General features: G+C 61.9%; 45 protein-coding genes and 1 tRNA gene (2 of these 46 cut by a window edge). 31 read left to right on the top strand and 15 right to left on the bottom strand.

Annotated features, from left to right (window positions below; genetic code table 11):
• Positions 1–1,183 carry the 5' portion of a sigma-54 dependent transcriptional regulator gene (locus HFC70_RS04005; protein ID WP_168471920.1) on the bottom strand. 380 nt of this gene lie to the left of the window's left edge, so 1,183 of the gene's 1,563 nt are visible here — the first part of the coding sequence; its start codon is at positions 1,181–1,183; its stop codon lies off the left edge, out of view.
• A 219-nt stretch (positions 1,184–1,402) separates the two neighbouring features.
• On the opposite strand from HFC70_RS04005, the gene HFC70_RS04000 reads away from it, so the two are divergent.
• The 4 genes from HFC70_RS04000 to HFC70_RS03985 are packed head-to-tail and all read left to right on the top strand — an operon-like array spanning position 1,403 to position 5,337.
• Entirely contained in the window at positions 1,403–3,259 is a 1,857-nt protein-coding gene (locus HFC70_RS04000; RefSeq protein WP_168471919.1) for a M3 family oligoendopeptidase, read from the top strand.
• Between the two features lie 19 nt (positions 3,260–3,278).
• Positions 3,279–4,439, top strand: a complete 1,161-nt coding sequence (locus HFC70_RS03995) for an aminodeoxychorismate synthase component I (protein ID WP_168471918.1) — start codon at positions 3,279–3,281, stop codon at positions 4,437–4,439.
• A complete protein-coding gene (locus HFC70_RS03990; RefSeq protein ID WP_168471917.1) occupies positions 4,424–5,059 on the top strand; it encodes an aminotransferase class IV family protein in 636 nt (211 codons plus the stop codon). Before HFC70_RS03995 ends, HFC70_RS03990 begins: the two co-directional genes overlap by 16 nt.
• The gene (locus HFC70_RS03985; protein ID WP_168471916.1) at positions 5,053–5,337 is read left to right on the top strand and encodes a YciI family protein; all 285 of its coding nucleotides are present in this window, start codon (positions 5,053–5,055) and stop codon (positions 5,335–5,337) included. The genes HFC70_RS03990 and HFC70_RS03985 overlap by 7 nt, the downstream gene beginning before the upstream one ends.
• Positions 5,338–5,355: 18 nt before the next feature.
• On the opposite strand, the gene HFC70_RS03980 is transcribed toward HFC70_RS03985, so the two are convergent.
• Entirely contained in the window at positions 5,356–5,868 is a 513-nt protein-coding gene (locus tag HFC70_RS03980) for a ClbS/DfsB family four-helix bundle protein (RefSeq protein ID WP_168471915.1), read from the bottom strand.
• A gap of 186 nt (positions 5,869–6,054) precedes the next feature.
• Here HFC70_RS03980 and HFC70_RS03975 point away from each other — a divergent pair, with 186 nt between their 5' ends.
• The 7 genes from HFC70_RS03975 to HFC70_RS03945 all read left to right on the top strand — a co-directional run bounded on the left by HFC70_RS03975 (position 6,055) and on the right by HFC70_RS03945 (position 14,033).
• Positions 6,055–6,963, top strand: coding sequence for a DUF3445 domain-containing protein (locus HFC70_RS03975; RefSeq protein WP_168471914.1), 909 nt, complete (start codon positions 6,055–6,057; stop codon positions 6,961–6,963).
• A 155-nt stretch (positions 6,964–7,118) separates the two neighbouring features.
• On the top strand, positions 7,119–8,561 hold the full coding sequence (locus HFC70_RS03970) for a homospermidine synthase (protein ID WP_168471913.1): 1,443 nt from the start codon (positions 7,119–7,121) through the stop codon (positions 8,559–8,561).
• A 212-nt stretch (positions 8,562–8,773) separates the two neighbouring features.
• Positions 8,774–9,136 (top strand): outer membrane lipoprotein Omp10, encoded by a 363-nt coding sequence (gene omp10, locus HFC70_RS03965; RefSeq protein WP_168471912.1) that lies wholly within the window; start codon positions 8,774–8,776, stop codon positions 9,134–9,136.
• Between the two features lie 180 nt (positions 9,137–9,316).
• Positions 9,317–11,251, top strand: a complete 1,935-nt coding sequence (locus tag HFC70_RS03960; RefSeq protein WP_168471911.1) for a 5'-nucleotidase C-terminal domain-containing protein — start codon at positions 9,317–9,319, stop codon at positions 11,249–11,251.
• A gap of 130 nt (positions 11,252–11,381) precedes the next feature.
• Positions 11,382–12,416 carry a ferrochelatase gene (gene hemH, locus HFC70_RS03955; RefSeq protein WP_168471910.1) on the top strand — a complete coding sequence of 345 codons (1,035 nt, stop codon included), beginning with the start codon at positions 11,382–11,384 and terminating at the stop codon, positions 12,414–12,416.
• 135 nt (positions 12,417–12,551) lie between these two features.
• A complete protein-coding gene (locus HFC70_RS03950; RefSeq protein ID WP_168471909.1) occupies positions 12,552–13,571 on the top strand; it encodes an SPFH domain-containing protein in 1,020 nt (339 codons plus the stop codon).
• Between the two features lie 3 nt (positions 13,572–13,574).
• On the top strand, positions 13,575–14,033 hold the full coding sequence (locus HFC70_RS03945; RefSeq protein WP_168471908.1) for an NfeD family protein: 459 nt from the start codon (positions 13,575–13,577) through the stop codon (positions 14,031–14,033).
• Here the strand turns inward: HFC70_RS03945 and HFC70_RS03940 are convergent, their stop codons facing one another.
• Complete coding sequence (locus tag HFC70_RS03940; protein ID WP_168471907.1) at positions 14,034–15,029, bottom strand: SIS domain-containing protein; 996 nt, start codon at positions 15,027–15,029, stop codon at positions 14,034–14,036. It abuts the gene before it with no gap.
• Positions 15,030–15,232: 203 nt separating this feature from the next.
• Here HFC70_RS03940 and HFC70_RS03935 point away from each other — a divergent pair, with 203 nt between their 5' ends.
• The gene (locus HFC70_RS03935) at positions 15,233–16,702 is read left to right on the top strand and encodes an outer membrane beta-barrel protein (protein ID WP_168471906.1); all 1,470 of its coding nucleotides are present in this window, start codon (positions 15,233–15,235) and stop codon (positions 16,700–16,702) included.
• Positions 16,703–16,709: 7 nt separating this feature from the next.
• Here the strand turns inward: HFC70_RS03935 and galU are convergent, their stop codons facing one another.
• Positions 16,710–17,597 carry a UTP--glucose-1-phosphate uridylyltransferase GalU gene (gene galU / locus HFC70_RS03930; protein WP_168471905.1) on the bottom strand — a complete coding sequence of 296 codons (888 nt, stop codon included), beginning with the start codon at positions 17,595–17,597 and terminating at the stop codon, positions 16,710–16,712.
• A gap of 200 nt (positions 17,598–17,797) precedes the next feature.
• On the opposite strand from galU, the gene HFC70_RS03925 reads away from it, so the two are divergent.
• Positions 17,798–19,009 carry a lytic murein transglycosylase gene (locus HFC70_RS03925; protein ID WP_168471904.1) on the top strand — a complete coding sequence of 404 codons (1,212 nt, stop codon included), beginning with the start codon at positions 17,798–17,800 and terminating at the stop codon, positions 19,007–19,009.
• Between the two features lie 117 nt (positions 19,010–19,126).
• The gene (locus tag HFC70_RS03920) at positions 19,127–20,272 is read left to right on the top strand and encodes a DUF459 domain-containing protein (protein WP_246735643.1); all 1,146 of its coding nucleotides are present in this window, start codon (positions 19,127–19,129) and stop codon (positions 20,270–20,272) included.
• A 53-nt stretch (positions 20,273–20,325) separates the two neighbouring features.
• On the opposite strand, the gene HFC70_RS03915 is transcribed toward HFC70_RS03920, so the two are convergent.
• The 4 genes from HFC70_RS03915 to gltB are packed head-to-tail and all read right to left on the bottom strand — an operon-like array spanning position 20,326 to position 27,256.
• Positions 20,326–21,780 (bottom strand): glutamate synthase subunit beta, encoded by a 1,455-nt coding sequence (locus tag HFC70_RS03915; RefSeq protein ID WP_168471902.1) that lies wholly within the window; start codon positions 21,778–21,780, stop codon positions 20,326–20,328.
• 26 nt (positions 21,781–21,806) lie between these two features.
• A complete protein-coding gene (locus tag HFC70_RS03910; protein ID WP_168471901.1) occupies positions 21,807–22,202 on the bottom strand; it encodes a type II toxin-antitoxin system VapC family toxin in 396 nt (131 codons plus the stop codon).
• Positions 22,202–22,474, bottom strand: coding sequence for an antitoxin (locus HFC70_RS03905; RefSeq protein WP_168471900.1), 273 nt, complete (start codon positions 22,472–22,474; stop codon positions 22,202–22,204). Before HFC70_RS03905 ends, HFC70_RS03910 begins: the two co-directional genes overlap by 1 nt.
• Before the next feature lie 57 nt (positions 22,475–22,531).
• The gene (gene gltB, locus HFC70_RS03900) at positions 22,532–27,256 is read right to left on the bottom strand and encodes a glutamate synthase large subunit (RefSeq protein WP_168471899.1); all 4,725 of its coding nucleotides are present in this window, start codon (positions 27,254–27,256) and stop codon (positions 22,532–22,534) included.
• Positions 27,257–27,802: 546 nt separating this feature from the next.
• Between gltB and HFC70_RS03895 the strand changes: the two genes are divergently transcribed.
• The gene (locus tag HFC70_RS03895; protein WP_168471898.1) at positions 27,803–28,849 is read left to right on the top strand and encodes a low specificity L-threonine aldolase; all 1,047 of its coding nucleotides are present in this window, start codon (positions 27,803–27,805) and stop codon (positions 28,847–28,849) included.
• A gap of 69 nt (positions 28,850–28,918) precedes the next feature.
• On the opposite strand, the gene HFC70_RS03890 is transcribed toward HFC70_RS03895, so the two are convergent.
• A complete protein-coding gene (locus tag HFC70_RS03890; RefSeq protein WP_168471897.1) occupies positions 28,919–29,389 on the bottom strand; it encodes an Hsp20 family protein in 471 nt (156 codons plus the stop codon).
• 401 nt (positions 29,390–29,790) lie between these two features.
• Here HFC70_RS03890 and HFC70_RS03885 point away from each other — a divergent pair, with 401 nt between their 5' ends.
• Positions 29,791–30,777: an alpha/beta fold hydrolase gene (locus tag HFC70_RS03885; RefSeq protein WP_168471896.1), complete on the top strand. Its 987-nt coding sequence runs from the start codon at positions 29,791–29,793 to the stop codon at positions 30,775–30,777.
• A gap of 32 nt (positions 30,778–30,809) precedes the next feature.
• Here the strand turns inward: HFC70_RS03885 and hisN are convergent, their stop codons facing one another.
• Positions 30,810–31,580, bottom strand: a complete 771-nt coding sequence (hisN, locus tag HFC70_RS03880) for a histidinol-phosphatase (protein ID WP_168471895.1) — start codon at positions 31,578–31,580, stop codon at positions 30,810–30,812.
• A 302-nt stretch (positions 31,581–31,882) separates the two neighbouring features.
• Complete coding sequence (locus HFC70_RS03875; protein WP_168471894.1) at positions 31,883–32,767, bottom strand: N-formylglutamate amidohydrolase; 885 nt, start codon at positions 32,765–32,767, stop codon at positions 31,883–31,885.
• A 189-nt stretch (positions 32,768–32,956) separates the two neighbouring features.
• Between HFC70_RS03875 and cpdR1 the strand changes: the two genes are divergently transcribed.
• Positions 32,957–33,319 (top strand): response regulator CpdR1, encoded by a 363-nt coding sequence (gene cpdR1 / locus HFC70_RS03870; protein ID WP_084363150.1) that lies wholly within the window; start codon positions 32,957–32,959, stop codon positions 33,317–33,319.
• Between the two features lie 82 nt (positions 33,320–33,401).
• Positions 33,402–33,476, top strand: a tRNA-Val gene (locus tag HFC70_RS03865).
• A 67-nt stretch (positions 33,477–33,543) separates the two neighbouring features.
• Here HFC70_RS03865 and HFC70_RS03860 read toward each other — a convergent pair.
• Entirely contained in the window at positions 33,544–33,963 is a 420-nt protein-coding gene (locus tag HFC70_RS03860; protein WP_168471893.1) for a hypothetical protein, read from the bottom strand.
• Positions 33,964–34,083: 120 nt separating this feature from the next.
• On the opposite strand from HFC70_RS03860, the gene HFC70_RS03855 reads away from it, so the two are divergent.
• Complete coding sequence (locus tag HFC70_RS03855) at positions 34,084–34,974, top strand: NAD(P)-dependent oxidoreductase (protein WP_168471892.1); 891 nt, start codon at positions 34,084–34,086, stop codon at positions 34,972–34,974.
• Between the two features lie 44 nt (positions 34,975–35,018).
• On the opposite strand, the gene HFC70_RS03850 is transcribed toward HFC70_RS03855, so the two are convergent.
• Together HFC70_RS03850 and HFC70_RS03845 are read right to left on the bottom strand one after the other, a co-directional pair.
• Positions 35,019–36,380, bottom strand: coding sequence for an aspartate aminotransferase family protein (locus HFC70_RS03850; RefSeq protein ID WP_168471891.1), 1,362 nt, complete (start codon positions 36,378–36,380; stop codon positions 35,019–35,021).
• A 95-nt stretch (positions 36,381–36,475) separates the two neighbouring features.
• Complete coding sequence (locus HFC70_RS03845; RefSeq protein ID WP_168471890.1) at positions 36,476–37,171, bottom strand: fumarylacetoacetate hydrolase family protein; 696 nt, start codon at positions 37,169–37,171, stop codon at positions 36,476–36,478.
• 259 nt (positions 37,172–37,430) lie between these two features.
• Here HFC70_RS03845 and HFC70_RS03840 point away from each other — a divergent pair, with 259 nt between their 5' ends.
• Complete coding sequence (locus HFC70_RS03840) at positions 37,431–37,871, top strand: MarR family winged helix-turn-helix transcriptional regulator (RefSeq protein WP_246735642.1); 441 nt, start codon at positions 37,431–37,433, stop codon at positions 37,869–37,871.
• A gap of 36 nt (positions 37,872–37,907) precedes the next feature.
• Here HFC70_RS03840 and HFC70_RS03835 read toward each other — a convergent pair whose 3' ends face one another.
• Complete coding sequence (locus HFC70_RS03835) at positions 37,908–38,891, bottom strand: zinc-dependent alcohol dehydrogenase family protein (protein ID WP_168472193.1); 984 nt, start codon at positions 38,889–38,891, stop codon at positions 37,908–37,910.
• A gap of 482 nt (positions 38,892–39,373) precedes the next feature.
• On the opposite strand from HFC70_RS03835, the gene HFC70_RS03830 reads away from it, so the two are divergent.
• From HFC70_RS03830 to glgB, 11 genes are all read left to right on the top strand, one after another.
• Positions 39,374–40,801 carry a mannose-1-phosphate guanylyltransferase/mannose-6-phosphate isomerase gene (locus HFC70_RS03830; RefSeq protein WP_168471888.1) on the top strand — a complete coding sequence of 476 codons (1,428 nt, stop codon included), beginning with the start codon at positions 39,374–39,376 and terminating at the stop codon, positions 40,799–40,801.
• 142 nt (positions 40,802–40,943) lie between these two features.
• The gene (locus HFC70_RS03825) at positions 40,944–41,567 is read left to right on the top strand and encodes a TetR/AcrR family transcriptional regulator (RefSeq protein ID WP_168471887.1); all 624 of its coding nucleotides are present in this window, start codon (positions 40,944–40,946) and stop codon (positions 41,565–41,567) included.
• Positions 41,564–42,535 carry an HlyD family secretion protein gene (locus HFC70_RS03820; protein ID WP_168471886.1) on the top strand — a complete coding sequence of 324 codons (972 nt, stop codon included), beginning with the start codon at positions 41,564–41,566 and terminating at the stop codon, positions 42,533–42,535. The genes HFC70_RS03825 and HFC70_RS03820 overlap by 4 nt, the downstream gene beginning before the upstream one ends.
• Positions 42,535–43,482, top strand: a complete 948-nt coding sequence (locus HFC70_RS03815) for an ABC transporter ATP-binding protein (protein WP_168471885.1) — start codon at positions 42,535–42,537, stop codon at positions 43,480–43,482. Before HFC70_RS03820 ends, HFC70_RS03815 begins: the two co-directional genes overlap by 1 nt.
• Entirely contained in the window at positions 43,479–44,627 is a 1,149-nt protein-coding gene (locus tag HFC70_RS03810) for an ABC transporter permease (protein ID WP_168471884.1), read from the top strand. Before HFC70_RS03815 ends, HFC70_RS03810 begins: the two co-directional genes overlap by 4 nt.
• Before the next feature lie 155 nt (positions 44,628–44,782).
• Positions 44,783–48,112: a DUF2126 domain-containing protein gene (locus HFC70_RS03805; RefSeq protein WP_168471883.1), complete on the top strand. Its 3,330-nt coding sequence runs from the start codon at positions 44,783–44,785 to the stop codon at positions 48,110–48,112.
• A 4-nt stretch (positions 48,113–48,116) separates the two neighbouring features.
• Complete coding sequence (locus HFC70_RS03800) at positions 48,117–50,534, top strand: circularly permuted type 2 ATP-grasp protein (RefSeq protein ID WP_168471882.1); 2,418 nt, start codon at positions 48,117–48,119, stop codon at positions 50,532–50,534.
• 3 nt (positions 50,535–50,537) lie between these two features.
• Positions 50,538–51,416: a transglutaminase family protein gene (locus HFC70_RS03795; protein WP_168471881.1), complete on the top strand. Its 879-nt coding sequence runs from the start codon at positions 50,538–50,540 to the stop codon at positions 51,414–51,416.
• A 77-nt stretch (positions 51,417–51,493) separates the two neighbouring features.
• A complete protein-coding gene (locus tag HFC70_RS03790) occupies positions 51,494–52,714 on the top strand; it encodes a VWA domain-containing protein (protein WP_368669521.1) in 1,221 nt (406 codons plus the stop codon).
• 314 nt (positions 52,715–53,028) lie between these two features.
• Positions 53,029–55,488 (top strand): glycogen/starch/alpha-glucan phosphorylase, encoded by a 2,460-nt coding sequence (locus tag HFC70_RS03785; RefSeq protein WP_368669545.1) that lies wholly within the window; start codon positions 53,029–53,031, stop codon positions 55,486–55,488.
• On the top strand, positions 55,488–57,671 hold the 5' portion of the coding sequence (gene glgB / locus HFC70_RS03780; protein WP_168471879.1) for a 1,4-alpha-glucan branching protein GlgB. The gene runs 30 nt beyond the window's last position; 2,184 of the gene's 2,214 nt are visible here — the first part of the coding sequence; the start codon lies at positions 55,488–55,490; its stop codon lies off the right edge, out of view. The genes HFC70_RS03785 and glgB overlap by 1 nt, the downstream gene beginning before the upstream one ends.

Here is a 57,671-nt window from a genome sequence, read left to right as displayed (position 1 = left end):
GGATCTGCGCCAGGATCTGCGGGAAGTCGTTTTCCGTCAGTTCCGGACCTTCCGACAGGATGACGGCCCGGTAGATGGCATTCTCAAGCTGGCGGATATTGCCCGGCCAGTCGAAGGCGGTCAGCAGCGCGAGAGCGCCAGCGCCGAGCGCCAGGGGACGGGCCAGCCGCTGCTCGGCGGAGAACCGTTCGGTAAAGGCCCGGGCGAGGAACGGAATGTCCTCCTTGCGGCGGCGCAGTGCCGGAATGGTGATCGGGAAGACGTTGAGGCGGTAGTAGAGGTCTTCGCGGAAACGTCCGGCCTTGACCTCTTCGATCAGGTCCTTGTTGGTGGCCGAAATCAGCCGCACATTGACCTTCTGCGGCTGGCGGGCACCGATCGTCTCTATCTCGCCCTCCTGCACGGCGCGCAGCAGCTTGACCTGGGTGTCGAGCGGCAGGTCGCCGATTTCGTCAAGGAAAAGCGTTCCGCCATCAGCTTCGGCGAACTTGCCGACATGACGCTCGGTTGCCCCGGTGAAGGCCCCCTTTTCATGACCGAACAGGATGCTCTCGACCAGATTGCGAGGGATGGCGCCGCAATTGACGGTGATGAACGGACGGGACGAGCGGTCGCTGGCCGATTGAATGGCGCGTGCCACCATTTCCTTGCCGACGCCCGATTCGCCCTCCAGCACCACCGGAATGTTCGACTGCGCGGCACGGCGGGCCAGATCCATGACCCGCGCCATGGCGGGGCTGGCGGAGATGATGTCGCTGAACCCGACGGCGCCGGAACGCGGCCGGCGGACGGGCCGCGCCTTGCTGTCGCGCTGGTCGACCTTGAGCGCATTGCCGATGGCCGCCGCGATCCTCTCCGGCGACACGGGCTTGACGACGAAATCGAAAGCGCCGGCCCGCATGGCCTGCACCACGGTCTCGATCCCGCCCTGCCCGGTCTGGACAATCACTGGAACTTCGGCTTCGAGGCCGCCAAGGGCGCCCAGGAACTCAAGCCCGTTCATACCAGGCATCATCAGGTCGAGAAGGATGACGCTGATGTCGGCGTGATTTCGGCGGAAATAGGCAAGGCCGGTCTGGCCGTCCTCGGCCAGGTGCACGACATGGCCCTGACTTTCGACGGCGGCTTTCAAAAGCCGGCGCTGCACAGGATCATCATCTACAACGAGGATATGAGCGGTCAAATCAAGCTCCCGGAATCATTCTTGGCGCTTAAAGCACTGTGAAACGAAGCCTGATGCTGCCAGAAAGGATTGAAGATGAGGTTTTGAGAAACGCTCGGATTTTAACGATTTCGAAAGCCCTGACCGGGACCGGTACGCCGGGCCGCATGGCTTGCAGCAGCCCGCGCGACTGTCTATTCGTTACGCCTCATCGATTGCCGAACAGGAAGGACCACCGCCATGCGCTTTGCACGATCCAACGACCCCCGTCTGTTTGCGCCGGCGATTTTAACCGTCGAGACCGATCCGGCATTGGGCAGCCTGCCGCTCTGGAAGCTGGAAGACCTCTACCCTTCAGCAACTTCGCCGGAATTTCTGGCCGACATGGACAAGGCGGCCAAGACCTGCCCGGCCTTCGAGGCCAAGTGGAAGGGTAAGCTGGCCATCTCGGCCGCGTCCAAGGGCGAGACCGGCATCGGCGCGGCGCTGGCTGAATATGAAGCTCTCGACGACCTCATCGGCCGGCTCGGCTCCTATGCCGGCCTCACCTATTATTCCGACATGACCAATGCCGCCAACGGCAAATTCTTCGGCGACGTACAGGCGAAGCTCACCGATCTTTCCGCCCATCTGCTGTTCTTCGCCCTGGAACTGAACCGCATCGACGATGCGGTCATGGACGCCTGCATGGACAATGATCCGGCCGCCGGCCACTATCGCCCCTGGCTCGTCGACCTGCGCAAGGACAAGCCGTTCCAGCTCGACGACAAGATCGAGCAGCTGTTCCTCGAAAAGTCGATGACCGGTGCCGCTGCCTTCAACCGCCTGTTCGACGAGACGCTGGCCGCCTTGCGCTTTACGGTCGACGATCAGCAATTGCCGATCGAAGCGACCCTCAACATGCTGCAGGATGCCAACCCGGCCATGCGCGAAAAGGCGGCGGTCGCCCTGTCCAATACCTTCAAGGACAATATCCGCATCTTCGTTCTGGTGACCAATACGCTGGCCAAGGACAAGGAAATCTCCGACCGCTGGCGCGGTTTCGACGACATCGCCGACAGCCGGCATCTGGCCAACCGCGTCGAACGCAAGGTCGTCGACGCGCTGGCCAGTGCAGTCAAGGCCGCCTATCCCCGCCTCTCGCACCGTTATTACCAGATGAAGGCGAAATGGCTCGGAATGGACCAGATGGAGTTCTGGGACCGCAATGCTCCGCTGCCGGAAACGCCCGACCGGCTGATCCCCTGGCAGGAAGCCAAGGAAACCGTGCTGTCGGCCTATGGCGGCTTTGCACCTGAAATGGCCGAGATCGCTGCCCGCTTCTTCGACGGCGGCTGGATCGACGCCCCGGCCCGGCCCGGCAAGGCGCCCGGCGCCTTCGCCCACCCGACCGTGCCCTCCGCCCATCCTTACGTGCTGCTCAACTATCTCGGCAAACCGCGCGATGTCATGACTTTGGCCCACGAACTCGGCCATGGCGTGCACCAAGTCCTGGCCGGCGACCAGGGCGCGCTGATGTGCCAGACGCCGCTGACGCTTGCCGAAACGGCTTCGGTGTTCGGCGAAATGCTGACCTTCCGCGCCCTGCTCGACAAGACCAGGGACAAGCGCGAGCGCAAGGCCATGCTCGCCCAGAAGGTCGAGGACATGATCAACACGGTCGTGCGGCAGATCGCCTTCTACGAATTCGAGCGCAAGGTGCATGCCGCCCGCAAGGAGGGTGAACTGACGGCCGAAGCGATCGGCGACCTGTGGCTGTCGGTCCAGACGGAAAGCCTTGGCCCGGCCATCCGCATTTCGCCCGGCTACGAGACCTGGTGGGCCTATATCCCCCACTTCATCCACTCGCCCTTCTATGTCTATGCCTATGCCTTCGGCGATTGCCTGGTGAATTCGCTCTATGCCGTCTATGCGCAGGCCGATGCAGGCTTCCAGGACAAGTATTTCGAACTGCTGAAAGCCGGCGGCACCAAGCATCACTCCGAACTCCTGAAGCCCTTCGGGCTGGATGCCACCGATCCGTCGTTCTGGGCCAAGGGATTGTCGATGATAGAGGGGCTGATCGACGAACTGGAGGCGCTTGATAAGGCCTCCTGAAAACGGAGCTTTCAACCGCATGCGAGAGACCGGCCGCTCGATCGTGTTTCGCGACGATACCAGCGGACACTGCACCGTCTTTGCCGATCCGCTGGAGATTGTCGTCGCTGATCAGCCCGACGATCTCCGGCCGGCTTTGGCGCGGCTGGAGGCGGCCCATCGATCCGGCAAATGGCTTGCCGGATATCTCTCCTACGAGGCCGGCTATCTGTTCGAGGACAAGCTGAAGCCGCTATTGCCGCAGCGGCGCTCGACGCCGCTCCTCAATTTCGGCGTTTTCGACGCCCCGACCGGCAACGATCATCCGCGGGCAAAGGCGCCATCGCCATCGACCAACGAACCGCCGATCAGCCGAGCCGTCGCCGCCTGGGATCTGGCCGCCTACCAGCAGCGTTTCGATCGGCTGCACCAGCATTTGCGTCAGGGCGACTGTTACCAGGCCAACCTCACCATGCCGATATCAGCCCATTGGCAAGGATCGCCGCAAGAGGTGTTCTGGGCGCTGATCGACCGCCAGCCGGTCAAATACGGCGCGCTGGTCGATCTTGGCGGCCCGGTCATCGTCTCGCGATCGCCGGAACTGTTCTTCGCGGTCGATGAAGACAGGTTCATCGAAACCCATCCGATGAAAGGCACCGCCCGGCGCGGCGCCGATGCGACCGAAGATGCTGAGATCATCGAAGCCCTGAAGGCGGATGAGAAGACGCAGGCCGAAAACCGCATGATCGTCGACCTCTTACGCAACGACATCTCGCGGATCACCGAAACCGGCACCCTGACCGTGCCGCGGCTATTCGATGTCGAGACCTATCCGACCCTCCACCAGATGGTGAGCCATGTCAGGGCCAGATTGCGGCCCGAAATCGGCCTTTCGGATATTTTCGAAGCGCTTTTCCCCTGCGGCTCGATCACCGGCGCGCCGAAAATCCGGGCAATGCAGATCCTGCGCGAGCTGGAGTCGGTGCCGCGCGATATCTATTGCGGCGCCATTGGCTATGTCGCGCCTTCCGGCGCCATGCAATTTTCAGTCGCAATTCGCACGCTCGCTCTTTTCAAAGACGGCCGGGCAGTCTTCAATGTCGGCGGCGGCATCGTCTTTGATTCGACGGTGGAGGCCGAATATGAGGAATGCCTGCTGAAGGCGCGCTTCGCGGTAGGGGATCAATGGATTTCACGCTGATTGAAACCATGCGGTGGGAACCAGAGACCGGCTTTGCCCGGCTCGACCAGCATCTGCGTCGTCTGTCGCGCTCGGCCGACGCGCTGGGCTTTCGCCAGCCCGTCAAGGCGCAGGACGCGCTTAATGATGTTGCAAAGGGAGACCTGCCGTTGCGGGTCCGCTTGACGATGAATTTCCGCGGCAAGGTCGAGGTCACCGCCACCGCCTTCGAGTCGGTCAAGGAGGATTGTCTCTGGCGCCTGCGGATCTCCCGGACACGCATGAAATCCGACGACGCCCTTTATCGCCACAAGACGTCGAAACGCGACCTCTATGAGGCGGCACGCGCCGAATTCCCCAAGGAAGAGGCCGACGAGGTCCTGCTGCTCAACGAGCGTGGCGAACTTTGCGAGGGCACATTTACCAATCTCTTCGTCGAGGACGGCACCGGCATGCTGCTGACGCCGCCGATCACCTGCGGCCTGCTGCCCGGCATCCTGCGGGCGGATCTGATCCGCGAGCGCAAGGTGCGCGCCGAAGTGCTGCGGCCCGAGACTATTACCGGCCGCCGAATGTTCGTCGGCAATAGCCTGCGCGGCCTGATCCGCGCCGAACTCGTCGAGGAAACCGTCGTATGCTGATCCTGTCGCTGACCTACAAGACAAGCAGCGAGGAGGCCGACCGGCACATGGCGCCGCATCTGGCCTGGGTGAAGGAAGGGTACGACCGTGGCTGGTTTCTAGCCTCCGGCCGCAAGGTGCCGCGCACCGGCGGACTGATCCTTGCCAAGGGCGACCGCGCCGAGATCGAAGCCTATGCCGCAGAAGACCCCTTCACCGTGCATGGCGTCGCGGACTACGAGGTCACCGAAGTGGCCTTATCGACGGTGATCGAAGGGCTTGAGGCGCTGAAGGACTGAGGTCTCGGAGCAGCACGGTCACGGCAACCCTTGCTCAATCTTCCAGCGGCGCAGGCGGCTGCGGGCATTGGCATAGGGAGACGCGGTGTTAAGCTGGATCATCCGGCCAAGCGTGTATTTTTCGTACCACGGACCACCATAAAGCCCGTCATTGCTGCATTCGGAAACCATCGAGACAATGCCATCCTTGGCGGCAGCAAGCCGGGCGAGCAATTCCTCGTAGGAGAGCTGCGCATAGTCCTCGTAAAACTTCTGCGCCAGCAGCCCAAGTTCGTTCCATTTGAAACCGGTTTCGGGGAAGTCGACTGGCAGATGATCCCGCTTTAATCTGTACCACTTCAGCACCAATTCGTTCCATCCGATCAGATATGCCATCAGATCCGCCACGCTGATCATCGTACCGGCCCTATGGCCTTCGAGGCTGAGGTCTCGGACCTTCTCCGGCGGAACCGTTTTTAGATCGGCTGCCAGCTTTCGATAGCTCGTATCGATGGCCGACAGTAGCTCGGCTTTTGTCTGCGGGATTGCCATCTTCCACTTCCCGTTCGATTGAATACCTCGACAGCTTAACCGGGCAATCCTGCCTATCGTTCGCGCCAATTGTCGCAGCCATCGTAAGACAATTTTCAGGACACAAGGGGCAGAGGCCTCTTGTGTTGGCCAGCGTTGATGGCGACAAATAGGCTCAAGCCATTCGTCTTCGCCAGTAGGGTCCCCGTGAACATACCGACTTACGCACCATATGACGGCTCCTCGAAACCCTTCACCATCGGCGTGTCCACCCTCGATCCGCACCAATGGGTCGAGACGGATAGCGATCTCGGCCGCTATCTCGACGAGAAGCAGCAACTGGCCGAAACCCACTATGACGATATCGTCCGGGCAGCGCCCGATACGGGCCAAGCCCAGCAGGAATGTCTCGATCTGCTGGTCCAGCACCTGCTCGCCGACCATGCCGGCCATTATCGCCGTACCGGCGACAGGATGGAGATGGCCGGCCACAGCGTCGATCTCTGTGACGAGACCGTGCCGCCGATTGTCAGGGCCGGGTCGTTGATTGCTGACGATCTCGTTCTCCTGCGCAAGAAAGAGGACGGCTGGACGATCGTTGCCGCCCATCTGGCCTTTCCCTCGTCCTGGTCGCTGGCGGAAAAATTCAATCGGCCGATGGATCAGGTCCATGCCACGGTTCCGGGTTTTGAGGGCGGCACCCGCAACGCGCTGCTGGTCAACCGCATCTTCGACAACCTGCAGCCGGCGATCCCCGCCAAGCGCTACAACTGGTCGATCAACTGGACCTATGCGCTCTATCACCCCGTCAGCCTGCGGCCGGTGAGCGATCCCCTGTCGACAGGCCTCTCCGCCGCCAATGCCTTCATCCGGGTGGAGCGCCAGAGCCTGCGCAAGCTGCCGATCTCAGGTGATATCGTCTTCACGATCCGCATCTATCTCGATCCGCTCAGGGCTCTCATCGACCGGCCGGATGGCGGGCTGCTCGCCGCCAAGCTCGCAGACCAGCTGGAATCGCTCACACCCGACCAGGTGAACTACAAGGGCCTGGCCGAAAAGCGCGACGACCTCGTGCGCTGCCTTCGCGACGCCGGCCTTGCGGCAAAAGCCGTGTGATGGGGCGCCCCTTTCATCGGCAATCCGCATAGACCCTTTATTATGTCAGGAATTTATGATCTAGAGCCGACAAATTCGGGAAATCCGAACGCAGACAGACCAAGACCCTATCGTGCGGCGCTGCAACCACGCCCGCACATCTGAAGGAGACAGAGATGACCAAGCAAGCCTATCCGGTTTACGGCGAAATCACCGGTCCGATCGTCATGATTGGCTTCGGTTCGATCGGTCGGGGCACCCTGCCCCTGATCGAGCGCCATTTCAAATTCGACAAGAGCCGGATGGTGGTCATCGACCCGCGCAACGAGGATGCCGAAATCCTTGCCAAGCATGGCATCAAGCACATCCAGGCCCATGTCACCAAAGAGAATTACAAGGATCTCTTGAAGCCACTGCTGACCGAAGGCGAAGGCCAGGGCTTCTGCGTCAACCTCTCGGTCGACACCGGCTCGCTCGACCTGATGAAGCTCTGCCGCAAGCTCGACGTTCTTTATATCGACACGGTCGTCGAGCCCTGGCTCGGCTTCTATTTCGACAAGACCATGAAGAATTCCGAGCGCACCAACTACGCGCTGCGCGAAACCGTTCGCGCCGAGAAGAAGAAGAACCCGGGCGGCGCCACAGCCGTTTCCACCTGCGGGGCAAACCCGGGCATGGTCTCCTGGTTCGTCAAGCAGGCGCTCGTCAATCTGGCCAATGAACTGGGTGTGAAGTTCGAGGAGCCTACCCAGGACGACCGCGAAGGCTGGGCCAAGCTGATGAAGAAGGTCGGCGTCAAGGGCATCCACATTGCCGAGCGTGACACGCAGCTGACCAAGAACCCAAAACCCCTCAACGTGTTCTGGAACACCTGGTCGGTCGAAGGCTTCATCTCCGAAGGCCTGCAGCCTGCCGAACTCGGCTGGGGCACCCATGAAAACTGGATGCCGAAGAACGCCAAGAAGCACAAGAAGGGCTGCAAGGCCGCCATCTATCTCGAGCAGCCCGGCGCCAACACTCGCGTGCGCACCTGGTGCCCGACCCCCGGCCCGCAGTATGGCTTCCTCGTCACCCACAACGAATCCATCTCGATCGCCGATTACTTCACGGTCGAGAAGGACGGCGAAGTCGTCTATCGCCCGACCTGCCATTACGCCTACCACCCGGCCAATGACGCCGTGCTGTCGCTGCACGAAATGTTCGGCAATGGCGGCACGGCCCAGCCGGTCCTGCACGTTCTCGACGAGAACGAACTAGTCGAGGGCATCGACGAACTCGGCGTGCTGCTCTATGGCCACGACAAGAACGCCTATTGGTATGGCTCGCGCCTGTCGCTGGAAGAAACCCGTCGCATCGCGCCCTACCAGAACGCTACCGGCCTGCAGGTGACCTCGGCCGTGCTGGCCGGCATGGTCTGGGCCATCGAGAACCCGAAGGCCGGCATCGTCGAAGCCGACGAGATCGACTACAAGCGCTGCCTGGAAGTGCAGTCGCCCTATCTCGGACCGGTCGAAGGCCATTACACCGACTGGACCCCGCTCGACGGCCGTCCGGGCCTCTTCCCCGAAGACCTCGACACCAAGGATCCCTGGCAGTTCAAGAACATCCTCGTTCGCTGATTTAGCCTTTAGACCCACAAGCCTTTGATGCCCGTCGCCACCCGCGGCGGGCATTTTCTTTTCCCGCCGGAACACATGCCTTCCATGGCCGGATAACTGTTGGCCGAACGGCGCTTGGCCTTGCTTTCACCATGTCTTCGCGGCATGGTTTGGCCAAGAGAATCCATCAGTTTCGGGCCACAGGCCAAAGTCTTGCGATGCGGGAGACGGTTATGAAGATCAAGACCACCATTATTCTGTTGGGCACAGCGCTGGCCCTCTCGGCCTGCAGCTCGACCGGCCCGCGCCCACTGCCGCCAGTGCGCCAGGCCCCGACGGTGGAAGGCGCCTGGGTCGATCCGAACGGCATTGTCTCGAGCTTCCAGGCCGGCACGTTCAGCACGCGCTCGACCGACAACAATGCGCTGCTGGCCTCCGGCACCTATGTTTCGCTGTCGCCGCAGCTGGTGGAAATCAACATGACCTCGCTGGTGCGCAATACCCAGTCCAAGGTCAACTGCGCGATGGTCACGGTCAACCAGCTCAATTGCACCACAGACGCCGGCGCGCAGTTCTCGCTAACGCGCCGCATTTGAGATCATTGCTTGTCCTGTCCCCCAAACGCTCCGACCCTTGATTGCGTCGGAGCGTTGTTTTTTTCTTGAAGTCCCCGGCACTTGATGGAAACATCTGGGGATGTGGGATCGACCTCACGCAATTCATAATAAAGTGGGACGGCGCCTCTGCCGAATGCCCATGCCAACAGGAGAAAAGCGATGTTTAAAACCCTGCGGTTTGGCCTTCTGAGCGCCTCGGCGCTGGCCATCACGGCGAGCGCGGCCTTTGCCGATTTCGAGCTGAATATCCTGCATATCAATGATTTCCATTCGCGCATCGAATCGATCAACAAGACCGATTCGACCTGCTCGGCAGAAGACGAAGCCAAGGCCGCCTGCTTCGGCGGTGCTGCCCGTCTGCTCACCGCCATCAACGAGACCCGCGACGCGCTGAAAGCCGGCGGCAAGAACGTGCTGCTACTCAACGCCGGCGACAATTTTCAGGGCTCGCTGTTCTACACCACCTACAAGGGTTCGGTTGAGGCAGAAGTGCTGAACGCCATGAAGTTCGACGCCATGACCGTTGGCAACCACGAGTTCGACGACAGCGAGGACGGCCTGGCCGGCTTCCTCGACAAGGTGCAGTTCCCGGTCGTCACCGCCAATGTGCTCGCCAGCGTCTCCTCCAAGCTCGGCGACCGCGTCAAGCCGTCGATCGTGCTGGAAGTCGGCGGCCAGAAGATCGGCATCGTCGGCGCCGTCGCCAACGACACGGAAGAACTCGCCTCCCCAGGTCCGAACGTGCTGATTGCCGAGGATGTAGCCACCATCACTGCCGAAGTGGTCAAGCTCAAGGCTGACGGCGTCGACAAGATCATCGCGCTGACCCATGTCGGCTATCCGCGCGACCTGTCGGCCATCGCCAAGATCCCCGATGTCGACGTCGTGGTCGGCGGCCATAGCCACACCCTGCTGTCCAACACCGTCGAAGGTGCCGAAGGCCCCTATCCGACGATGGTCGACAATCCCGGCGGCTACAAGGTGCCTGTGGTGCAGGCCGGCCAGTACAGCAAGTATCTCGGCGACCTCAAGGTCGTCTTCGACGAAGCCGGCACCGTCAAGGAAGCGACCGGCGAACCGATCCTGGTCGACGCAAAGTTCAAGCCGGACGAGACGATCGTCAAGCGCATCGATGAGCTGAAAGCGCCGATCGAGGAACTGAAGAAAAAGATTGTCGGCGCCTCCGACGGCCTGATCCAGGGCGACCGCAAGGTATGCCGCGTCAGGGAATGCGAAATGGGCAACCTCGTTGCCGATGCGCAGCTGAACCGCGTCAAGGATCAGGGCATCACCATCTCGCTTGCCAACGGCGGCGGCCTGCGGGCCTCGATCGATGCCGGCGAAATCACCATGGGCGAAGTGCTGACCGTTCTGCCGTTCCAGAACACCATTGCCACCTTCCAGCTCAAGGGTGCGGATTTGTTGGCGGCGCTCGAGAACGGCGCCAGCCAGATCGACGACGGCGCCGGACGCTTCCTGCAGGTGTCGGGCCTGAAATACACATTCGACCGCTCCAAGCCGGTCGGCAGCCGCATTTCGGCAGTTGAAGTCAAGGAAGGCGGCACCTTCGTCGCCATCGATCCGGCCAAGACCTACGGCATCGTCACCAACAACTATGTGCGCGGCGGCGGCGACGGCTTCAAGATCTTTGCCTCCAAGGCAGAAAACGCCTACGACTTCGGCCCGAACCTCGAACTGGCGCTCGCCGACTATCTGACCGCCAACAACCCTTATAAGCCCTATCTCGACGGCCGCATCACCGACGCGACGCCCGCGACCTATGTACCGCCGGCAAAGGTTGAAGCTGCGGCACCGGCTGCCGCTCCCGCAGCCCCTGCCGCCCCGGCCCCGGCAACAGCCACTCCGGCCGTGAAAACCCCGGAACTGCCGGCCGCCTCCACGACCCTGACGACCGCAGCGCCGACGGTTGAAACCGGCAAGGCTTACACGGTCGTTCGGGGTGACAGCCTCTGGAAGATCGCCACGGAAGTCTACGGTGACGGCCCGATGTGGACCAAGATCGCCAAGGAAAATGCTCTGAAGAATCCCGACCTGATCGAGATCGGCGAAGAGCTGAAGATCCCGGCAAAGTAAGGTCAAACTGTCGCAGTCCTAAAACCGGCTCGGGCTTTCCCGGGCCGGTTTTTCTTTTTAAGTAAAGCAATCCCCGGCAGCCGTTTCGGCGTATCTGCTGTATCGTGCACAAAAATCAGGACCCCGCCCCATGACTGTTGATCAGAGCCACCTTCCAGCCAATCACCCGCCGGTGCGGTTCGGCAAGGTCGGCGTGCTGCTTGTCAATCTCGGCACGCCTGATGGTACCGATTACACATCGATGCGCCGCTATCTGCGCGAATTCCTGTCCGACAAACGGGTGATCGAATGGTCGCGCCTGTTCTGGTATCCGATCCTCTACGGCATCGTGCTCAACACCCGTCCGGGCAAGGTCGGCAAGGCCTATGAGAAGATCTGGAACAAGGATCTCGATGAAAGCTATCTGCGCACCTATACCCGCAACCAGGCGGAACGGATGGCCAAGTCCTTCGGTGATCTGGAAAATGTGCGGGTCGACTGGGCCATGCGCTACGGCCAACCATCGATCGCCTCGAAAATCGAGGAACTACAGAAGGACGGTTGCGAGAAGATTCTGCTCTTCCCGCTCTATCCGCAATATGCCGCAGCAACCACGGCCACCGTCAACGACGAAGCCTTCAAGGCCCTGCTGAAAATGCGCTGGCAGCCGGCACTGCGCACCGTGCCGCAATATGCCGATGATCCGGTCTATATCGAAGCACTGGCCAACTCGATCACGACCCATTTGGCAACTCTCGACTGGGAGCCGGAACTGGTCCTGACCTCGTTCCACGGCATCCCCATGTCCTATTTCCAGAAGGGCGATCCCTATCACTGCCAGTGCTACAAGACCGCCCGTCTGCTGCGCGACAAGCTCGGCTGGGAGAAAGAGCGCCTGATGGTCACCTTCCAGTCCCGTTTCGGGCCAGAGGAATGGCTGCAGCCCTATACCGACAAGACGGTGGAGAAACTCGCCAAGGACGGCGTCAAGCGTATCGCAGTGATCAATCCCGGTTTCGTCTCCGACTGCCTTGAAACGCTGGAGGAAATTGCCGGCGAGGCCGGAGAGATCTTCCATCATGCGGGCGGCGAGAAGTTCACCCATATCCCCTGCCTCAACGACAGCCCCGGCGGCATGGCGGTGTTGGAACATGTCGTCCGACGCGAACTGATGGGCTGGATTTGAGCCAGAAAACGAAAAGGGTGTCGATCCGTGTCGCATAACCTTGCAATCGTCGTGCTAAACCGCCAATTCTGAAGAAGAAACCAAAAAGAGCAGAGCGCCGCTGTCGGCGCCTGTCGATTGCAGGGAGAGCCGACCATGAACCTCGCCGGATTTGATATTGTCGTCATAGCCCTCGTGCTTCTGGTGGTTCTCGTCCTCTTCGCCGGGATCAAGACGGTGCCGCAGGGCTATCGTTACACGATCGAACGCTTCGGGCGTTACACGCGGACGCTGGAGCCGGGCCTCAACCTGATCATCCCCTTCATCGAGAGCATCGGCTCCAAGCTGAATGTCATGGAGCAGGTGCTTGACGTCCCGACCCAGGAGGTCATCACCAAGGACAATGCCAGCGTCTCGGCCGATGCGGTGGCCTTCTACCAGATCCTCAACGCCGCCCAGGCCGCCTATCAGGTCTCCAATCTCGAAAACGCCATCCTCAATCTGACCATGACCAACATACGCTCGGTCATGGGCTCGATGGATCTCGACGAATTGCTGTCCAACCGCGAGGTCATCAACGATCGCCTCCTGCGCGTCGTTGACGAGGCGGTCGGCCCCTGGGGCATCAAGGTCACCCGCGTCGAGATCAAGGACATCCAGCCGCCGAAGGACCTGGTCGATGCCATGGGTCGGCAGATGAAGGCGGAGCGCGAAAAGCGGGCGCTGGTGCTGGAAGCCGAAGGCTTCAGAAACGCGCAGATCCTGCGCGCCGAGGGCGCCAAGCAATCCGCCATCCTGCAGGCCGAAGGCGAGCGCGAGGCCGCCTATCGAGAAGCCGAGGCCCGCGAACGTCTGGCCGAGGCGGAAGCCAATGCGACACGCATGGTGTCGGAAGCGATTGCCGCCGGCGATATCAACGCCATCAACTATTTCGTCGCCCAGAAATACACCGAAGCCATGGCGACGATCGGCTCGGCGCCCAATTCCAAGATCGTGCTGATGCCGATGGAGGCCTCGTCGCTGATCGGCTCGCTCGGCGGCATCGGCGCCATCGCCCGCGAAGTATTCGGCAATCCCTCGACCGGCGAACCACCCAAACCGCGCCCGGCTACAACCACCACTGCCGTACGCACCACGCCGGCCGTCAATCCCTTTGCACCCAATCAGGGGAGCTAAGCCATGCTGACCTGGCTTGCTGTACAACTGGGACCATGGACCTGGTGGCTGCTGGGATTGCTGCTTCTGGCCGCCGAACTGCTCATGCCGGGCGTTTTTCTCGTCTGGATCGGCATCGGCGCCATCGGCACGGGCATGCTGTCGCTTTTGTTCTGGGGAGCGCCGTTCTGGGGCTGGCAGGTGCAGATCCTAGTGTTTGCCGCCCTGGCCGTTCTTGCCATTCTGCTTGGCCGCCGACTGGTGTCGCGCGGCGAGGGCAAGAGCGATGAGCCCTTGCTCAACAAACGTGGCGAAAGCCTGGTCGGCCGCACGGCCACCCTGCAGGAGCCGATGCACGACGGACGCGGCCGAATTCGGCTTGACGACACCTACTGGTCTGTCATGGGACCGGACCTGCCGGCGGGCACCAAGGTGCGGATCGTCTCCAGCACCGGCCGCGACCTGACGGTGGATGTGGCCTGATCAGGCCACGCCGATCCGCAGCAGATCGTGGAAATGCACGATGCCGACGGGAACACCATCATCATCGGCAGCAAACAGGGCCGAAATATTGTGCTGGTTGAGGATCGCCATGGCGCTGGTGGCAAGCGTGTCCACTTCCACCGTCTTGGGATCGCGGGTCATCACGTCCTCGACGTTCATATCAGCCAGATTACGCGACAGGCTGCGGGCAATATCGCCATCGGTGATGATGCCGCACAGTTTGCCGGCTTCATCGACAATGCCGACGCAACCAAACCGCTTGCGTGACAACACGGTGATGGCTTCCGGCATGGAGGTGCCGAACGGCACCAGCGGAATCTCTTCGCCGCGATGCATGATGTCGGAGACATGCGACAGCATGGCCCCAAGCTTGCCACCGGGATGGAAGGTACGGAAATCGAGCGCGGTAAAGCCGCGGGCTTCAAGCAGCGCCAGCGCGATTGCATCGCCCATCGCCATCTGCATCATCGTCGACGTCGTCGGCGCCAGGCCGTGCGGACAGGCTTCCTGTTCCTTGGGCAGCAGCAGAACGATGTCCGCTTCCCGCGCCAGCGTCGAATTCTCACCCGAGGTGATGGCGATCAGAGGAATGGAGAAGCGACGAGAAAAGGAAATCATCCCGTGCAGCTCGGCACTCTCGCCGCTCCACGACATCGCGATGATCGCGTCGTCGCGGGCAATCATGCCGAGATCGCCATGATTGGCTTCGGCCGGATGGATGAAGAAGGCAGGCGTGCCAGTCGAGGCAAAGGTCGCAGCAATCTTGCCGCCGATGTGATGGCTCTTGCCGACGCCCGTCACGATCACACGGCCCGAAATGCTGCCGATGACCTCGACCGCATTGCAGAACGGCCCGGCGAGATACCCGGTCAAAGCCTTTTCGACGGCTTCGAGACCACTTCTTTCGGCAGCGACCGACCGCAATGCGGATTCGATTGCACCAGCGTCAACGAGTTTTACAGCGCGCTTTATCATAGCCGTTCCATACTGCGTTTATATTTCGTTGTCCATTCACCATTCACCACACCCTGTAAGACAAATGGATGAGGAGTCTCATTCCGCCATTATGGACACAGGGCCTGTGTCGCGCCAGCGCAATCTGCGGGCCGGCAACCAAACGTTAACCACATGGCTTTACGTTTGAGTAAGCATTTCAGCACCCGCTCGAGCAAGAACGAATGGCATTGCCCTCAAATACCGGCAGGAAGATGGCCCGCCCGCGGCATAGGACATCTGTTCTTTGCGCACTGGCGGCTGGCGTCCTGTGGCTGCCGCCACTATCCGCCGCCGCGCAAACCCTGTCTGATCCGGGCGATCCGGCTGCATTCGGCTCGCCCTCTTCCGACGATGCAACCGCCACGACCGACGATCTGCAGACCGGTACAATCGCTTCGACACCGACTGTAGCGGCGACCACGCTTGACCCCGACGCAGCGATTGCCGCGGACGCTTTGGACAACGGACGGCAGAACCTACGCGAGTCGACCATCGACGAACTGCGCGGCGGCCGCGATCTCACCGACGACGGCACCGGTATCCGCCTCGGCACGATGATGCTGAAACCGACGTTTTCGCAAGGCCTCGTGACCGAGTCGACCAAAACCGGCAACGAGACGGATCGCAAGTCCTATTGGGATACCGGCCTGAAAGGCACACTGACATCCGATTGGTCGAGCCATGAGTTGACGATCAACGGCCAGGGCAACTGGCGCCGGCACCTGTCCGGCGATGGCAACGACGAACCCACCGCCGCCGTCGACGCCGACCTGCGCCTTGATCTCGCCGATGACATGGCTGCTCGACTGACCGCCGGCTACAGCTTCAGTCATGAAGACACCACCGACCCCAACGCCATCAGCGGCGCATCCGAGCAATCCGGCATCCACCAGTTTTCCGCCGGCGCCGCACTTGAGCGCGATTTCGGTAAGATGCGCGGCTCGGTCGGCGTCAGCTTCGGCCGCTCGCTTTACACGGACGCAGTGCTGTCGGACGGAACCCGTGTCGAACTGTCGGATCGCAATCGTTCCTCGGCGACGCTGAACGCCCGGCTTGGCTATGAAATCTCGCCTGCCCTCATTCCCTTCATCGAAGTGTCTGCCGGCCGCATTCTCTACGACGACAAGCGGGATTCCTCCGGCTATGCCCGCTCGGGCGACCTCTACGCCGCACGCGCCGGCCTGGCCACCGATTTCGGCGAAAAACTACGGGGAGAACTGGGGATCGGCTATGAGAGGATGATGTTCGACGACCAGCGGCTGGACGATCTCGGCGCCGTGACCTTCGACGGCAATCTCGGCTGGTCGCCGCAACGCGGCACGGATGTCACCGTCGGCGTATCGACCTCGATCGAGCCGTCCACTACCGCCGGGCTGAGCGGATCGGTGGCCTATGCGCTGAATGCCAGCGTGGCTCACGAGTTGCGCAGCAATCTGGTCGCCCGGCTTTCGGGCTCCACCACCTGGCGGGATTACCCGACAGAGGGCAGCGAGAGCGAAACTATCGAATATACAGCCGGCGCCGGCCTGACCTACAGCGTCAATCGCCATGTCGATCTGACGGCCGATCTCGGCTACGAACTGACCACCAGCGACACCGCAACCGACACGCAGGTGCTGCGTGCCGGCATCGGTCTTTCGGTGAAGCGATAAGGCCCGACTATTTCAGGGCTGCGAGCAGAGCCTTCAGCGGTTCTTCGATCGTCGGCCGGATATCCGCCCGCTCGATGGCGAAAGCAACGTTGGCCAGGATGAAGCCATCCTTGGCGCCGCAGTCGAAGGTCTGACCCTTGAAATGATAACCGGCAAAGGCCTGATCCCTGGCAAGCTTCAGCATGCCGTCGGTCAGCTGGATCTCGTTGCCGGCGCCACGCTCTTGGGTCTCCAGGATCGAAAAGATCTCCGGCTGCAGGATATAGCGGCCGTTGATGAAGAAGTTGGACGGAGCGGTGCCCTTGGCTGGCTTCTCGACCATTTCGGTGATGCGGAAGCCGCCTTCCAGCGTCTCGCCGACGCCGACGATGCCGTATTTATGGGCCTGGTCGGGCGCGCATTCCTCCACGGCGACAATGTTGCCGCCGGTCTTGTCGTAAAGCTCGACCATGCCCTTCAGGCAGCCCTTGTCGCCGCGCATGATCATGTCGGGCAGCAAAAGCGCGAAAGGCTCGTCGCCGACGATGTCACGGGCGCACCAGACCGCATGTCCAAGGCCCAAAGGCTCCTGCTGGCGCGTGAAGCTTGCCGATCCGGCTTTGGGCAACAGGCCCGAAAGAAGCGACAGCTCGGCATTCTTGTTGCGGGCCCGAAGCGTCTGCTCAAGTTCGAATTGAATATCGAAGTAGTCTTCGATGACCGCCTTGCCGCGGCCCGTGATAAAGACGAAATGCTCGATGCCGGCCTCTGCAGCCTCATCGACGACATATTGGATAACCGGCTTGTCGACGACGGTCAGCATTTCCTTGGGGACGGCCTTGGTCGCCGGCAGGAAGCGGGTTCCAAGCCCTGCGACGGGAAAGACGGCTTTACGGAGTTTCTTTTGTTGTCCCACACATTCCTCCTCGAGGATCTAATCGATTAACGTCTTCATAACGCGGCCCTTTACTAGTATACATTTGCTACGAAATCGCAAAGGTAGTGCTTGGCTCGACCGCGTATGGTAAAGACTTTGTTGACGCAATTGCATTAACCTAGGGTGAACGGCTTTGTTCCGGCCGTCGAACGAACCGTAGAACGAACGGGGAGATGCCCATGACAAGACACCATCCCAGCCTTCTCGGCGCACTGGCCTTGACGATTGCAACGAGCATGATGCCCGCGGCGGCCCATGCCGATGCCGGCTTCAAGAAGTGGATCAACGGATTTTACACCACGGCCGCCAAGAGCGGCATCAGCCAGAAGACCTATACCCAGGCGTTTGCCGGCGTCAGCGAGCCTGATCCCGACGTGCTGGAAAAGGCACGCTACCAGCCCGAATTCAAGTCGCAGATCTGGGATTACCTCGATAGCCGCGTCAATCCCTACACGGTCAAGATCGGCCGAGAGATGCTGACCAAGCATGGTCGCACACTTGCAGCGCTCGAAAAGCACTTCGGCGTCGACAAGCATATCCTGCTCGCCATCTGGTCGATGGAATCCAATTACGGCGCCGTTCTGGAAAAGGACGACCGGCTGCATCATGTGCCGACCGCTCTGGCAACGCTTGCCTATGCCGATCCGAAACGGGCCAAGTTCGCCCGCACGCAGTTGATCGCCGCCTTGAAGATCCTGCAGAACGGCGATGTCAGCGCCAAGGGCCTGACCGGCTCTTGGGCCGGCGCCATGGGCCATACCCAATTCATCCCGACCAGCTACCTGCTTTACGCCGTCGACGCGGATGGCAATGGCCACAAGGACATCTGGAATTCCGTTCCCGATGCACTGGCAACCTCGGCCAACCTACTGGCCAAGAATGGCTGGCAGAGCGGCAAGACCTGGGGTTATGAAGCCGTCGTTCCGGCTGGCGGCAGCAAATATGCCGGCAAGACGCTGACGCTTGGCGAATGGCAGAAGCTCGGCTTCGTGCGTCCCAACGGCAAGGACTTCACGCGGCCCTCGGAGCGCGCCGAACTGAAGATGCTCGGCGGCGCGGGCGGCCCCGGCTTCCTGATGACCAAGAACTTCTTCGTCATCAAGCGCTATAACGCCGCCGATACCTATGCGCTGGGCGTTGGCCTTCTGGCCGACGAGATCGCTGGCTATGGCGGCATGCAGCAGGCCTGGCCGCGCCCCGACGGCACGCTCGACATCAAGGAGAAATTCGAGTTGCAGACGCGCATGAAGGCGCTCGGCTACTACGATGGCGAAGTGGATGGCAATTTCGGGTCCGGTTCCAAGGCTGCCATCACGGCCATCCAGTCGCGGCTGGGAATGAGCACCGATGGCGAGCCGACCCGCAAGCTCCTGGACGCCCTGCGCAATTGACATTTTGAAAGGGTCTTCCCACCTTTTCCAAAATGAGCTTGCACGACGACAGAGAAATGGACGGCTGACACAATGCCGGCAAGACCCGCCAGACATGGCCTGATATGGACGGCATGCATGGCTGTTGCCGTGGCGACGGCCATGCTCATGTCCTGGATGCCGCCGGCCGTGGCGCAGGAGCGTGTCGAACGGCGGACACTGCTGCAATTGCTGTTCGGACGACCAGCACCCCGTCAGCCGGAATATCGGCGCGCGCCAATTCGCCCGCCTGTCCGCGTGCCGCGCGCTGCCAAGAAGACATCGAGCAGCGTCACCACGATCACCACCACCCGCGCCCCGGAGGTCCCGCCACCGCCACCGAAGCTCGGCAGCGCCCAGAAGATCCTCGTCGTCGGCGACTTTCTGGCTGGTGGCATCGGTGAAGGTCTGATCGAGGCCTTCGCGAACGCGCCCGGTACCACGATCGAGATCCGCAGCAACGGCTCGTCGGGCCTGGTTCGCGACGACTACTACAACTGGCCCGCTGAACTGCCTGTCCTGCTGGATGAGATCAAACCGGCCCTGGTCGTGGTGGAGCTTGGCGCCAACGACCGTCAGCAGATGACCACGACGAGCGCGAGGGAGAAATTTCCAACCGACGCCTGGTTCGCGGAATACGAAAAGCGCGTCAACGCCTTCGCGCACCTGGTCGTCGACCGGGACATTCCCCTGCTCTGGGTCGGCATCCCGCCCTTCAAGTCGGCCGGCATGACGGCCGATGTCATCAAGCTGAACGAGGTCTTCCGAAGCACAGCCGAAAAGGTCGGCGGCGAGTTCATCGACATCTGGGACGGCTTTGTCGACCAGGATGGCCGATTCGTGCTGACCGGCTCCGATATCAACGGCCAGCAGGTGCGACTGCGCGGCTCGGACGGCATCAACCTGACGGCTGCCGGCAAGCGCAAGATCGCCTTCTACCTGGAAAAGCCGGCCCGCCGCCATTTGGGCGACATGGCAAGCCCCGGTCTGCTGCGGCTCGATGCCGACAATCTGCCCGAACTGATCAGCCTGCCGCCTTCGGAAATGCGCAATGTCGTCAGGACCCAGCCGATCGGCCTCACCGACCCGGCGCTCGACGGCAGCGCTGAACTGCTCGGCGCCGGCCCGCTGGCGGCCTCGCCCATCCCCTCGCCCCGGGATCAACTGGTGCAGACCGGAATCCTGCCGCTGGCACCGACCGGCCGGGTCGACGACTATCAGATCGGCAGCAAACCACAGCCCTGAACGCAGAACGGCCGCCAGCGGCGACCGTTTGGCCAGGAGATCGGGTGTAGCTCTTACCGCGGCAGGACGGTTGCGCCCATCAGCGCCTCGTCGATGGCGCGGGCCGCCTGACGGCCTTCGCGGATGGCCCAGACCACCAGCGACTGGCCGCGCCTGACGTCACCTGCCACCCAGAGCTTGTCGACCGAAGTCCTGTAGTCGCGATCATTGGCCACGACATTGGTCGAACCGCGATTGTCGACATTGAGCGTCAACTGGCCGTCGAGTTCCTTCAGCACGCTGTCGGTGAACGGGCCGCGGAAACCGATGGCGATGAAGGCGAGATCCGCCTTGATGATGAACTCCGTGCCGGCAATCGGCTTGCGGCGCTCGTCCACCTGGCAGCACTTGACGCCGGTCAGCACATCATCCTCACCGACGAATTCCAGCGTCGCCACCTGGAACTCCCGCACAGCGCCTTCGGCCTGGCTCGACGAGGTGCGCATCTTGGTCGCCCAGAACGGCCAGATGGCCAGCTTGTCTTCGGTCTGCGGCGGACGCGGGCGAATGTCGAGCTGAGTCACCTTGACGGCGCCCTGGCGGAAGGCCGTGCCGACGCAGTCCGATGCGGTGTCGCCACCGCCGACCACGACGATATGCTTGCCGCCGGCCAGGATCGGATCGGAAGGCCAGCCGGCGCTGTCGATGTTCTCGCGGCCGACGCGACGGTTCTGCTGCACCAGATAGGGCATGGCATCGTGCACGCCGTGCAGCTCGACGCCCGGAATTCCGGCCTCGCGCGGGGTTTCCGAGCCGCCGCAGTAAAGCACCGCATCGTAGTCGGCCCGCAGCGTTTCGACCGTGATATCGACTCCGACATTGACGCCGTAATGGAAGGTCACGCCCTCGCCCGTCATCTGCTCGACGCGGCGGTCGATGAAGTTCTTCTCCATCTTGAAATCGGGAATGCCGTAGCGCAGCAAGCCGCCGGCCTTGGTCTCGCGTTCAAAGACATGGACTTCGTGGCCAGCGCGGCCAAGCTGCTGGGCAGCCGCCATGCCGGACGGGCCGGAACCGATGATGGCCACCTTCTTGCCGGTATGCACGGTTGCCGGTTGCGGCACGATGAAGCCGAGTTCATAGGCCTTGTCGGCGATCGCCTGCTCGACGGTCTTGATGGCAACCGGCGCATCTTCCAGGTTCAGCGTGCAGGCTTCCTCGCACGGGGCGGGACAGACGCGGCCGGTGAATTCCGGGAAGTTGTTGGTGGAATGCAGGTTGCGGATCGCCTCTTCCCACTTGTTGTTGTAGACGAGGTCGTTCCAGTCGGGGATCTGGTTATGGACCGGGCAGCCGGTCGGGCCATGGCAATAGGGGATGCCGCAGTCCATGCAGCGGGCAGACTGCTTCTGCACCTCAGCATCCGACATCGGGATGGTGAATTCACGGAAATGACGGATGCGGTCGGACGCCGGCTGGTACTTGCCCACCTGCCGGTCGATTTCCATAAAACCTGTAACCTTGCCCATTTCTAAATCCCTATTCCGTCACCGCACTATCGCAGCCAGTTTTCAACCTTCAATCCCGGCACGCGGGAAAATTCACTCTCGTTGTTCGTCACCAGAATTGCGTCCAGCGCCAGTGCATGAGCGGCGATCCATAGATCGTTCTGCCCGATATTCTTTCCCTGCCTCAGCGCCAGGCGAACTTCCGCATAGCGCTGGTCCGAAGGCAGCGAGAGCGGCGCCACATATAACCGCCGGGTGACGGCCGAGACCTTTTTGGCCAACGCTTCCGACCAGTTTTTCCTTACGCCGTACCAGATCTCTCCATGCGTGATGATGCTGATGAAGACGTTTTCTTCGCCAACTTCGACCAGCCTTTGAAGCACCTTGCCTCTCGGGTCTCGCACGATTGCCGAAACGATGTTGGTGTCGAGCATGAAGCGCATCACAGATCGACTTCTCGCAGAGGTCCGACATCATCCTCTTCAGTAACAAAGTCTTCACCAGCCCACGCATCCGCCTGCTGTAGATAGGCAACCAGCCCCGCTGTCACCCCGGTCCTCATCAGAATTGACCCATCCGGCTGGCGAACCATCACCACACTGTTCCCGTCGAGTTCAATCTCCTTTGGTAAGCGCACCGCCCGACTGCGGCCATTCTTGAAGACACTGACAGTGAAATCGCCGCCTTCCTGCGGCTCTGGTACATGCTTGTTCATATTTCACTCCATCATTGTGATATGCCAGAAGCATATCACAATGATGATAGGAGTAAATCACTCCGCTGCCACGCCCATCTTCATGCGTTCCATGTCCTCGAGCGCACGGCGGTATTCGACCGGCATGACCTTGCGGAACTTCGGACGGTACTCGGCCCAGTTGTCGAGGATCTGCATGGCGCGAGCCGAGCCCGTGTAGTGGAGATGGTTCGAGATCAGCTGGTAGAGGCGTTCCTCGTCATGGCGGGTCATATCGCCCGACACGTCGACGCGGCCCTTGTGCATGAGGTCGCCGCCGTGATGGTGCAGCTTCTCCAGCATGTCGTCCTCTTCCGGAACCGGCTCGAGCTCGACCATGGCCATGTTGCAACGCTGGGCAAAATCGCCCGTCTCGTCCAGCACATAGGCGACACCGCCCGACATGCCGGCGGCAAAGTTGCGGCCGGTTTCGCCCAGAACCACGACGACGCCGCCGGTCATGTATTCGCAACCGTGGTCGCCCGCCCCTTCGACCACCGCGATGGCGCCGGAGTTGCGCACGGCGAAACGTTCGCCGGCGACGCCGCGGAAATAGCACTCGCCGGAGATCGCGCCGTAGAGCACCGTGTTGCCGACGATGATCGAATCCTCGGCGATGATCCGGGTGTTTTCCGGCGGACGGACGATGATACGGCCGCCCGACAGGCCCTTGCCGACATAGTCGTTGCCATCGCCCACAAGATCAAAAGTGATGCCGCGGGCGAGGAACGCGCCGAAGGACTGGCCGGCCGTGCCGTTCAGCGTCACATGGATCGTATCATCCTTCAGGCCCTTGTGGCCGTAGCGCTTGGCAAGCGCGCCCGACAGCATGGCGCCCGCCGAACGGTCGACGTTCTTGATATCGACCTCGAACACGACAGGCTGCTTGCTTTCCAAAGCCGGCATGGCCTTTTCGATCATGCGGCGATCGAGGATGTCGTCGATCGGATGCTTCTGGCGCTCGGTCCAGTAGGTCGCAGCCTTCGGCGCATCGACCTTGTGGAAGATGCGGCTGAAATCGAGACCGCGGGCCTTCCAATGGGCGAGCATGTCGTCCTTCTCCAGAAGCTCGGAAGCGCCGATGATCTCGTCCAGCTTGGTCACGCCAAGCGAGGCAAGGATTTCGCGCACCTCTTCGGCAACGAAGAAGAAGTAGTTGACCACATGTTCCGGCGTGCCCTTGAAGCGCTTGCGCAGCACCGGATCCTGGGTGGCGACACCCACCGGACAGGTGTTGAGATGGCATTTGCGCATCATGATGCAACCGGCTGCAATCAGCGGTGCTGTGGCAAAGCCGAATTCATCGGCCCCGAGCAGCGCACCGACGATGACGTCGCGGCCGGTCTTCAGGCCACCATCGACTTGAAGCGCGATGCGCGAGCGAAGGCCGTTCATCACCAAGGTTTGCTGGGTTTCGGCCAGGCCGATTTCCCAGGGCGAACCGGCATGCTTCAGCGAAGTCAGCGGCGAGGCGCCGGTGCCGCCATCGAAGCCGGCAATGGTGATATGGTCGGCGCGGGCCTTGGCAACGCCGGCGGCGACCGTGCCGACGCCGACTTCCGAGACCAGCTTGACCGAGACATCGGCTTCCGGGTTGACGTTCTTCAGGTCGTAGATCAGCTGCGCCAGATCTTCGATCGAATAGATGTCATGATGCGGCGGCGGCGAGATGAGGCCGACGCCCGGCGTCGAGTGCCGAGTCTTGGCAACGGTTGCATCCACCTTGTGGCCAGGCAGCTGGCCACCCTCGCCGGGCTTGGCGCCCTGCGCCACCTTGATCTGCAGCATGTCGGCATTGACCAGGTATTCGGTCGTCACGCCGAAGCGGCCGGACGCAATCTGCTTGATGGCCGAGCGTTCCGGGTTCGGCGCGCCGTTCAAAAGCGGCAGGTAGCGGTCGGCTTCCTCGCCGCCCTCGCCGGTGTTCGACTTACCGCCGATCCGGTTCATGGCAATCGCCAGCGTCGTATGCGCCTCACGGGAGATCGAACCGAACGACATGGCGCCGGTCGAAAACCGCTTGACGATATCCACCGCCGGTTCGACCTCGTCGATCGAGATCGGCTGGCGGCCAAGAGCCTCTGCGCCCTTGATCTTGAACAGGCCGCGAATGGTGTTCATGCGCAGGCCCGTTTCGTTCACCATGGCGGCGAATTCGCGGTAGCGATCCTGGCTGTTGCCACGCACCGCATGCTGCAGCGAGGCGATCGAATCCGGGCTCCAGGCGTGGTTTTCACCGCGCATGCGATAGGCATATTCGCCGCCGATATCGAGCGTCGTCGCCAGGACCGGATCCTTGCCGAAAGCCGACGAGTGACGGCTGACGGTCTCCTCGGAGATTTCGCTGAGGCCGACCCCTTCGATCGTGGTGGCCGTGCCGAAGAAATACTTGTCCACCAGTTCCGACGACAGGCCGATCGCGTCGAAGATCTGCGCGCCGCAATAGGACTGGTAGGTCGAGATGCCCATCTTGGACATGACCTTCAGGATGCCCTTGCCGACCGCCTTGATGTAGCGATAGACGACTTCGTCTTCCGACACTTCCTTCGGGAACTCGTTGTGCTTGTGCATGTCGAGCAGCGTGTCGAAGGCGAGATAGGGGTTGATGGCCTCGGCGCCATAACCCGCCAGACAGCAGAAGTGATGGATTTCGCGCGGTTCGCCCGATTCCACGACAAGGCCGACCGAGGTGCGCAGGCCCTTGCGGATCAGGTGATGGTGCACGGCAGCGGTTGCCAGCAGCGCCGGGATGGCGATGCGGTCCGGGCCGATCTGGCGGTCCGACAGCACGATGATGTTATAGCCGCCGCGAACCGCTGCTTCGGCCCGCTCGCACAGCCGGTCGAGCATTTCGGGCATGCCTTCGGCGCCGCGCTCCACGTCATAGGTGAAGTCGAGCGTCTTGGTGTCGAAACGGTCCTCGGTGTGGCCGATCGAGCGGATCTTTTCCAGATCGCCATTGGTCAGGATCGGCTGGCGCACTTCCAGACGCTTGGCGTTGGCGGCCCCCTCATGGTCGAGAATGTTGGGGCGCGGGCCGATGAACGACACCAGGCTCATGACCAGTTCCTCGCGGATCGGATCGATCGGCGGGTTGGTGACCTGGGCAAAGTTCTGCTTGAAATAGGTGTAGAGCAGCTTCGACTTCGACGACATGGCCGAGATCGGTGTGTCGGTGCCCATCGAGCCAATCGCTTCCTGGCCTGTGGTGGCCATTGGCGACATCAGGATCTTGGTGTCCTCGGTCGTGTAGCCGAAAGCCTGCTGGCGATCGAGCAGCGACACGTCGCGGCGCAGCGCCCGCGGCTCCACCGGCTTCAGGTCTTCAAGGATCAGCTGGGTGCGATCGAGCCACTTGCGATAGGGATGGCTGCCCGCCAGGTCCGACTTCACTTCCTCGTCGGAAACGATGCGGCCCTTCTCCATGTCTATCAGCAGCATCTTGCCCGGCTGCAGGCGCCACTTCTTGACGATCCGCTCTTCCGGCACCGGCAGCGTGCCGGCTTCCGAAGCAAGAATGACGCGGTCGTCGTCGGTGACGAGATAGCGGGCCGGACGCAGGCCGTTGCGGTCGAGCGTCGCGCCGATCTGTTTGCCATCGGTGAAGGCAACGGCGGCCGGTCCGTCCCATGGTTCCATGAGGGCCGCATGATATTCGTAGAATGCCTTGCGCTCCGGGCTCATCGACTGGTTGCCGGCCCAGGCTTCGGGGATCAGCATCATCACCGCATGGGCCATGGAGTAGCCGCCACGCAGCAGGAATTCCAGCGCGTTGTCGAAACAGGCCGTGTCGGACTGGCCCTCGTAGGAGATCGGCCAGAGCTTGGAGATATCCGAACCGAACAGCGGCGAAGAGACCGAGGCCTGGCGGGCCGCCATCCAGTTGACGTTGCCGCGCAGCGTGTTGATTTCGCCGTTATGGGCGACCATGCGATAGGGATGCGCCAGCTTCCACGATGGGAAGGTGTTGGTCGAGAAGCGCTGGTGCACGAGCGCCACGGCCGATTCGAAGCGCGGATCGCTGAGGTCCTTGTAGTATGCGCCCACCTGATAGGCGAGGAACATACCCTTGTAGACAATGGTCGAGGACGACAGGGAAACCGGATAGAAACCGGTATCCTCGCCCTTGTACTGATCATAGATGCGGTTGGAGATCACCTTGCGCAGCAGGAACAGCCGGCGCTCGAAGGCGTCCGGCGTATCGGCATCGCGGCCGATGCCGATGAAGACCTGGATATGGCGCGGTTCGGTCGCGGCGATATGCGGCGCCTTGGACAGCGAGGAATTGTCGACCGGCACGTCGCGAAAACCGATCAGCTGCTGGCCTTCGCTAGCCACCACCTCGGCGATCACCTGCTTGAAATGGGCGACCTGCGTTTCGTCCTGCGGGAAGAAGAAATGGCCGACGGCATATTCGCCGGCCTTCGGCAGGACGATACCCTGGCTTGCCATTTCCTCGCGGAAGAAACGATCGGGGATCTGCACCAGAATGCCAGCACCGTCGCCCATCAGCGGATCGGCGCCAACAGCGCCGCGATGGGTAAGGTTTTCCAGGATGAACAGGCCGTCCTTGACGATCTGGTGCGACTTCTGGCCCTTCATATGGGCGATGAAGCCGACGCCACAGGCATCGTGCTCGTTCTTCGGATCATAAAGACCCTGACGGGCCGGAAGGCCGTATTTGGGCGAGAGCCGACCGGCACGGGTTTCGGCCGCGCCCACGGCAGCATGCTCGAATGCGTCAGATGGCGTCACTTTCGACATCGTCTTCCCTCCAGTTGAACCCTTCGCGGGCCTTTGCGCAGTTTTAGCCGACAGATCATGACGTCGGCGCAACAGGGTCTGATCATGGCAGCCAGGCTAAGCCTTGCGACGTTGGCAGGCATTGACGAGGCGGCGGATAGGTCAACCGACTTACCTCGATCGAGCCCTGCCGGCCCGCATACTTGCTACGTCACGTCGCGACTATAGCGCGAAAAGCCGCTCAGGTAAGGCCTCCGCGCTTAAAATCTTGACCCTTCATTCTTGAAAATAGGTCAACTTATCTGACCTATTTTCAAAATCTCTATGCCAGAAAGCTTAAACGCTTGCAAGACCCGACTCCGAAAAATACGGCCGGAAGACGCAGCAAGATTACGATAAATCGCAAAATCGCGACATCTTCTTTCGCTGACCGGCTAAAAGCTTTGCGGTTTGTGCTTGCTGGGCCGATGCGACACGCCTTGCCGCCGCAGCGATTGAACGGCAGCCGAAAATGCTTAAAGCTGGCGCCGTCCCTTTGCCGCCATCATCTCAGTCAGGATTCCGTTCATGTTCTTCTCCTCAGACAACTGGGCCGGCGCCCATCCCTTGATTGCCGAAAGTCTCGTCAAGGAAGCCTCCGGCTATGCCGCGGCCTACGGCACCAGCGACCTCGACAAGCGTATCGAAGCCCGCTTCAACGAGATCTTCCAGCGCGAGGTAGCCGTCTATTTCGTCGGCACCGGCACGGCCGCCAATTCGCTGGCACTGGCCAGCATCGCCAAGCCCGGCGGCGTCACCTTTTGCCACTCGGAAGCCCATGTCACGGCTGACGAGTGCGGTGCACCGGAGTTCCTGACTGGCGCCTGCCGGCTGTTTCCGGTCGAAGGCCCAAATGGCAAGCTGGAGCCCGAGGGCCTGAAGGCCGCCATCGGCCGTTATCCGCCGGGCGCCGTGCACCAGGGCCGGCCGATGGCGATAACCCTGACCCAGGCAACCGAGGTCGGCACGGTCTACAGTCTCGCAGAAATCGAGGCGATCGGCACGGTTGCCCGCGACGCCAACCTGCCGCTGCACATGGACGGCGCCCGTTTCGCCAATGCCATCGTCGCCCTGCAGACCACGGCTGCCGACATGACCTGGAAGCGCGGCGTCGACATCCTGTCCTTCGGCGGCACCAAGAACGGCTGCTGGTGCGCCGAGGCGATCATCTTCATGAAGCCCGAAATGGCCACCGAAATGCCCTTCATCCGCAAGCGCTCGGCGCAGCTCTTCTCCAAGACCCGATTCATCTCGGCGCAACTCGAGGCCTATTTCGAGGGCGGCTTGTGGCTCGACCTGGCCCGTCACGCCAATGACATGGCGGATCGGCTGCGCAGCGGCATCAGGGCCGCCGGTAAGAGCCGCCTGGCCTGGGACACCCAGTCCAACGAGGTCTTTGCCGTATTGACCAAGGACGCCGCAGCCGATGCGCAAGGCAAGGGCGCCAAGTTCTACGACTGGCCGGTGCCGCGCGAAACCCCTGACCTGCTCGACGAAAACGAGATCCTGATCCGTCTGGTGACAAGCTTTGCCACCACGCCGGACGAGGTCGATCGCTTCGTCGCAGTCTTGTAACGCCGGCCTAAAACACAAAAAGGCGGCTCCCGTTTCGGAAGCCGCCTTCGAGACCTGAAGAACTGACGTTTAGTTGACGTGAGCCTCGATCGACTTCGGCGCTGCATCCAGCGGTTCTGCTGCAATCGCGATACGGCGCGGCTTCATGGCCTCGGGAATATTGCGCAGAAGATCGATGTGCAGCAGGCCGTTTTTCAGCGATGCGTTCTGCACTTCGACATGATCGGCCAGCTGGAAGCGCCGCTCGAAAGCGCGCTTGGCGATGCCGCGATAGAGGAACTCGGTCAGTTCCGGCTTGTCTTCCTCGATCTTTTCACCCTTCACGGTCAGCACATGGGCATGCGCCTCGATGCTGAGTTCGCGCTCATCGAAGCCGGCAACGGCCATGGTGATACGGTAGGTGTTTTCACCGGTCCGCTCGATATTGTAGGGCGGATAGGCCGGTGCCTGTTCAGGCTGGCCGAGGCTGTCGAGCATGGTGAAAAGCCGGTCGAAGCCGACCGTAGAACGGTAGAGTGGGGAGAAATCAACGTGACGCATGGATGCCCTCCTTAAGAAGCGACGTTTGCGGTTTTGATGTCCGATACCCTGTCGAGGCGTGACCGGACGGTGTCTTGCGGCCCTTTCGGCGTCCGCTTCCAGAAAAATGGGAATTGCCGTTTTGAGATTCAAGAGCCTGCTAATGCTGATGAATTGCAGATGAACGACCGGTTCGGCTGGCGTTCAGCCAGGCGCAGCTAGAACAACGATCGTCGAAGGGAAAAACTTCGATGGCTGAAGACACACCGTCCCTTCATCTTCAGTGGCTCTGGAGCCGGAGTCGCGCAAAGGTTTTGACCTCCAAGCGACCCCGGCTTTCTTTTTGTTGTTCGACCATGCTGCGTCCGCTCTTGCGCTTTGCTATGCTGCACCAAGATCAACCCAAGCAAGCCGGCGCACTCATGGACCCAGTTCTCCACGAAACTCCAGGAAATCCGATCCCGGCCAATCACATCGCCGGCTATTTCGAAGGTCACGGCGGCGTCCGGCTGCGTTATGCCGTGTTTCGCGCCAAAGACAGCATTGCCAAGGGCACCGTCGTGCTGCTGCATGGCCGCAACGAGTATATCGAGAAGTATTTCGAAACGATCCGCGAGCTGAATGCCCAGGGGCTATGGGTGGCCACCTTCGATCTGCGCGGCCAGGGCCTGTCTGAGCGCCTGCTGAAGGATGTCCGCCATGGCCATGTCCGCCGTTTTGCCGATTACGAGCGCGATCTCGACATTTTCCTGGAAAAGATCGTCCTGCCGGACACGCGCCTGCCGTTTTTCCTGCTGGCCCATTCGACCGGCGGGCTGATCGCGCTGTCGAGCGCGCCGCGGCTGGCCAACCGCATCGACCGCATGGTGCTGTCGGCGCCCTTCGTCGGGCTGGGCGGGCAGAAACTCTCGCCGCGCAAGATCTTCGCACTGTCGATGCTGGCAACCTTGGCAGGCCTTGGCGGCCGACCGTTGTCGGGCGATCCGTCCAACCGGCCGTTTGCCGGCAATCCGCTGACCTCCGACCCCGTTCGCTTCCAGCGCAATGCCGCCGCGGTTGCAGCTGTGCCGGGACTAAGCGTCGGCGCCCCGACGGCCCGATGGCTCTACGAAGCGCAGAAGGTCATCCGCCGCATCAGCGATCCGCAGCATCTGATGAAGATCACCATACCGACCGTGCTGATCGCCCCGATGCGCGACGGGGTGGTGCCCTATATCGACCAGGAGCGGATGGCCCAGCAGTTCCGCGCCGCCCAGCTTGTCGCCATTCCCGGCGCCCGCCACGAAATCCTGCAGGAAAGCGACCGCTATCGTGCTCAGGCGATGGCCGCCATCGCGGCCTTCATCCCCGGCAGCGATCCGGATGTGGCGCTCGAGGCAAGCGAGTCAGGCGAGGCAAGTGCTGCCTGATCCTGGCAGGACCCGTTCGTCAGCAAGACCCGTCAGGCCAGCAGTGCCAAGGCCTGCTCGTGCACGGCCCTGGATCCGGCCGCAACGATACGTCCGCCGGCTTCCGGCCGTCCGCCGTCCCAGGTGGTGATGATGCCGCCCGCCTGCTCGATAAGCGGGATCAGCGCGCCGACGTCGTAGGGCTTCAGGGAGGTCTCGATGACGAGATCGACATGGCCCGCCGCCAGCAGCGCATAGGCATAACAATCGATGCCGTAGCGGAACAGCCGGACCTTGTCCTCGATCGTCTGGTAACGCGATAACTCGTCACCGATGAAGATATGCGGCGAGGTTGTGAAGAGAATGGCATCCTCCAACCCGGCGCAGTCCCGCGTGCGAATCTGCCGCTCGCCATCCGGTCCGCGATACCAGGCGTTTTCGCCATCGGCATAATAGCGCTCGCCGGTGAACGGCTGGTCCATCATGCCCATCGTGGCCCGGCCGAGGTGCTGGAAGCCGATCAGCGTGCCCCACATCGGCACGCCCGAGATGAAGGCGCGGGTGCCATCGATCGGATCGATCACCCAGACAGAATCGCGGTCGATGCCGATATTCTCATGCTCTTCGCCGAGGATGCCGTGATCGGGGAATTCCGCCTCGATCAGCGCCCGGATCGCCGTTTCCGCGGCACGGTCGCCCTCGGTCACCGGGTCATAGCCGCCGGCCAGCTTGTTGACGACATCCAGCCGCGAACGAAAGCGCGGCAGGGTCTCGGCCTTTGCCGCAGCGGCAAGGCGATCAAAAAAAGCACGGTCGGGAAGCATGGGGACCATCCGGTAAAGAGAAGCCTAGGGAGGGGATTTCTAGCCGTCTTCTCAAGGCTTTGCAAATGGCCGGCGAAACCGTCACCTGCCGAATATCTGCACAATCTTTCATCGTGCCTAAAAAATGACAGCACCGTCTCTTGACAATTGTGCAGCGCAATAATATTCTCAATTTACAGTCTTCTGACTGTAAATACCCTCCTTGGGTGTTTCCTCCCTAGACTTAGCCGCGCCCATGGCGCGGTTTTTTTTGGTCGAATGTCAGGGAAAACGGCCCGCCGGGCAAATTCGGACCGGATGGCCTATTCCGCCGCCAGCGCCGTATCGCCGGTCATATCGGCGGCAAACTCCGCCATGGCGCCGATGAAGGTGGCAATCGCCGAGGTCAGCAGGCGGAAATCGGGCCGCTTCTGCAAGGTGGTCTCGTCCACATAGAGCGAACGGTTGATCTCGATCTGCAATGCATGCAGGCCGCGCACCGGCCGGCCGTAGTGCTCGGTGATGAAACCGCCGGCATAGGGCTTGTTGCGCACGGCGCAGAAGCCGAGATTTTCGAGGATATGCAGAGCCGCCATCGACAGATCGGCAGACGCGCTGGTGCCGTAGCGATCGCCGATGATGAAATCGGGACGAAGGCTGCTGCCGGAAACCCGGATATTGCCGGGCATGGAATGGCAATCGATCAAAACGGCCAGGCCAAAGCGCGTATGGGTGCGCGCCATCAGCCGCCGCAGGCAGGCATGATAGGGCTTGTAGACCGTATCGATGCGCGCCATCGCCTGCTCGACCGTCATCCGGCCCGCATAGATGTCCATGTTTTCGGCAACGATGCGTGGAATGGTGCCGAGCCCCCCTGCCACCCGGATCGAACTGGAATTGACAAAGGACGGCAGCGGCCCGCTGAACATCTTCGGATCCAGCTCATAGGGTTCGCGGTTCACATCGATGAAGGCCCGGGGAAAATGCGCCTGCAGCAGCGGTGCACCGAAATCCGGCGCGGCGGAAAACAGCTCATCGACATAATGATCCTCGGACCGCCGGATCGCCATATGGTCGAGACGCGAACTTTCCAGGAAGGCGGGCGGATAATGCCGGCCGCTATGGGGCGAGTTGTAAACGAAGGGAATGGTTTGCGTTTCCGGCTCGCGCACCTCGAACAGATCAAAATCGTCCGCCAACCGGTCCATTCCGCCTCTTTTTACCAAATCACCAACTTGTTTGCCTCGGCATGTTGCCAGTTGGACAGATCGAAGTCCATACTAAGGACAAGGCGGACAGGGACGCTCCTTTGAAATTCACCGGATGTTTACTCGGATTGCGTTAAAGAGGAGGGCCGGAAAGCCTTTCATTCCCCTTTTGTGAGTAACGGTCCCTCAATGATTCAGAAAATCCTTCTCGCCGAAGACGATAACGACATGCGCCGGTTCCTGGTCAAGGCATTGGAAAAGGCGGGTTACAAGGTTTCGTCCTTCGACAATGGCGCAAGCGCCTATGACCGTCTGCGCGAGGAACCCTTCTCGCTGCTCCTGACCGACATCGTCATGCCGGAAATGGACGGCATCGAGCTGGCGCGCCGCGCCACGGAACTCGATCCCGACCTGAAAGTGATGTTTATCACTGGCTTTGCCGCCGTGGCCCTCAATGCCGATTCGAAGGCTCCCAAGGACGCCAAGGTGTTGTCCAAGCCTTTCCACCTTCGCGATCTGGTCGACGAAGTGAACAAACTCCTTGCGGCGTAAGGGTCTGTAAAAAACTCTTCACAAAACCGAAAATGCCTATTGACGGGCCTAACGGTTTTGTGGTCTTAAGCCGCCATCGGATGGGCGTATAGCTCAGCGGGAGAGCACTACGTTGACATCGTAGGGGTCACAGGTTCAATCCCTGTTACGCCCACCATCCAGTTTCAGATCAAAGGCTTGGCGAGAGATCGCCGAGCCTTTTTCTTTGCGGGAAATGGGATCAGCTACCCCGCCTTTGCCCCCACCACCGTCACCTCGTCCCCGACATAGACAATAAGATAGCCGCCGCTCGGTGCGGACTCTGCGGCCCATTGCTGCAACTGGCTGGCATAGGGCTCGGTCTTCCAGATGTGGGGATGGGCCGGATCGACCAGCACGGTGATCTGCGGTCCCTGGGTATAGACCATCATGTGGCAGCGGGCCGGCTCCCAGGCTTCATTCATGTCGGCGTCTGTCATCCAGTGACAGAAGAAGTCGCGGCAGGTGGCGGGCCGCTCATCATAGGCCAGACAGCCCCTGCCCGGCTGGCAATGGCGGCACACACTATTGGCCGGCTTATCGAACACGTCGATCTCCGGCAGGATGCAGCACAGCGAACACGTGCCGCAGGACCGGCCGTCAACAATGTCTTCCGCCACGCTCATGGCCCCTCGCCTCCTTGGCTCTGGCGCGCTAGATAGCAGGCCGGTGCCGCAAGACCAAGCCATGCTGTGCCACGTCGCCGGCACTCCGACGCAACATGGCCACCCCAGGAGGAGAACCCCATGACCAAACGGATCGTCTTTACCGGCGGCAGCGGCAAGGCCGGGCGCCATGTCGTGCCCTATCTTCTGGACAAGGGCCATACGGTCTTCAACCTCGATCTGGTGCCGCTCGATCATCCTGGCGTCAATACGCTGCAGACCGACCTCACCGACAGCGGCCAGGTGTTCAACGCGCTGTCCATGCATTTCGATTTCGCAGGCCTTGAAACCGGCAAGGGGCCGGCCAAGGTCGATGCGGTCGTGCACTTCGCCGCCGTGCCGCGCATTCTGCTGCGCCCCGACAACACCACCTTCCAGGCCAATGTCACCTCCACCTACAATGTCATCGAGGCGGCGGTGAAGCTGGGTATCAAGAAGATCATCATCGCCTCCAGCGAGACGACCTATGGCGTCTGCTTTGCCGAGGGCGACAAGGACTATCACCAGTTTCCTCTGGACGAGGACTACGATGTCGACCCGATGGACAGCTACGGCCTATCCAAGGTGGTCAACGAGAAGACCGCCCGCGCCTTTGCCATGCGCTCCGGCGCCGACATCTATGCGCTGCGCATCGGCAATGTCATCGAGCCGCATGAATACGATCGCTTTCCGGCCTTCATGGCCGATCCGCCATCGCGCAAGCGCAATGCCTGGAGCTATATCGACGCCCGCGATCTCGGCCAGATCGTCCATCTCTGCGTCGAGAAGGACGGGCTGGGCTTTCAGGTGTTCAATGCTGTCAACGACACCATCACCGCCCATGAGCCGACGGCCGAATTCCTGCAAAAATGGGCGCCCGGCACGCCACTGACGCGGCCCCTCGAAGGCCACGAGGCACCGCTCTCCAACGCCAAGATCCGCAAGGTCCTCGGTTTCAAGGAAGAGCACAACTGGCGGCGTTATGTGGGCTGAGACCAGGCAGCAGCCGCATCAAACGCCGGGACCAAAGACAAGCGTCACCGCAGGGCGACAGCCCGCCTTGCGGCCGCGACGGCATCGCGGATGACCGGCGACAGGATCGCGATGATCTCGGCAAGCTCCTCGTCGCTGGCATTGTAGGCCGGCGCCAGGATGACGGTGTCGCCATTCGTTCCGTCGACATTGCCGGTCGAGGGATAGCAGATCAGCCCAGCCTCGAAGGCCCGCCGGCCGATATCCGCATGCAGGCTGGCATAGGCCGGGAATGGCGTCTTCGTTAGCGGATCGGCGACCAGCTCCAGGCCGATAAAGAAGCCGCGGCCGCGAATGTCGCCCACCTCCGGCACGTCGGCAAAGGCGGTTCGCAGCGCCTGCCTGAAGGTTTCGCCGCGCGACAGGACGCTCTCCAGAAGCCTGTCGCGAGCGATGATCTTCTGCACGGCCACGCCGGCCGCACAGGACGAGGTATGACCGGTAAACGTATGCCCGGTCATCGCCCCGCCATGGGCATCGACCAGCACGGCATGGATCGCCGCACTGTAGAGCGCAGCCCCCAGCGGCTGGTAGCCGCCGGCAAGCCCCTTGGCGATGCTCATGATATCCGGCACCACGCCGTCCTGCTCTAGCGCCCGGAAGGTCCCCGTCCGGCCCGAGCCGCACATCACCTCGTCGCCGATCAAGAGCACGCCGTGGCAGCGGCAGACGGCGGCCACCGCGGCCGCATAACCCTCCGGCGCCGGCACCACGCCACCGGCCGCCCCGACCACCGGCTCGAAGATGAAGGCCGCGACATTCTGCGCGCCGATCGTCAGGATCTGCGCTTCCAGCTCATCGGCCAGGTGCGCTGCCAGTTGATGACCTTCGACGCCGTGCGGCAGGCGGTAGGCATTGGCGCTGGAGACAAAGGACACGTCCAGCAGGCTGCCCTCGAACGCCTCGCGCCGCGCCTTGAAATCGGAGACCGACAGCGCGCCGAGCGTATTGCCATGCCAGGAGCGACGCCGCGAAATGAACCGGCGGCGGCTCTTTTCGCCGCGCGCCGTGTGATATTGCAGGGCGATCTTCAGGCAGGATTCCACCGCCTCGGATCCGCTGCCGACATAGACCATATGCGGGAAATGGCCGCCGGCATTGGCGTTGACGATCTCCGTCAACTCTTCCATCGCATCCGAGGTGAAGAGATAGCGATACCCATGGGCGACCCGGTCGAGCTGCGCCTTGATGGCATCGTTGACCTCGGGATGGGCGTGGCCCAGGCAATAGACCGCCGGACCGCCCGAACCGTCGAGATAGCGTTTTCCGTCACTGTCATAGAGATAGCTGCCCTGACCATAGGCGATCTTCGGCAGTGCCCTGACGCCATAGGTCCCGCTGCCGCCCACCGTTGCCCTGCTGTTCATGCGCAGCACTCCTCGATCCCATCCGTCATCAATGCGAATGGGCCATGGATTTGACTGCGGCGCAAGCCAGGCAATGGCACGCTGTCACTCCATCCTCATTCCGCCGGGCCGATCGTCAGCGTGATCGGCTGCAGCCCGTCGATCTCGCCGCGGATGACGTCGCCGGGCAACACCGGGCCGACGCCGGCTGGCGTGCCGGTATAGATCAGATCGCCCGGCACCAGATGATAGAATTGCGAGAGATGGCTGATCAGTTCGGCCACCGACCAGACGAGATCGCTCAGATGAGCGTCCTGCTTGATCTCGTCGCCCACCGAAAGCGTAATCCGCTGCGGCCCGATCGGCGCAAAATCGGTGACCTTGGTGATTTCGGCAATCGGTGCCGAATTCTCGAAGGCCTTGCCGAGCGACCACGGCCGCTGCTTGGCGCGCTGGGCCAGTTGCAGGTCGCGGCGCGTCATGTCGAGCCCGGCGGCATAGCCGAAGATCGCCTTCGGCGCATCCTCGACGCTGACCCGGAAGGCCGGCGCGCCGATCGCCACCACCAATTCCATCTCGTAGTGAAAATTGGACGTGCCCGGCGGATAGGCGATAGTGCTGCCGGTCGGCACGATCGCCGAGGCGGGCTTGGTAAAATAGAACGGTGCCTCGCGATCGACCTCGTAGCCCATCTCGGCGGCATGTTCGGCATAATTGCGCCCGACGCAGAAAATGCGATGCACGGGATAACCGGCCGTTTCGCCCTTCACCGGAACCAGCGGGATGGCCGGGATATTGAATAGTGCGCTCATAGGACTGTCTGCTCCTCGTTCCAAACCGGTATTTCCCCGCAAGGGAGTATGCTGCATATAGATCAGGAATGCCGGTGCGCCACCAGTCTGGCAACGGTCGAATCCTGCCAGAACCCACACGGAAAGCCGAGCCTCGCCCGTTGGAGTTCCCGATAGCCGCGCGTTATCGTCCCCCACCCTTTTTAATGGGTAGAAATAGCAGTAGTCTGCGGCAGGCGACGCTGGGGGGAAGCTGACATTCATGCTGGAAATATACGAAATGCCGGGCCATCTGATCCGCCGGCTCAATCAAGTGGCGGTTTCCCTGTTCGTCGAGGAAACGGCGAAGAAGGGATACGACCTCACGCCGGTGCAGTACGCTGCTTTAAGCGCCATCGGGGCAACGCCCGGCCTCGACCAAGCGACCCTGTCCAGTCATATCGCCTATGACCGCGTGACCATCGGCGGCGTGGTGGATCGGCTCGAGCAAAAGGAACTGGTCCGTCGCGAGACCAATCCGAAGGACCGCCGCGCCCGCGAACTTTTCCTCACAGACAAGGGCCAGGACACCGTCGAGAGCATCCGCCCCGTAGTTTGGGACATGCAGGCCCTGCTGCTCGGCGGTCTCGACCCGGCGGAACGCAGCCAGTTCGTGCAACTGCTGAAAAAGGCTGTCGAGGCAAGCAACGATCTGAGCCGCGCGCCATTGCGTTTCCCGTAAGGGCTGAGAGAGATACCGAACAATGGGCGACGGGCATTACGGAACCAGAACCGCAGCGCCCTGAAAGCGACCGGCCCGCAGATCGTCCAGTGCGTCGTTGGCGCGCTCGAGCGGATAGACCGTGGTGGTGGTCTTCACGCCGGCCTTCGGCGCCAGGTCGAGAAACTCGACCGCATCGGCCCGCGTCAGGTTGGCAACAGACACGACCCGCCGCTCTCCCCACAGGATACGGTAGGGAAAGGCCGGGATATCGGACATATGGATGCCGCCACACACCACCGTGCCGCCTTTGGCAACGGCTTTCAGCGCAGCCGGCACGAGGTCGCCGACCGGCGCAAACAGGATGGCAGCGTCGAGCGGCACGGGCGGCGCCTCTTGCGATCCGCCGGCCCAGGCGGCACCGAGGGAGATCGCCATCGCCTGCGCGCCGGCATCGCCGTCGCGGGTGAAGGCATAGACCTCGCGGCCCTGAAACCGGCAGACCTGAGCGATGATATGAGCCGCGGCACCGAAGCCATAAATACCGATGCGCCGGCCGTCGCCCGCCATTTTCAGCGATCGCCAGCCGATCAGACCGGCGCACATCAACGGCGCGGCGGCAACGGGATCCTCAAAGCCGGCAAGCGGAAAGGCAAAATCGGCATGTGCCACCACGTGGCTGGCAAAGCCGCCATCCCGCGTGTAGCCGGTAAAGCCCGGCTCGTCGCACAGGTTCTCCCGACCGCTCAGGCAGTAGGAGCAACAGCCGCAGGCATGGCCGAGCCAGGGGATGCCGACCCGCACACCAGGCGACAGGTTGGTGACCCCAGGCCCGAGGCTCTCGACCATGCCGACGATTTCGTGTCCGGGTACAAGTGGTAGCTGAGGGTCCGGCAGATCGCCGTCGACCACATGCAGATCGGTGCGGCAAACGGCACAGGCTTCGATCCGCACCCGAATCGCGCCGGGGCCAGCCACCGGCAAAGGCCGCCTCTCCAGTTGCAGCGGCTCGCCGACCCGGCGAAGCACCATGGCTCTCATCGGTTTCAGGTCATCACGCATCTTCTTGTCCATCCTCTATGCGAATGCGGCATAGTGAGCCGCCATCACGAAAACGCAACAGAATAGGGGCTATTAAAGACAAGGTTGGTCGACGCACTGTTGCTGCTCCAAACATCAACAAAGGTGATAGCTTCCTGCTGCAAAGTTAACCGGCATATATTGACGTGTCTCATACCGATAATCCGCCGATGATCTTCAAGAATTGTCGAATAATAGAACCTTTGGCCTTGATCGGTCGAGGGTTGCTGCATCCGCCCCGATATCGATATTTACCAATGACCGATGGCAGGCTTGGACTATGGCATAAAAAATGCAACAACCGGCCCATTGAGAGCGTTAGGGCCAGCACAGCACGCGCCATCGCGCCTGCCGGCTGCGGGTCCAGACCCTTGTGACACGTTTGGCTCCATGCCGTCTGCACGGCGCTTTGCACGACCGACAACCGAAAGGGAAAGTAGGAAATGACCGATAAAATCGTACCCGTCATCATGGCCGGCGGCAAAGGAACCCGGCTTTGGCCCCTTTCCCGGGCGACGGCTGCCAAGCAGTTCATCAAGTTTCTGGGCGACAAGACGCTTTTTCAAGATACGCTGGCACGGGTCAGCGATGCCAAAAGCTATGAGCCGCCGCTGGTCGTGACCAACGAGGAATTCCGCTTTCTGGTGGCCGAGCAGGCTCGCGAACTCGGCATAACCCTGTCGGGCATCGTGCTGGAGCCGGTGGCCCGCAATACCGCTGCCGCCGTAGCGGTCGCCGCCCTTGCCGTCAGCGAGCGATTCGGCGAAGACGCCATCCTGCAGATCTTGCCGTCCGACCATGCCATCGCTGTCGATGCCGCCTATCTGGACTGCGTTCGCACCGCCCATGACGCCGCCAAGGCCGGCAAGCTGGTGACCTTCGGCATCACGCCGACCGAACCCGCGACCGGCTACGGCTACATCGAAATGGGCAAGGCCCTCACCGCCGGCGCGTATGCCGTCAGCCGCTTTGTTGAAAAGCCGGATCTCGAAAACGCAAAGAAAATGCTGGAGGCCGGCAATTTCTACTGGAACTCCGGCATGTTCGTCTTCTCGGCCAGGCAGATCATCGCCGAGATGAACTCCTATGCGCCCGAAGTCGTCGCCGCCGCGACCGAAGCAGTCAAAAAGTCGGTGAAGGATCTTGATTTCTCCCGTCTCGACGAAGCATCCTTCGCCAAGAGCCCGAGCATTTCCATCGACTACGCCGTCATGGAAAAGACGCCGAATGCCGCCGTCGTGCCGGCGCCCATCACCTGGTCGGATCTTGGCAGCTGGGATGCCGTCTGGAAACTTGGCGAAGCCGATGAAAACGGCAATGTCGTCACCGGCAAGGCCACCGTCAGCAACACGCGCAATTCGCTTGTCATGTCGCGCACCAGCCATCTGGCCGTTCAGGGCATGGACGGCATTGCCGTGATCGCCAGCGAAGATGCCGTCTATGTCGGCCGGCTCGACGAGAGCCAGGATGTCGGCAAGCTCGTGCAGCTGCTGGCCTCCGACAAGGCGACCGCACCGCTGACCGAGACCCATCCGACGTCTCTGCGGCCCTGGGGCGGCTATACCTCGATCCTCAACGGCGACCGCTTCCAGGTGAAGCGCCTGTTCGTGCATCCCGGCAAGAAGCTTTCCCTGCAAAAGCATCACCACCGCTCCGAACACTGGATCTGCGTGCGCGGCACCGCCGAAGTGACGGTCGGTGACAAGGAAACCATCCTGCATGAAAACCAGTCGATCTACATTCCGCAGGGCGCCGTGCATCGGCTCGGCAACCCGGGCAAAATCCTGCTCGAACTGATCGAGATCCAGACCGGCTCCTATCTCGGCGAAGACGATATCATCCGCCTGGTCGACGAATTCGGCCGCAACTGATCATCTGGCCCAGCGCCCGGGATACCGCATCATGAAGACCCGCGAAGCCTTGCTTCGCGGGTCTTTTTTCTTAATTACGACTTGCCAATTTCACACGATTCCGATAATGAATGACCGGTCAGTCATAATTGGAATCAAGTGCATGACCGAGAAATCGAGACGCCGACGGGATCCGCAGGAGCGACGCGCCGAAATCCTCGCCGCCGCACTGAACCTGTTTTCCGAACGCGGTTTTGCCGCCACGAGGATCGAGGACGTCGCCGCCCGGGCCGGCATCGCCAAGGGAACCGTCTACCTGCATTTTCCCGACAAGGAGGCGTTGTTCACATCGCTGGCCTCCGGCATGGCCTCGCCGATATTGGCTCGGATGGAAGTGCTGGCGGCAAACGACGCCATGTCGTCACGCGCCATGGTGGCCGGCCTTTACGAACTGGTGCAGACCGAAATTCTCGGCACCGAGCGGCGGCATATGCTGCGCCTGCTGCTGGCCGAGGGCCAGCTCTTTCCCGTCGTCACCGAATTCTACCATCGCAACGTCATGACGGTCGGCCTGCGGATCCTGCGCGCCGTGCTGGAGCGCGCCGCCAAACGCGGAGAATTGCGCAGCGCCAAGGTCGCAGCCGTCCCGCAGGTGGTGTTCGCCCCGGTGCTGCTGTCCATCATCTGGAGCACGCTGTTCGAGCCCTATGAGCATCTGGACAGCCGCGGCCTGTTCGAGGCCTTTCTCGACACTCTCTTCCTGCCTCCCCAAGGAGATGCATCATGAAGCGCATTGCCCTCCTGCTGCTGGTCATCGGCGCCGCACTTGTCGCCTTGCCGCTCTATTTCGAAAATGGCGCCAAGCGTCCCTATCAGGGCTGGGTCGAGGCAGACCTGCTGTTCATAGGCCCGGAAACCGCCGGCCGCCTCACATCCGTCACCGTCGCGGAAGGCGACCCGGTCGAAAGCGGCGCGCCGATCTTCGGCCAAGACGATACGACAGCCAAGGCGGCGGTGGCGGCAAGGACGGCCAACCTGGCCGCTCTTCAGGCGCAATATCAGCAGGCGGTCATCGCCCAGAAACGACCCGAGGAAATCACCATCCTTCAGGCGTCCGAGCGGCAGGCCGAAGCCGAACTGGCCCTTGCCGTGCAGGATCTGCAGCGGGCACGGGCGCTGGCCGATGCCGGAACGGTGACCCGCGCCAATCTGGACGCGGCCGTGGCCACAGAGGCCGCCAACCGGGCAGCGCTCGACAATATCCGCGGTCAGATCGTGCTGGCCCGGCTACCCTCCCGCGACGAGGCTATCAAGCAGATGGAGGAGACGGTCGCCGTCGCCAGGGCCGAACTGGATGAAGCCAAGGACACGCTGGCGCGCCTTTCCGTAACGGCACCGGCCACCGGCACCGTCCAGACGGTCTATTACAAGGCCGGAGAGGTCGTGCCGGCCGGTCGGCCGGTCATAGCACTGCTCTCACCCGACGCCATCCGCATCCGCTTCTTCGTCGCCGAGACCGACATGGCCGGCATAGAACGGGGCCGGCAGGTGCGCGTCACCTGCGACGGCTGTCCGTCGACCACGGCAAGGATCAGCTTCATCTCGACCAGCGTCGAATATACGCCGCCGGAAATCTACAGCCTTGAGGAGCGTGCCAAGCTGGTCTACCGCGTCGAGGCGGTACCGGAAAACCCACAAGCCATGAAACCCGGCCTTCCGGTGGACGTCACCCTTGCCGCATCGGACCCACGGTGATGACACCCTCTTTGTCTCCGCCTGCTGCCGAACTGGTGATCGACGTTAAAGATCTCACCAAGAGCTTCAACGGACGCATCGTCGTCGACAGCCTGTCCCTCAGCGTCCGAAAAGGCAGCATCCATGGCTTTCTCGGTCCCAACGGCTCGGGCAAGACGACGACGATCCGCATGCTCTGCGGCCTGTTGACCCCGGATTCCGGCAGCGGCACCTGCCTTGGCTACGATATCCTGACCCAGTCGGACAGCATCCGCCGCCGGGTGGGCTACATGACCCAGAAATTCTCGCTCTATCAGGATCTGTCGATCCGAGAGAATCTGGAATTCGTGGCCCGCGTCTACAATCTTCCCGCACCCCGGCAGAAAGCGACGGCTGCCATCGAGAGGCTCGGCCTCGGCGGCCGGGAGAACCAGCTTGCCGGCAATCTGTCGGGCGGCTGGAAGCAGCGGCTGGCGCTGGGCGCCTGCATCCTGCCGGAGCCGGACCTGCTGCTGCTGGATGAGCCGACGGCCGGCGTCGATCCCAAGGCGCGCCGGGAATTCTGGAGCGAGATCCACGCCCTTGCCGCCGACGGTCTCTCGGTGCTGGTCTCCACCCATTACATGGACGAAGCCGAGCGCTGCCACGAAATCGCCTACATGGCCTATGGCAAGCTGCTGGTGCGCGGCACCGTCGAGGAGGTCATCGCCTCGACGGGCCTGCACACCTGGACCGTATCTGGTGCCGGTGTGCACAAGCTGCAGGCCGATCTGGAAAAGCGTCGCGGCATCGATATGGTCGCGCCCTTCGGCACCAGCCTGCATGTCTGCGGCCGCGACGATGCCCTGCTGCTCGACGCCATCGCCCCGTTCCGCAGCCGGCAGGATCTCGTGTGGACGCCAAGCGCGCCGACGCTGGAAGACACGTTCATCGAACTGATGAACCGCTCGAAGGATAATTTCCAATGACGGCGGCCCGCAACGATAACGGCAATGGTTTCCTGCGCCGGTTCTGGGCGATGACCGTCAAGGAATTCATCCAGATGACCCGCGACCGCATCACCCTTGCCACCATGGTGATGATCCCGGTCATGCAGCTGTTTCTGTTCGGCTTTGCCATCAACACCACCCCGCACAACCTGCCGACGGCGGTCCTGATGCGGGAAAACAGCGATATCGGCCGCTCGATCCTGGCAGCGCTCAAGAACACCGATTTCTTCGACATCCGCGCCGTGCTGACAAGGGCCGAGGACATGGATCGCATGCTGGAATCCGGCAGCGCGCTCTTCGTCGTCGAGATCCCGGCAGGCTTCGAGCGTGCGGTGCGACGCGGCGACAATCCTTCCCTGCTGGTCGCCGCCGATGCGACCGATCCGGTGGCCGCGAGTTCGGCGCTCGGCGCCCTGTCCGGCATCATTTCCACCGCCCTCGAACACGACCGCCACATCACGATTGCAGAAGCGAGCAAGCCGCCCTTCACCATCGTCCAGCACCGCCGCTACAATCCGGCAGGCTCCTCGACGCTCAACATCGTGCCCGGCCTGCTCGGGACGATCCTCACCATGACGCTGCTGATCTTCACGGCCTTGTCCGTGACCCGTGAGGTGGAACGCGGCACCATGGAAAACCTGCTCTCCATGCCGATCAAGCCGATCGAGATCATGCTCGGCAAGATCGCACCCTATGTGATGATCGGCCTGTTGCAGGCGATGATCATCATTGCCGCCGGCTATTTCGTCTTTCGCGTGCCTATTCTCGGCAATCCGGCGGCGCTTGCGGCCATAACGGCGCTGTTCGTCGTCTCCAACCTGTCGATCGGCTACACCTTCTCGACGATCGCCGCCAACCAGTTGCAGGCCGTGCAGATGGCGATGATGTTCTTCCTGCCGAACATCCTGTTGTCCGGTTTCATGTTTCCCTTTGCCGGAATGCCGGCATGGGCCCGAGGGATCGGCGAGGCACTGCCGTTGACCCATTATATCCGCATCGTGCGCGCTATCATGCTCAAGGGCGCCTCAATCGAGGTGCTGGCTTACGACACGGCTATGCTGGTGCTGCTGACCATGGTCGCCATGGCCATTGCGGTCAAACGGTTCCGCCGCACGCTGGACTGAGAAAGACCGGCTCCCGCTGTCGCCAGGCCTTGCCGACGGCATGCCGGCCGGTTTGTTTATCGTCAGATCGTCCTTGCTTTATCGGCGTGCATTGCACAAGATCGTGGCAATAACTGCAAAAGCGTAAAGTTCGGGCATACCGGGCAAGGGGCGACATGTCGATCAAAGCAAGTATCTATCACCTCACCCACTATAAATACGACACGCCCGTACGGCTCGGTCCGCAGATCATTCGCCTGAAACCCGCCGCCCATTCACGCACCAAGGTGCTCAGTCATTCGCTGAAGGTGACGCCAGCCAATCACTTCGTGAACCTGCAGCAGGACCCCTACGGCAACTACCAGGCGCGATTCGTTTTTCCCGACCCGGTGACCGAGTTCAAGATCGAGGTCGATCTGGTCGCCGACATGACGGTCTACAATCCCTTCGACTTTTTCGTCGAGGAAGAGGCGACCAAATGGCCTTTCTCCTATCCTGCCGAAATCCGCGAGGATCTGGCCATCTACATGAAGCCGGAGCCCGATAGCGCAGCCCTGGCCGCCTTCATGGAAACCGTCGACAAGACGCCCGGCCAAACGACCGTCGATATGGTAGTGGGGCTGAACGCCCGCCTGCAGCAGGAAATCGGCTATGTCATCCGCCTGGAACCCGGTGTGCAGACGCCGGAGGACACGCTGACGCTGGCCAAGGGCTCCTGCCGCGACACCAGTTGGCTGCTGGTGCAGATCCTGCGCCATCTGGGGCTGGCCGCCCGCTTCGTCTCCGGCTACCTGATCCAGCTGAAGCCCGACCTGAAGGCCCTCGACGGCCCGTCGGGCACCGAGGTCGACTTTACCGACCTGCATGCCTGGTGCGAGGTCTACCTGCCCGGCGCCGGCTGGGTCGGCCTCGACCCGACCTCCGGCCTGCTGACCGGCGAAAGCCATATTCCGCTGGCCGCCACTCCGCATTACCGCAATGCCGCGCCGATTTCCGGCGGCTATTTCGGCCATGCCAAGACCGAATTCGATTTCGAGATGACGGTGAAGCGCGTTGCCGAACATCCGCGCATCACAAAACCGTTTTCCGAAGAATCCTGGGACGCGCTGAACGCGCTGGGCAAAAAGGTCGACAAGGAACTGGCGGCCGGCGATGTCAGGTTGACCATGGGCGGCGAGCCGACCTTCGTGTCGATCGACGATTTCCAGTCCGGCGAGTGGAACACCGATGCCGTCGGCCCGACCAAGCGCGACAAGGCCGACCAGTTGATCCGCAAGCTGCGCGAACGCTTCGCGCCCGGCGGTTTCCTGCATTACGGCCAGGGCAAATGGTATCCCGGTGAAAGCCTGCCGCGCTGGACCTTCTCGCTCTACTGGCGCCGCGACGGCCTGCCGATCTGGCAGAATCCCGACCTCATAGCCGAAGAAGGTGCCAAGACCGGCGCCAAGCCGGAAGACGCCGAAAAGCTGCTGACGGCGATTGCCGAAGAACTGGCGGTTTCCAGCGACATGGTGGTGCCTGCCTATGAGGACCCGGCCGAATGGATCATCAAGGAAGGCAGCCTGCCGGAAAATGTCGATCCGTCCAATTCCAAGCTCAAGGACCCGGAGGAGCGCAACCGCATCGCCCGCGTCTTCGAGCGCGGCCTAACCACGCCGTCCGGCTATATCCTGCCAGTGCAGGCCTGGAATGCCAAAGCATCCGGCCGGCGCTGGGTCAGCGAGAAATGGCGCACCCGCCGCGGCAAGATCTTCCTGGTGCCCGGCGACAGCCCGGTCGGCTATCGCCTGCCGCTCGGCACCCTGCCCTACGTGCCGCCGTCGCAGTTTCCCTATATCCATCCGGCCGATCCATCGGAACCGCGCAAGCCGCTGCCCGAGCAGATCAAGCCGGCCGGCCGTACCATGCCGGAGGCCTCATTTCAGGCCGATGACGGCGGCCAGCAGGAGCGGATCGAACAGACGTTGAGCGAAATCGCCGGCACCGTGCGCACCGCCATGTCGGTCGAGCCGCGCGACGGCCGCCTCTGCGTCTTCATGCCGCCGGTCGAACGCATCGAGGACTATCTGGAACTGGTGGCGGCGGCAGAGAATGCCGCAGCGGCCATCGGCCTGCCGATCCATATCGAAGGCTACGCGCCGCCCCATGACGAGCGCATCAATGTCATCCGCGTCGCGCCCGATCCGGGCGTGATCGAGGTCAACATTCACCCGGCCTCGACCTGGGAGGATTGCGTCACCACCACCGAAGCCGTCTATGAGGAAGCCCGCCAGTCACGGCTGGGCGCCGACAAGTTCATGATCGACGGGCGCCACACCGGCACCGGCGGCGGCAACCATGTCGTGGTCGGCGGCGCCAATCCCAACGACAGCCCGTTCCTGCGCCGTCCCGACCTGCTGAAAAGCCTGATCCTGCACTGGCAGCGCCATCCCTCGCTCTCCTACCTGTTCTCCGGCCTGTTCATTGGCCCGACCAGCCAGGCGCCGCGCATCGACGAAGCCCGCCACGACAGCCTCTACGAGCTGGAAATCGCCCTGTCGCAGATCCCGATGCCGGGCCAGGGGCAATTGCCGCCCCTGCCCTGGCTGGTCGACAGGCTGCTGCGCAACCTGCTGATCGACGTCACCGGCAATACCCACCGCGCCGAGATCTGCATCGACAAGCTGTTCTCGCCGGATGGCCCGACCGGCCGCCTCGGCCTCGTCGAGTTCCGTGGCTTCGAAATGCCGCCGAATGCGCGCATGTCGCTGGCCCAGCAATTGATGATCCGCGCCCTGATCGCCCGCTTCTGGAAAAACCCGATCGGCGGCGGCCTGGTGCGCTGGGGCACATCGCTGCACGACCGCTTCATGCTGCCCCATTACATCTGGCAGGATTTCCTCGAAGTGCTGGCCGATCTTGGCGATCACGGTTTCGATTTCAAGCCGGAATGGTTTGCAGCCCAGCTGGAATTCCGCTTCCCCTTCTATGGCGAGGTCGAATACGACAGCGCCAAGCTGGAGCTGCGCCAGGCGCTCGAACCCTGGCATGTCATGGGCGAACAGGGTGCGATCGGCGGCACGGTGCGTTTCGTCGATTCCTCCGTCGAGCGCATGCAGGTCCGCCTCGAAACCGGCAATCCGGAACGTTACGCCGTGGCCTGCAACGGCCGGCGCGTGCCTTTGTCGAAGACCGGCACCAATGGCGTCTCGGTCGGCGGCGTGCGCTACAAGGCATGGCAGCCGGCCTCCGGCCTGCATCCGGTCCTGCCGGTCAACACGCCGCTCACCTTCGACGTCTACGACACATGGTCGGGCCGTTCGATCGGCGGCTGCGTCTATCACGTCGCGCACCCTGGCGGCCGCAATTATGATACATTCCCTGTGAATGGCAACGAAGCGGAAGCCCGCCGGCTTGCGCGATTCGAACCATGGGGGCACAGTGCGGGCCACTATCCGCTGTGGCCGGAGACCGTTTCGCCGGAATTCCCCCACACATTGGACTTGCGGCGACCCCAGGGCATCTGACGACATGGCGAAACAACCGGCTGCCGGACGCAGCCAGAAACCCCAGGACAGGAGCGCGGCTCTGGGTCAGACCTACAAGGCCCTGCCGGGCGTTGCCGACGAAATGCTTGATGCGGACGGCAATATCCGGCCGGTCTGGCAGAATTTCGTCGCAGCGATCGATCGCATGACGCCGGCCGAACTGCATGAGCGTTTTGCCCGGGCCGATCGCTATCTGCGCGATGCCGGTGTCTTCTACCGCGCCTATGGCGCTGCCGGCAGCAGCAGCGACCGCGCTTGGCCATTCTCCCACATTCCGGTGCTGATCTCGGATGCCGAATGGCAGGGCCTTGCGGAGGGTCTGGTGCAGCGCGCCAATCTGCTCGAGGCCATTGTCGCCGATATCTATGATCGCAATAGCCTGGTCGAGGAAGGGTTTCTGCCCTCGGCGCTGGTCGCCTCCAATCCGGAATTCCTGCGCCCACTGGTCGGCATCAAGCCGGCCGGCGGTCATTACCTGCATTTCTGTTCGTTCGAGATCGGCCGCGGCCCGGACGGCAACTGGTGGGTGCTGGCCGACCGCACCCAGGCGCCGTCGGGCGCCGGCTTCGCGCTCGAAAACCGCGTTGCCACCGCCCGCGCCTTTTCCGATCTTTACGCCGAGACTCATGTACACCGGCTAGCCTCGTTTTTCGGCGCCTTCCGCGATGCGCTGCAGGGCAACAAGCAAACCAACGAGGACCGCATCGCCGTTCTGACGCCGGGTCCTGCCAACGAGACCTATTTCGAACACGCCTATATCGCCCGCTATCTCGGCATCATGCTTCTGGAGGGCGAGGATCTGGCCGTCATCAACGGCCGCGTCATGGTGCGCACCGTCGCCGGGCCGAAGCCGATCAGCGTGCTGTGGCGAAGGCTCGATGCCGCCTATGCCGATCCGCTGGAATTGAACCAGAGTTCCCATATCGGTACGCCCGGCATGGTCCAGGCCCTGCGCAATGGTTCGGTCACCTTCGTCAATGCGCTGGGCAGTGGCATTCTCGAGACCCGCGCCCTGCCGGCCTTCCTGCCGTCCATCTGTCGTCATTTGCTGAACGAGGACCTCGCCATTCCCTCCATCGCCACCTGGTGGTGCGGCCAGAAGGCTGAACGGGAGCATGTGGCGCGCAATGTCGGCCGCATGGTGATCGGGCCGGCCTTTTCGCGCCTGCCGTTTTTCGACGATAACGGCCAGTCGGTGCTCGGATCGACGCTGCGCAGCAGCGCCCGCGAAAAGATCACCGAATGGCTCGAAACGGACGGCGCCAAGCTGGTCGGCCAGGAAGCAGTGACGCTGTCCACCACGCCGGCCATCGTCGACGGCAAGCTGACGCCGCGCCCGATGAGCCTGCGCGTCTATGCGGCCCGCACCCGCGACGGCTGGCAGATCATGCCGGGCGGCTTTGCCCGCATCGGCAGCGGCGACGATGTTGCCGCCATCGCCATGCAATCGGGCGGCAGCGCCGCCGATGTGTGGATCGTCAGCGACAAGCCGGTGGAACGCACCTCCCTGCTGCCGGCCGAAGAGAATTTCACCCGCAACATGCCGGGCAGCCTGCCGAGCCGCGCCGCCGACAACCTGTTCTGGCTCGGCCGCTACATCGAGCGGGCCGAAGGCGCCCTGCGCATCCTGCGCGCCTGGCACGCGCGTTTCGCCGAAACCGCCGATCCTGAGCAGCCCTTGCTGGCTTATGTCACGGAATATCTCGCGGCGACCGACGTGGACATGGACCGCGGCGTGCCCGAAAGCCTGCTACGCAGCATCGACAGCGCGGTCTATTCGGCCAGCAATATCCGCGATCGCTTTTCCCCCGATGGCTGGCTGGCGCTGAACGACCTGGCCAAGACGGCACGGCGCTTCCACGACACCGTCAAGCCGGGCGACGATGCGTCCCATGCCATGACCATCCTCTTGCGCAAGCTGGCGGGCTTTGCCGGTCTGGTGCACGAAAACATGTACCGCTTTACCGGATGGCGCTTCTTGACGGTCGGTCGCTTTCTGGAACGCGGCCTGCACATGACCCGGCTGCTCGGCCATATGTCGGGCGAAGACGCTCCTGACGGCGCACTCGACATGCTGTTGGAGATCGGCGACAACGTCATGACCCACCGCCGGCGTTACAACGTCAACACCGCGCGCCTGACGGTTACCGACCTGCTGGCGCTCGACCCGCTCAACCCACGCTCGATCTTGTTCCAGCTGAACGAGATTCGCACCGAAGTCGAGCAATTGCCGAACGCCTTCGTCAATGGCCAGATGTCGACCTTCTATCGCGAGGCCATGCGCCTGCATTCCGGACTGGCCGTCATGACACCCGAAACCATGAGCGAGGAGATCTACCAGAAACTCGAAGCGGAGCTCGAAAAGCTCTCCGACGTCCTCGCGCGCACCTATCTCGGATAGAACATGCTTTACGATCTTTCCCTCCACATGGGCTATGTCTACGACGCACCGGCGTCGGGCGCCCGGCATATCGTGCGGCTGCTGCCGCTGTCCCTGCCCGAGCGTCAACGCCTGATTGCCGGATCGGTGTCGATCGAGCCGCAGCCGGACGAGAAAGCCAATTTCGTCGACTTCTTCGAGCATCCCGCGATTTCCATCCAGTTTCGCTCGCCACACGACAGGCTCGACATCCGCATGCAGGCGCGCGTTCAGGTGGAGAGCCAGCCGATCGCGGCGGATTTCTCGCCGCTGCTCGACCGCCTGCCGCTGGAGCTGGCCGAATACTGGTCGCTCGATCCGGCCTCGCCCCATCATTTCATGGGAACCAGCCCGCGGATCGGCGAGGTGCCTGAAATCACCGCCTATGCCCGCAAGGGCCTGAAATCCGGTCAGACCGTGCGCCAGATCGCCGAAACACTCTGCACGCGGATCTACACCGATTTCGCCTATGACGGCGACGCGACCACCGTCGACACCACGCCGAAGGAAGCCTTCATCCTGAAGAAGGGTGTCTGCCAGGATTTCTCCCATGTGATGATCGCCGCACTTCGAAGCCTCGGCATACCGGCCGGCTATGTCAGCGGTTTCCTGCGCACCATTCCGCCACCGGGCAAGGAGCGGCTGGAAGGCGCCGACGCCATGCATGCCTGGGTGCGCGTCTGGTGCGGCACGACCGCCGGCTGGATAGAGCTTGATCCGACCAATAACATCCCGGCCGGCATGGATCACGTGGTCGTCGCCTATGGCCGCGACTATTCCGATGTTGCCCCGGTGATCGGTGTCCTGAAAAGCTACGGAAGCCACAAGACGGAGCAATCCGTCGATCTTGTTCCGGTAAAATAGCCCAAACAGCGTGTTTCGGACGCCTTATCGTTAAAACTTGAACAATTCGTTTAAGTCGAACGAGATGTTTTCTTCGTATGCCTTCATCCACGGTGCTTGAAAAATGGATGAACATGATGATCGGCATTTCAGGAAAGCGCGGGACGCTGCGGCGTCTGGCCAATGACAGACGAGGCAATTTCGGTCTGATGACGGCACTGATCCTTCCGGTCGCCATGGCGACGGTCGGCATTGCCATGGACATGACCAAGCTGATGCAGGTGCGCTCCGAATTGCAGGGCGCCGCCGATTCGGCAGCCCTCGCCGCGGCCTCGGCACTTGCCGGAAAGGGCATCACCGATGAAGAGGCGATGGAACTCGCACGGAAGTTCCTGGCAGCCCAGATGGCCAATCTCAACAGCAGCGAAGGCGACCAGGCGCTGGAAAACCTCAACGAGGAACTGGAAGACAGCACCCTGGCAACGGTCGAGAGAACACCGAACGGCAGCACGGGCAATACCTTCGACGTGAATGTCACGGCAGACTACACCGTGTCGATGAACGCGTTCACCCGGCTTCTGGGCTATGACTCCGTCAAGGTTGCAGTCAGTAGTTCGTCGCAGAGTTCGACCGAAAGCAAGAACGCCCTGTCGATGTTCCTGGTCCTCGACCGCTCCGGTTCGATGGCTGAGAACACCACGACGACCTACACGGGCACCTGCACGAATAAAAAAGGCAAGACCTATTCCTGCACGAAATACTATACGAAAATAGAGGCCCTAAAGATCGCGGTCGCCGACCTGACAACACAGCTCGACAGCGCCGATCCGGATAAGAAATACGTCCGGACGGCTGCGGTCTCGTACAACTCGGCGATGCAGACCGAAACGGCGTTCGAATGGGGCACGGCGACGGCGCTTGCCTATGTCAACGCGTTGACGGCAACCGGCGGCACTGATTCCTCGGACGCCATGGAGAAGGCCTATACCAAGGTCACGGCGTCGAGCGAAGTCACCGCACACACCAACAAGAACGGCCAGACCGATCCGGGCAAGTTCATTCTTTTCATGACCGATGGCGACAACAACTACGCCAGCGCCAACACCGAGACCAAGGCGACCTGCGACAAGGCAAGAACCGCCGGCGTGGAAGTCTACTCCGTCGCCTTCATGGCGCCGTCGGGCGGCCAGGAGCTGTTGGCTTACTGCGCAACAGACACGTCCCACTATTACGATGCCAACGATGCCGAGGACTTGGTCGCCGCCTTCAAGGAAATTGGCGAGAAGGCCTCTCTCGCCACCACCCGGCTGACCCAGTGAGCTGGTAATCGCTCTGCTCAGGCGCCGCCCTCAAAGGGTCGCCCGCCGGTTGCAGAACAGAGTTTGAAACCGCGTTGCCCCCAGGGCGGCGCGGTTTTTCTTCGTCACGGAACCGTCGCGCTGATCTGCAATAAATACAGGGGCTTATCGAGCGCTTGGCAAGGGACGCCCGCATTTTGGCTTTTGCCGAAATCGTCTGTTGCAAGTCCTTCATAACGATGCGTAAACTGTATTCTCTGATCGTCTGCCGGACAGAATCAAACCGGTTAAACGTCGTCCTGACGCAACTCATAAACGTGTTGGCGAAATCCATGATCAAAACCCTCAGCAAGACCGATCTGCCTCTGCCCGCGCCGCGGGTTTCCAATCCGGAGACCCTTGCTGCAGAAATCATCGAACGCCTGACCTACAGCATCGGCAAGGATGCCAAGGTTGCCCAACCGCACGACTGGCTGACCGCCACCATTCTGGTGGTGCGCGACCGCATTATCGACCGGTGGATGGAATCGACGCGCAGCACCTACGAAACCAATGCCAAGCGGGTCTACTATCTATCGCTGGAATTCCTGATCGGCCGGCTGATGCGCGATGCCATGTCCAATCTCGGCCTGATGGAGGAGATTCGCGAGGCGCTCGCATCGCTCGGTGTCGACATGAACATCATTGCCGGACTGGAGCCCGACGCGGCACTCGGCAACGGCGGTCTCGGCCGCCTGGCCGCCTGCTTCATGGAGAGCATGGCCACCGTCAACATCCCGGCCTATGGCTACGGCATCCGCTACGTGCACGGCCTGTTTCGCCAGCAGATGGCAGAAGGCTGGCAGGTGGAACTGCCCGAGACCTGGCTTGCTCACGGCAACCCTTGGGAATTCGAGCGCCGGGAAAGCTCCTATGAAATCGGCTTCGGCGGCGGCGTGGAAACCGTGTCCGGCCAGAACGACGAGATCCGCTATGTCTGGAAGCCCAGCGAACGGGTGATCGCCACCGCCTACGACACACCGATCGTCGGCTGGCGCGGCGAGCGGATCAACACGCTGCGGCTCTGGTCGGCCCAGCCGATCGACCCGATCCTGTTGGCCGCCTTCAACGCCGGCGACCATATCGGCGCGCTTCGCGAAAGCAACAAGGCGGAAACGTTGACCCGCGTTCTCTACCCGGCCGATGCCACGACCGCCGGCCAGGAACTGCGCCTGCGCCAGGAATATTTCTTCTGTTCTGCCTCCCTGCAGGACATCGTGCGCCGCCACCTGCAGCAGGGCAATGAGCTGACCGCCTTGCCCGACAAGGTCGCGATCCAGCTGAACGACACCCATCCGGCCGTTTCCATCGCCGAACTGATGCGCCAACTCTGCGATATCCACGGCATGGATTTCGACACCGCCTGGGACATTACCGGCCGCACCTTCTCCTATACCAACCACACGCTTCTTCCCGAAGCGTTGGAAAGCTGGCCGGTTCCGCTGTTCGAGCGGCTGCTGCCGCGCCATATGCAGCTGATCTATTCGATCAATGCCAAGTTCCTGCTGGAAGCGCGCAAGCAGAAGAGCTTCACCGACGCCGAAATCTCCAATATCTCGTTGATCGATGAGAGCGGCGACCGGCGCGTACGCATGGGCAACCTGGCCTTTGTCGGCTCGCACAGCATCAATGGCGTATCGGCGCTGCATACGGAGCTGATGAAGCAGACCGTCTTTGCCGACCTGCACAAGATCTACCCGACCCGCATCAACAACAAGACCAATGGCATTACGCCGCGCCGCTGGCTGATGCAGTGCAATCCGGGCCTGACCTCGCTGATCCGCGAGGCTATCGGCGAGGAATTCCTCGACGATGCGGCCAAGCTGACGGCGCTCGACGCCTTTGCCCATGACGGCGAATTCCAGAAGAAGTTCGCAGCGGTCAAGCGCGCCAACAAGGAGCAGCTTTCCAACCTCGTCGCCAGCCGCATGGGCATCCGCCTGGATCCCTCGGCCATGTTCGACATCCAGATCAAGCGTATCCACGAATACAAGCGCCAGCTGCTGAACATCATCGAAGCCGTGGCGCTCTACGACCAGATTCGCTCCCATCCGGAACGCGACTGGGTGCCCCGCGTCAAGCTTTTCGCCGGCAAGGCGGCGCCCAGCTACCACAATGCCAAGCTGATCATCAAACTCGCCAATGATGTGGCGCGGGTGATCAACAACGATCCCTCCGTTCGCGGTTTGCTGAAGGTCGTGTTCATCCCGAACTACAATGTGTCGCTGGCCGAGGTCATGGTGCCGGCGGCCGACCTTTCCGAACAAATTTCGACCGCCGGCATGGAAGCGTCGGGAACCGGAAACATGAAGTTCGCGTTGAACGGTGCGCTGACCATTGGAACGCTCGACGGCGCCAATGTGGAAATGCGTGATCATGTGGGGGAAGAGAACATCGTAATCTTCGGAATGACGGCAGACGAAGTGGGCAAGGTGCGCGCCGAGGGTCACAATCCCCGCGCCGTCATCGAAGGCTCGCGCGAGCTGTCGCAGGCGCTGGCCGCCATCGCCTCCGGCGTCTTTTCGCCGGACGATCGCGGTCGCTTCTCGAGCCTGGTCGATGGCCTCTATCACCACGACTGGTTCATGGTGGCCGCCGATTTCGATGCCTATGCCAAGGCGCAGCGCGATGTCGATGCGATCTGGAGCGATCCGAAGTCCTGGTTCTCCAAGACGATCTTCAACACGGCGCGCATGGGCTGGTTCTCCTCCGACCGCACCATCCGGCAATATAGCGCCGACATCTGGAGAGCTTGATGAAGAAACCACCGAAGCAGGTCGGCGCAACCGTCTCGGCCGCGGCGCTGCCCGCCGCCGAGATCGAGGCGCTTGTCTCCGGCCAGCATTCGGACCCATTCGGCGTTCTGGGCGTTCAGCAGACAGCAGCGGGCTTCGTCGCCCGCTGCTTCATCCCCGGCGCCGAAGCGGTCACGGCGATGACCCTGGACGGCGCTGTAGTCGGTACGCTGGACCGCCTGCACGAGGCTGGCTTTTTTGCCGGCAACGTTGCAGTGTCGAGCTTTCAGCCCCTGCGCTATCGTGCCGAACGCGGCGACGCCGAATGGACGGTGACCGACCCCTATAGCTTCGGCCCGGTGCTCGGCCCGATGGACGATTACTTCCTGCGGGAAGGCTCGCACCTGCGTCTGTTCGACAAGATGGGCGCTCATCCGCTCAAGCATCAGGGCGTTGACGGGTTTCATTTCGCCGTCTGGGCGCCGAATGCCGGCCGGGTCTCCGTGGTTGGCGATTTCAACGAATGGGATGGCCGCCGCCATGTCATGCGGCTCAGGCGCGACACCGGCATTTGGGAAATCTTCGCCCCCGACGTGATGACCGGCTCGGCCTACAAGTTTGAGATTGTCGGCAAGGACGGCGTGGTGCAGCCCCTGAAGGCCGATCCTTTCGCTCGTCGCGCCGAGTTGCGGCCGAACACCGCCTCGATTACCGCCCCCGAACTGGTGCAAGATTGGCAGGACGAGGCCCATCGCAAGCATTGGTCCACGGTCGACCAGCGCCGCCAGCCGATCAGCACCTATGAAGTGCATGCCGGTTCCTGGCAGCGCCGGGCGGACGGCTCGATGCTGAGCTGGGACGAGCTGGCGGAGCGGCTGATCCCCTACTGTGTCGAGATGGGCTTCACCCATATCGAGTTCCTGCCGATCACCGAACATCCCTACGACCCCTCCTGGGGCTATCAGACGACGGGGCTCTATGCCCCGACCGCCCGCTTCGGCGAGCCGGAAGGCTTTGCCCGCTTCGTCAACGGCTGCCACAAGGTCGGCATCGGCGTCATCCTCGACTGGGTGCCCGCCCATTTCCCGGTGGACGCCCACGGCCTGCGCCATTTCGACGGCACGGCGCTCTATGAGCACGAGGACCCGCGGCAGGGCTTCCATCCCGACTGGAACACGGCGATCTACAATTTCGGCCGTATCGAGGTCCTGTCCTACCTGATCAATAACGCCATGTATTGGGCAGAGAAATTCCATCTCGACGGCCTGCGCGTCGATGCGGTCGCCTCGATGCTCTATCTCGATTATTCCCGCAAGGAAGGTGAGTGGGTCCCCAACGAATATGGCGGACGCGAAAACCTTGAGGCCGTGCGCTTCCTGCAGAAGATGAACCACCACGTCTACGGCTCGCATCCCGGCATCATGACCATTGCTGAGGAATCGACATCCTGGCCAAAGGTCTCCCAGCCGGTACACGAAGGCGGGTTGGGTTTCGGCTTCAAGTGGAACATGGGCTTCATGCACGACACGCTGACCTATTTTTCCCGCGATCCGCTCTATCGCAAGTATCACCACCAGGAGATCACCTTCGGCCTGCTCTATGCCTATAGCGAAAATTTCGTCCTGCCGATTTCCCATGACGAAGTGGTGCATGGCAAAGGCTCGATGATTGCCAAGATGCCGGGCGACGACTGGCAGAAATTCGCCAACCTGCGCGCCTATTATGCCTTCATGTGGGGCTATCCGGGCAAGAAGCTGCTGTTCATGGGGCAGGAATTCGCCCAGTGGAGCGAATGGAGCGAGAAGAAGTCGCTCGACTGGAACCTCCTGCAATATCCCTTGCACGAAGGCATGCGCCGCCTGGTGCGGGATCTCAACGGCTATTACCGGTCCAAGCCCGCCTTGCATGCCCGCGATTGCGAAGGCGAGGGCTTTGAATGGCTGATCGCCGACGACGACGACAATTCGGTCTTTGCCTGGTTGCGCAAGGCGCCGGGCGAAAAGCCGGTGGCCATCGTCTGCAATTTCACACCGACCTATCACGAGCGCTATTCCGTGCCGCTGCCGGTTTCCGGACGCTGGCGGGAAATCTTGAATACCGATGCCGAGATCTACAGCGGCAGCGGAAAGGGCAATGGGGGTCGCGTGGAGGCGGCCGAGCATGCAAGCGGCGGCATCAGGGCCGATTTGACCCTGCCACCACTG

Origin of the sequence: Agrobacterium sp. a22-2, assembly GCF_012276985.1 — a bacterium.
GTDB lineage: Bacteria > Pseudomonadota > Alphaproteobacteria > Rhizobiales > Rhizobiaceae > Allorhizobium.
This window is presented reverse-complemented; position numbering and strand designations above follow the sequence as displayed.

Bases quoted from the DNA above. Each gene is read 5' to 3' on its own strand.
- HFC70_RS04000 (WP_168471919.1), top strand. From the start codon at position 1,403: ATGCGCTTTGCACGATCCAACGACCCCCGTCTGTTTGCGCCGGCGATT.
- HFC70_RS03995 (WP_168471918.1), top strand. From the start codon at position 3,279: ATGCGAGAGACCGGCCGCTCGATCGTGTTTCGCGACGATACCAGCGGA.
- HFC70_RS03990 (WP_168471917.1), top strand. From the start codon at position 4,424: ATGGATTTCACGCTGATTGAAACCATGCGGTGGGAACCAGAGACCGGC.
- HFC70_RS03985 (WP_168471916.1), top strand. From the start codon at position 5,053: ATGCTGATCCTGTCGCTGACCTACAAGACAAGCAGCGAGGAGGCCGAC.
- HFC70_RS03980 (WP_168471915.1), bottom strand. From the start codon at position 5,868: ATGGCAATCCCGCAGACAAAAGCCGAGCTACTGTCGGCCATCGATACG.
- HFC70_RS03970 (WP_168471913.1), top strand. From the start codon at position 7,119: ATGACCAAGCAAGCCTATCCGGTTTACGGCGAAATCACCGGTCCGATC.
- omp10 (WP_168471912.1), top strand. From the start codon at position 8,774: ATGAAGATCAAGACCACCATTATTCTGTTGGGCACAGCGCTGGCCCTC.
- HFC70_RS03960 (WP_168471911.1), top strand. From the start codon at position 9,317: ATGTTTAAAACCCTGCGGTTTGGCCTTCTGAGCGCCTCGGCGCTGGCC.
- hemH (WP_168471910.1), top strand. From the start codon at position 11,382: ATGACTGTTGATCAGAGCCACCTTCCAGCCAATCACCCGCCGGTGCGG.
- HFC70_RS03950 (WP_168471909.1), top strand. From the start codon at position 12,552: ATGAACCTCGCCGGATTTGATATTGTCGTCATAGCCCTCGTGCTTCTG.
- HFC70_RS03945 (WP_168471908.1), top strand. From the start codon at position 13,575: ATGCTGACCTGGCTTGCTGTACAACTGGGACCATGGACCTGGTGGCTG.
- HFC70_RS03940 (WP_168471907.1), bottom strand. From the start codon at position 15,029: ATGATAAAGCGCGCTGTAAAACTCGTTGACGCTGGTGCAATCGAATCC.
- HFC70_RS03935 (WP_168471906.1), top strand. From the start codon at position 15,233: ATGGCATTGCCCTCAAATACCGGCAGGAAGATGGCCCGCCCGCGGCAT.
- HFC70_RS03925 (WP_168471904.1), top strand. From the start codon at position 17,798: ATGACAAGACACCATCCCAGCCTTCTCGGCGCACTGGCCTTGACGATT.
- HFC70_RS03920 (WP_246735643.1), top strand. From the start codon at position 19,127: ATGGCTGTTGCCGTGGCGACGGCCATGCTCATGTCCTGGATGCCGCCG.
- HFC70_RS03915 (WP_168471902.1), bottom strand. From the start codon at position 21,780: ATGGGCAAGGTTACAGGTTTTATGGAAATCGACCGGCAGGTGGGCAAG.
- HFC70_RS03910 (WP_168471901.1), bottom strand. From the start codon at position 22,202: ATGCGCTTCATGCTCGACACCAACATCGTTTCGGCAATCGTGCGAGAC.
- HFC70_RS03905 (WP_168471900.1), bottom strand. From the start codon at position 22,474: ATGAACAAGCATGTACCAGAGCCGCAGGAAGGCGGCGATTTCACTGTC.
- gltB (WP_168471899.1), bottom strand. From the start codon at position 27,256: ATGTCGAAAGTGACGCCATCTGACGCATTCGAGCATGCTGCCGTGGGC.
- HFC70_RS03895 (WP_168471898.1), top strand. From the start codon at position 27,803: ATGTTCTTCTCCTCAGACAACTGGGCCGGCGCCCATCCCTTGATTGCC.
- HFC70_RS03890 (WP_168471897.1), bottom strand. From the start codon at position 29,389: ATGCGTCACGTTGATTTCTCCCCACTCTACCGTTCTACGGTCGGCTTC.
- HFC70_RS03885 (WP_168471896.1), top strand. From the start codon at position 29,791: ATGGACCCAGTTCTCCACGAAACTCCAGGAAATCCGATCCCGGCCAAT.
- hisN (WP_168471895.1), bottom strand. From the start codon at position 31,580: ATGCTTCCCGACCGTGCTTTTTTTGATCGCCTTGCCGCTGCGGCAAAG.
- HFC70_RS03875 (WP_168471894.1), bottom strand. From the start codon at position 32,767: ATGGACCGGTTGGCGGACGATTTTGATCTGTTCGAGGTGCGCGAGCCG.
- cpdR1 (WP_084363150.1), top strand. From the start codon at position 32,957: ATGATTCAGAAAATCCTTCTCGCCGAAGACGATAACGACATGCGCCGG.
- HFC70_RS03860 (WP_168471893.1), bottom strand. From the start codon at position 33,963: ATGAGCGTGGCGGAAGACATTGTTGACGGCCGGTCCTGCGGCACGTGT.
- HFC70_RS03855 (WP_168471892.1), top strand. From the start codon at position 34,084: ATGACCAAACGGATCGTCTTTACCGGCGGCAGCGGCAAGGCCGGGCGC.
- HFC70_RS03850 (WP_168471891.1), bottom strand. From the start codon at position 36,380: ATGAACAGCAGGGCAACGGTGGGCGGCAGCGGGACCTATGGCGTCAGG.
- HFC70_RS03845 (WP_168471890.1), bottom strand. From the start codon at position 37,171: ATGAGCGCACTATTCAATATCCCGGCCATCCCGCTGGTTCCGGTGAAG.
- HFC70_RS03840 (WP_246735642.1), top strand. From the start codon at position 37,431: ATGCCGGGCCATCTGATCCGCCGGCTCAATCAAGTGGCGGTTTCCCTG.
- HFC70_RS03835 (WP_168472193.1), bottom strand. From the start codon at position 38,891: ATGAGAGCCATGGTGCTTCGCCGGGTCGGCGAGCCGCTGCAACTGGAG.
- HFC70_RS03830 (WP_168471888.1), top strand. From the start codon at position 39,374: ATGACCGATAAAATCGTACCCGTCATCATGGCCGGCGGCAAAGGAACC.
- HFC70_RS03825 (WP_168471887.1), top strand. From the start codon at position 40,944: ATGACCGAGAAATCGAGACGCCGACGGGATCCGCAGGAGCGACGCGCC.
- HFC70_RS03820 (WP_168471886.1), top strand. From the start codon at position 41,564: ATGAAGCGCATTGCCCTCCTGCTGCTGGTCATCGGCGCCGCACTTGTC.
- HFC70_RS03815 (WP_168471885.1), top strand. From the start codon at position 42,535: ATGACACCCTCTTTGTCTCCGCCTGCTGCCGAACTGGTGATCGACGTT.
- HFC70_RS03810 (WP_168471884.1), top strand. From the start codon at position 43,479: ATGACGGCGGCCCGCAACGATAACGGCAATGGTTTCCTGCGCCGGTTC.
- HFC70_RS03805 (WP_168471883.1), top strand. From the start codon at position 44,783: ATGTCGATCAAAGCAAGTATCTATCACCTCACCCACTATAAATACGAC.
- HFC70_RS03800 (WP_168471882.1), top strand. From the start codon at position 48,117: ATGGCGAAACAACCGGCTGCCGGACGCAGCCAGAAACCCCAGGACAGG.
- HFC70_RS03795 (WP_168471881.1), top strand. From the start codon at position 50,538: ATGCTTTACGATCTTTCCCTCCACATGGGCTATGTCTACGACGCACCG.
- HFC70_RS03790 (WP_368669521.1), top strand. From the start codon at position 51,494: ATGCCTTCATCCACGGTGCTTGAAAAATGGATGAACATGATGATCGGC.